Source organism: Paenibacillus whitsoniae, assembly GCF_003955665.1.
GTDB classification, from domain to species: Bacteria; Bacillota; Bacilli; order Paenibacillales; family NBRC-103111; genus Paenibacillus_E; species Paenibacillus_E whitsoniae.
Genome location: NZ_RXHU01000022.1, coordinates 115343 through 173013, shown reverse-complemented (window position 1 = coordinate 173013; position 57671 = coordinate 115343). Strand labels below are relative to the sequence as shown.

The 57671-nt window shown below is 46.8% G+C and carries 38 protein-coding genes (2 of these 38 running past the window's edge); 33 read left to right on the top strand and 5 right to left on the bottom strand.

Features of this window, described 5'->3' with window-relative positions; all coding sequences use genetic code 11:
* From EJQ19_RS08575 to EJQ19_RS08535, 9 genes are all read left to right on the top strand, one after another.
* Positions 1–30, top strand: the final stretch of a protein-coding gene (locus EJQ19_RS08575; RefSeq protein WP_126140791.1) for a carbohydrate ABC transporter permease. The gene continues 852 nt to the left of window position 1, outside the view; 30 of the gene's 882 nt are visible here — the last part of the coding sequence; the start codon falls outside the window, past its left edge; the stop codon is at positions 28–30.
* Between the two features lie 59 nt (positions 31–89).
* Positions 90–1610, top strand: a complete 1521-nt coding sequence (locus EJQ19_RS08570; protein WP_126140790.1) for an extracellular solute-binding protein — start codon at positions 90–92, stop codon at positions 1608–1610.
* Between the two features lie 119 nt (positions 1611–1729).
* Positions 1730–3943 (top strand): helix-turn-helix domain-containing protein, encoded by a 2214-nt coding sequence (locus EJQ19_RS08565; protein ID WP_126140789.1) that lies wholly within the window; start codon positions 1730–1732, stop codon positions 3941–3943.
* 35 nt (positions 3944–3978) lie between these two features.
* On the top strand, positions 3979–5109 hold the full coding sequence (locus tag EJQ19_RS08560) for a glycoside hydrolase family 88/105 protein (protein WP_126140788.1): 1131 nt from the start codon (positions 3979–3981) through the stop codon (positions 5107–5109).
* Positions 5110–5436: 327 nt separating this feature from the next.
* Positions 5437–7656, top strand: a complete 2220-nt coding sequence (locus EJQ19_RS08555; protein WP_164716383.1) for an AraC family transcriptional regulator — start codon at positions 5437–5439, stop codon at positions 7654–7656.
* Positions 7657–7834: 178 nt separating this feature from the next.
* Positions 7835–8773, top strand: a complete 939-nt coding sequence (locus EJQ19_RS08550) for an ABC transporter permease (protein WP_126140786.1) — start codon at positions 7835–7837, stop codon at positions 8771–8773.
* 10 nt (positions 8774–8783) lie between these two features.
* Positions 8784–9662 (top strand): carbohydrate ABC transporter permease, encoded by an 879-nt coding sequence (locus EJQ19_RS08545; RefSeq protein ID WP_126140785.1) that lies wholly within the window; start codon positions 8784–8786, stop codon positions 9660–9662.
* Between the two features lie 49 nt (positions 9663–9711).
* The gene (locus EJQ19_RS08540) at positions 9712–11316 is read left to right on the top strand and encodes a type 2 periplasmic-binding domain-containing protein (RefSeq protein WP_126140784.1); all 1605 of its coding nucleotides are present in this window, start codon (positions 9712–9714) and stop codon (positions 11314–11316) included.
* Between the two features lie 33 nt (positions 11317–11349).
* Positions 11350–12945, top strand: a complete 1596-nt coding sequence (locus tag EJQ19_RS08535) for a glycoside hydrolase family 43 protein (RefSeq protein ID WP_164716381.1) — start codon at positions 11350–11352, stop codon at positions 12943–12945.
* 39 nt (positions 12946–12984) lie between these two features.
* Here the strand turns inward: EJQ19_RS08535 and EJQ19_RS08530 are convergent, their stop codons facing one another.
* Positions 12985–13905: a LysR family transcriptional regulator gene (locus EJQ19_RS08530; protein WP_126140782.1), complete on the bottom strand. Its 921-nt coding sequence runs from the start codon at positions 13903–13905 to the stop codon at positions 12985–12987.
* A 126-nt stretch (positions 13906–14031) separates the two neighbouring features.
* On the opposite strand from EJQ19_RS08530, the gene garD reads away from it, so the two are divergent.
* From garD to EJQ19_RS08510, 4 genes are read left to right on the top strand one after another with little or no spacing between them, the layout of a single operon-like run.
* Positions 14032–15567 carry a galactarate dehydratase gene (gene garD / locus EJQ19_RS08525; protein WP_277600933.1) on the top strand — a complete coding sequence of 512 codons (1536 nt, stop codon included), beginning with the start codon at positions 14032–14034 and terminating at the stop codon, positions 15565–15567.
* Positions 15568–15627: 60 nt separating this feature from the next.
* Positions 15628–16518: a 4-hydroxy-tetrahydrodipicolinate synthase gene (dapA, locus tag EJQ19_RS08520; RefSeq protein ID WP_126140780.1), complete on the top strand. Its 891-nt coding sequence runs from the start codon at positions 15628–15630 to the stop codon at positions 16516–16518.
* A gap of 24 nt (positions 16519–16542) precedes the next feature.
* On the top strand, positions 16543–17427 hold the full coding sequence (garR, locus tag EJQ19_RS08515) for a 2-hydroxy-3-oxopropionate reductase (RefSeq protein WP_126140779.1): 885 nt from the start codon (positions 16543–16545) through the stop codon (positions 17425–17427).
* Positions 17428–17458: 31 nt separating this feature from the next.
* Positions 17459–18619 carry a glycerate kinase gene (locus EJQ19_RS08510; protein ID WP_126140778.1) on the top strand — a complete coding sequence of 387 codons (1161 nt, stop codon included), beginning with the start codon at positions 17459–17461 and terminating at the stop codon, positions 18617–18619.
* A 2-nt stretch (positions 18620–18621) separates the two neighbouring features.
* On the opposite strand, the gene EJQ19_RS08505 is transcribed toward EJQ19_RS08510, so the two are convergent.
* Both EJQ19_RS08505 and EJQ19_RS08500 read right to left on the bottom strand, forming a co-directional pair.
* Positions 18622–19335, bottom strand: coding sequence for a response regulator (locus tag EJQ19_RS08505; RefSeq protein ID WP_126140777.1), 714 nt, complete (start codon positions 19333–19335; stop codon positions 18622–18624).
* Complete coding sequence (locus EJQ19_RS08500; protein ID WP_126140776.1) at positions 19310–20944, bottom strand: ATP-binding protein; 1635 nt, start codon at positions 20942–20944, stop codon at positions 19310–19312. The genes EJQ19_RS08505 and EJQ19_RS08500 overlap by 26 nt, the downstream gene beginning before the upstream one ends.
* A gap of 248 nt (positions 20945–21192) precedes the next feature.
* Between EJQ19_RS08500 and EJQ19_RS08495 the strand changes: the two genes are divergently transcribed.
* From EJQ19_RS08495 to EJQ19_RS08455, 9 genes are all read left to right on the top strand, one after another.
* Positions 21193–22194, top strand: a complete 1002-nt coding sequence (locus tag EJQ19_RS08495) for a Bug family tripartite tricarboxylate transporter substrate binding protein (RefSeq protein WP_420901667.1) — start codon at positions 21193–21195, stop codon at positions 22192–22194.
* A 63-nt stretch (positions 22195–22257) separates the two neighbouring features.
* The gene (locus tag EJQ19_RS08490) at positions 22258–22719 is read left to right on the top strand and encodes a tripartite tricarboxylate transporter TctB family protein (protein WP_126140774.1); all 462 of its coding nucleotides are present in this window, start codon (positions 22258–22260) and stop codon (positions 22717–22719) included.
* Position 22720: 1 nt separating this feature from the next.
* Positions 22721–24247, top strand: a complete 1527-nt coding sequence (locus EJQ19_RS08485) for a tripartite tricarboxylate transporter permease (RefSeq protein WP_126140773.1) — start codon at positions 22721–22723, stop codon at positions 24245–24247.
* Positions 24248–24546: 299 nt separating this feature from the next.
* Entirely contained in the window at positions 24547–25869 is a 1323-nt protein-coding gene (locus EJQ19_RS08480; protein WP_126140772.1) for an ABC transporter substrate-binding protein, read from the top strand.
* 92 nt (positions 25870–25961) lie between these two features.
* Complete coding sequence (locus EJQ19_RS08475) at positions 25962–28028, top strand: alpha-glucuronidase family glycosyl hydrolase (RefSeq protein WP_126140771.1); 2067 nt, start codon at positions 25962–25964, stop codon at positions 28026–28028.
* A 172-nt stretch (positions 28029–28200) separates the two neighbouring features.
* Complete coding sequence (locus EJQ19_RS08470) at positions 28201–29160, top strand: carbohydrate ABC transporter permease (RefSeq protein ID WP_126140770.1); 960 nt, start codon at positions 28201–28203, stop codon at positions 29158–29160.
* The gene (locus EJQ19_RS08465; protein ID WP_126140769.1) at positions 29157–30005 is read left to right on the top strand and encodes a carbohydrate ABC transporter permease; all 849 of its coding nucleotides are present in this window, start codon (positions 29157–29159) and stop codon (positions 30003–30005) included. Before EJQ19_RS08470 ends, EJQ19_RS08465 begins: the two co-directional genes overlap by 4 nt.
* An 89-nt stretch (positions 30006–30094) precedes the next feature.
* Positions 30095–31846: a sensor histidine kinase gene (locus EJQ19_RS08460; RefSeq protein WP_126140768.1), complete on the top strand. Its 1752-nt coding sequence runs from the start codon at positions 30095–30097 to the stop codon at positions 31844–31846.
* Between the two features lie 24 nt (positions 31847–31870).
* A complete protein-coding gene (locus tag EJQ19_RS08455; RefSeq protein ID WP_126140767.1) occupies positions 31871–33487 on the top strand; it encodes a response regulator transcription factor in 1617 nt (538 codons plus the stop codon).
* Between the two features lie 92 nt (positions 33488–33579).
* On the opposite strand, the gene EJQ19_RS08450 is transcribed toward EJQ19_RS08455, so the two are convergent.
* Positions 33580–34815, bottom strand: coding sequence for a molybdopterin-dependent oxidoreductase (locus EJQ19_RS08450; RefSeq protein ID WP_126140880.1), 1236 nt, complete (start codon positions 34813–34815; stop codon positions 33580–33582).
* Between the two features lie 294 nt (positions 34816–35109).
* Here EJQ19_RS08450 and EJQ19_RS08445 point away from each other — a divergent pair, with 294 nt between their 5' ends.
* From EJQ19_RS08445 to EJQ19_RS08405, 9 genes are all read left to right on the top strand, one after another.
* Positions 35110–40770 carry an S-layer homology domain-containing protein gene (locus EJQ19_RS08445; protein WP_126140766.1) on the top strand — a complete coding sequence of 1887 codons (5661 nt, stop codon included), beginning with the start codon at positions 35110–35112 and terminating at the stop codon, positions 40768–40770.
* A gap of 175 nt (positions 40771–40945) precedes the next feature.
* On the top strand, positions 40946–42622 hold the full coding sequence (locus EJQ19_RS08440) for a type 2 periplasmic-binding domain-containing protein (protein ID WP_126140879.1): 1677 nt from the start codon (positions 40946–40948) through the stop codon (positions 42620–42622).
* 71 nt (positions 42623–42693) lie between these two features.
* Positions 42694–43668, top strand: coding sequence for an ABC transporter permease (locus EJQ19_RS08435; protein ID WP_126140765.1), 975 nt, complete (start codon positions 42694–42696; stop codon positions 43666–43668).
* A 13-nt stretch (positions 43669–43681) separates the two neighbouring features.
* Complete coding sequence (locus tag EJQ19_RS08430; protein ID WP_126140764.1) at positions 43682–44593, top strand: carbohydrate ABC transporter permease; 912 nt, start codon at positions 43682–43684, stop codon at positions 44591–44593.
* Between the two features lie 117 nt (positions 44594–44710).
* Entirely contained in the window at positions 44711–46231 is a 1521-nt protein-coding gene (locus EJQ19_RS08425; protein WP_126140763.1) for a response regulator transcription factor, read from the top strand.
* A gap of 27 nt (positions 46232–46258) precedes the next feature.
* Positions 46259–48073 carry a sensor histidine kinase gene (locus EJQ19_RS08420; RefSeq protein ID WP_126140762.1) on the top strand — a complete coding sequence of 605 codons (1815 nt, stop codon included), beginning with the start codon at positions 46259–46261 and terminating at the stop codon, positions 48071–48073.
* A 1-nt stretch (position 48074) separates the two neighbouring features.
* On the top strand, positions 48075–49580 hold the full coding sequence (locus EJQ19_RS08415) for a response regulator transcription factor (protein WP_126140761.1): 1506 nt from the start codon (positions 48075–48077) through the stop codon (positions 49578–49580).
* A 41-nt stretch (positions 49581–49621) separates the two neighbouring features.
* Positions 49622–50614: an endo-1,4-beta-xylanase gene (locus EJQ19_RS08410; RefSeq protein ID WP_126140760.1), complete on the top strand. Its 993-nt coding sequence runs from the start codon at positions 49622–49624 to the stop codon at positions 50612–50614.
* Between the two features lie 18 nt (positions 50615–50632).
* A complete protein-coding gene (locus tag EJQ19_RS08405) occupies positions 50633–51649 on the top strand; it encodes an alpha/beta hydrolase (protein WP_126140759.1) in 1017 nt (338 codons plus the stop codon).
* A gap of 50 nt (positions 51650–51699) precedes the next feature.
* On the opposite strand, the gene EJQ19_RS08400 is transcribed toward EJQ19_RS08405, so the two are convergent.
* Positions 51700–53070 (bottom strand): DJ-1/PfpI family protein, encoded by a 1371-nt coding sequence (locus tag EJQ19_RS08400; protein ID WP_126140758.1) that lies wholly within the window; start codon positions 53068–53070, stop codon positions 51700–51702.
* A gap of 412 nt (positions 53071–53482) precedes the next feature.
* Here EJQ19_RS08400 and EJQ19_RS08395 point away from each other — a divergent pair, with 412 nt between their 5' ends.
* Entirely contained in the window at positions 53483–56173 is a 2691-nt protein-coding gene (locus EJQ19_RS08395; protein ID WP_126140757.1) for an RICIN domain-containing protein, read from the top strand.
* 219 nt (positions 56174–56392) lie between these two features.
* Positions 56393–57671, top strand: partial view of a cache domain-containing sensor histidine kinase gene (locus EJQ19_RS08390; protein WP_126140756.1) — the 5' portion only. Its footprint extends 533 nt past the window's final position; only the first 1279 of its 1812 coding nucleotides appear in the window; the start codon lies at positions 56393–56395; its stop codon lies beyond the right edge, outside the window.

The following is a 57671-nucleotide window of genomic DNA, read 5'->3' as shown; positions in this document are numbered from 1 at the left end:
GGTGTTTTATTAGGTTCGGTAAAGGGATAACCTAGTATGGTTTATCCCTGCAAATATACCGTATTATTCATAATTAAGGAGGGTTAAGCATGATTAAAAAAGGGTATATGGCTTTACTTTGCTCCATCACGTTGACAACAGGTACACTTGCAGGATGTAGCAGCAGCACCGATCCGAAGAAAGAGGAGAAGGCGGCGGTGGACAACACGCCTCTCGTGGTGACGATCGCTACACCGCAAGTGGGAGAGGCGCCCAAAAAGGGCAGTGAAATCGAGCAGGCGATAGAGAAATATACGAATGCCAAAATCGATATCCAATGGATTCCAGATGCTGCTTTTGAAGACAAGAAGAACATCATGATTGCTTCCAATGAAATGCCTAAAGCTTTTAAAGTGAAAGCTAATGCATCGACACTGAATGCGATCCAGTCCGGATTATTCTGGGAGATTGGTCCGTTATTGAAGGATTACAAAAATTTATCCGAACTTAGCCCTATGTATTACGATAACATCAAAGTGGATGGCAAGCTGTATGGGCTTCCGTTATACCGTGATATTGGACGTGCCGGAATCATTTACCGCAAAGACTGGTTTAATGCGCTTGGCATAAAGCCGCCCGTCACTCTGGATGATTGGTACAATATGGCGAAAGCCGTCGCAGAAAAAGATCCGGATAAGAACGGTCAAGCAGATACTTACGGCTTCTTCCTAGATAAAAACTATAACGATCCAGCTGCCAGCTCCAGCTTCTTGACTCGACTTTCTGTTCCGAACGGAGCCCCTAATAAGTGGGGGGTTGAAAACGGTAAGATCGTAGCTGAATTTATGACGAAGCCATATATGGATTCGATGAAGCTGTTAAAACGTTTGTATGCCGAGAAATTAATTAATCAAGATTTCTCCATCGTGCAATCGGCGGATTCCGATAATAAATGGAATGCGGGTAAAGTGGGCATCCGTGTTAATACGGTAGCAACAGCCGCACAGCTTTCTTTTGACAACGTGTTGAAGTCTACGCCGACGGCAGTTGTAGATGTCGTGCCTTTTGAAGGTCCATCTGGACTTAAAGTTCCAGCTGAGTCTGGGAACAACGGCTTCTTCCTATTCCCGAAATCAAGCGTGAAGTCAGAAGCAGAGTTGAAGCGTCTGTTAGGCTTCTTCGACAAGCTGCTCGATCCCGAAATGTCAACGTTGTTGACGAGAGGGGTTGAAGGCAAACACTTTACGAAGACAGAGGATGGCAAAGGTCAATTTAAAGATTTGACGTTGTTCAACCTAGAAGTGAAACCATACCGTGACAGCTTGCCTTCCTTTGAGACAGCAGGTAAAGGTCTGCCTTTGAAGCAATCCGAACTGCAGGCAAAAGGTTCGAAAATTGCGGAAGACAATCTGAAGAGTGTCGTGCCGAACGTAGCTTTGACGTATAATTCGAAGACATATACGGAAAAAGGCGTGGAACTGGATAACATGATTCGCGATGCCCAAACCAAATATATTATGGGGAAAATCGATGATGCCGGCTGGCAGGCAGAGCTTGATAAATGGTTGAAAGCTGGCGGCGAGAAGGTAATTGCTGAGTATACGTCAGAATACGCCAAGCAGAAGAAATAGAGCGTTCAATCAACTAAGAAGTCATGATTCCAGCAGCCGTCCGGGTATTAACAGTCGGGCGGCTGGTTTTGGTATACTAGGGTCATCGAAACGACAGTAAACAGAAGTGAGGAATTCATTTGCCCACCTATTTATATCGCATGATCCTATTCGCCATGGTGCTGGTTGCCATTCCTGTCACAACAATCGGAATGATTTCTTATCAGATTTCTTCTAAGGATATTGAGAAGAAGGTGAAAGAAAGCAATGCCCAAATTTTGCTGCAGAACCAGATGAGAATTGAGCAGGTCTTAAAAAATGTAGAAATGGGTGCTGTGCAATATTTAAATTCACCGCTTGTAACGGACAATCTTTACAATGATTTGATTCAGGATGATTTCCAAACCATTACAAGCCTTGCCAAAGGCTTATATAACTTACACTCGTTATCCGCAGTAGCGGACACACATCTCATTAACCTGGACCATAACTGGATGATCGGCAATCTAGGCTTTACCAGTACGCAGGAATATTCGGATATAGAGCAGTTGAAAGACTATGCAAAGAATCCCAAGAATTTATTCTGGCTTGCAGATGAAAATGGCATTCGGATGGTCGTAAAACTTCCGATAATCGCACCCTCCACATCCCCGAAGGCATTGTTGATTATTGAGATGTCGAAGACGGAATTGGAAAAAGGGTTAGCACAAACGAAGCAGCTGGGAGATATTTACGTACTGAATCAAGCGCACATTCCTTTCTTGAGTAATGGCGGCGCGAGCTTCAATACAGAGGCGCTACTGGCGCCATTGAAAGCTGAGAAAGAGGTCAACGGCTACTTCGAAGGCAAAGCTACGGCAGTAAATTACCGAGTATCTTCGAATAATTGGACCTACGTTTCCGTTGTTTCCATTGATCAAGTGACGATGGAATCCAAGAAAATTGCACTCGTCACGATCAATGTCTGCCTAATCGTTTTTATCGTGATTTCAGCTGCCGCCTTCTACGGAAGCAGACGGATGTATTCTCCAATCCGGCGGCTATTTCAAACGATTGAGCAGTTCGGTGGTGAAACCGCAGAGCCTCGCAGGAAAGATGAATTCGCTTATATCGAGGATAGATTTAATGCTTTATTCCGAACGCGGAAGCAGTTTCAACAGCAGCTTCAAGGTCAAATGGGGCAGATGAAAGAGTTCATCTTATTGAAACTGTTCATGGGGCAGGTTACAGAGAGCGAATTTGCTTTCAAGGTTGATGCCTATGGCTTCGCGGAGAAAGGGAGGCCCCTGGGTGTGATTGCGCTTCAGATTGATTCTCTTCAGGATACGAGATATATGGAAAGCGATAAGGAATTGTTGCTTTTTGCTATCCAAAATATTGTCAGTGAGCTTTTGCCGGCTGATCGTTTGCTTGGATCACTTTTGCTGGATCAATCGCAGGTATCTCTGCTTACTGGTGATGCGGGAGATCCGCAAGAACTTCAAAGGAGTTTTCATCAGGCAGCAGAAGAGATTAAAGCCAAGGTTCACGAGCTGCTTCAGCTGAAGGTCAGTATCGGGATTAGCCGAGTGTTTACGAGATATACGGATGCCACGAATGCGCATGCAGAGGCGTTGGAAGCGCTGAAGAGAAGGATCCGTCTCGGGAGTGATATCATTATTCATTATGATGATATTGAATCGGTTCCAGAGAACAGCAATCATCTCGCAGCATCACTGAATTACTTGGAGGACTATTTTATCAACGCATTAAAAACAGGGGATGCAACCGCCACCTTTGAGCATTTTGATCAATATATTGCGTCGATCATGGATAGAGATATCAGATTTAACGATTTTCAATTCGTGATGGTTGAGCTGATCACGGAGATTCATGGTCATGTCCAGCAGCAGGGCGGAACATTAGAAAGCCTAATCGAGACCAAATCGGTGCTCCAAACTTTCATGAAACTGAACACGGTACAAGAGATTACGCTATGGTTTAAGACGGATTTGCTGCCGCCTGCGCTAGCTTTCTTCAAAGGACGCGCGGATTCGCAATATATCAATCTCGCGCATCAAATGGTCGAAATGATCCATAACGGCTATGAACAGGATATTTCCCTTGAATCGTGTGCCGCGCAGCTCAAATATCATCCTGTTTATGTAAGTCGTGTTTTTAAGAAGGAAATCGGTGTTACTTTTATTGACTATTTAACGAATTATCGGGTGAACATGGCGAAAAAATGGCTGAAAGAGACGGATATGAAGATTTCTGAAATTGCCGAGCGACTTAATTATACTAATTCTACTGGCTTCATCCGGACTTTTCGAAAGCTGACAGGAATGACACCCGGGCAATTTCGAGACAGCTAAATGATCCATTTTTAACTTTGGGAGGGGTATCGTATATGAACGATCCAATGTTAGATCAAATAAGAGACCACTATTTAGCGAGTGAAGGAAAATGGTTTTCCTTGCGATGGCATTATATTGAGAGCTGCATTCTCAAATCGTATATGGACAGCTATAAACAATCGGGGAAAGAAGAATATTATGTATTTGTCAAAAATTTCATCGATCGTCTTTATGATGAGAAGAGCAGCATCCCTGTCATCGATGTGCGTTATTACAGTATTGATCAGATTAGACCTGCGACCATTCTCTTTGACTTATACAAGAGAGAAAAAGATCCCAAATATAAGCATGTGCTTGACTGGATCTATGATCAACTGAAGACATACCCAAGAACAAAGTCAGGCAGCTTTTGGCATAAAGAAAATTATCCAAATCAAATTTGGCTGGATGGACTTTACATGGGGCAACCGTTTTATGTGCGCTACATCAAGGAGTTTGAGAAAAATAAGAATTATTCGGATACGATTAATCAGTTTATGAACGTTAGGAAATTTATTTTTAACGAAGAGAATCGCTTGTACTACCATGCTTACGACGAGAGTAGAGAGATGTTTTGGTGCGACAAAACGACAGGAATGTCTCCGAATGTTTGGGGACGTGCTGTCGGCTGGTTTGTGATGGCATTGGTTGACGTACTTGAACTTCTGGAAGATGAACGGGTAGATCGTGAGCCTTTGAAAATGATTTTGCAGGAAGCACTAGACGGTATGTTGCCCTACCAGCATAGCGGGGGAATGTGGTACCAGGTTGTTGATCGGGGGGATCGTCCAGGGAATTACTTGGAGTCCAGTGGCACGTTGATGCTTGCTTATGCCATGTTAAAAGGTTCACGCCTTGGTTATCTGGCCAAAGAGTACGCCCATCGCGGCAAGTTTGCATTTGATGGCACAATCCGGCAATATCTCCGAGAGGAGAATGGCGAAGTGCTGCTCGGCGGGATCTGCCGAAGTGCTGGTCTGGGTACAAACCCTGATACCGGTAAGGTTCGTGACGGAAGCTTCGAATACTACACGGAGAATGAAATCATTGTGAGTAATAATGGACATGGCGTTGCGCCGCTGTTAATGGCCTACAGCGAGGTTAAGATTTTACAAGAGCCTAGAGAAATGGCTTCCGCTGATTGAATCGATACAAGTGAAGCTTTTATCGCAATAAACATTGGGTATCTCTTAAATAAATTTAGAGAAAACGTATTTTAATTACTTGTACTTTTCGATCATTATAGCTTACGATAAGTTCAATCTCGGTGAACCCGAAAGATCATATGATGGATGCCAATGTAGGAGGACTGTCGGACCTATTCTGGGAATGGGGGGATGCTGGTGCTGCCTCAAAGCATGAAGTTGTTTAAACAAAGGAGCGTTTTTATTCGACTGCTCTTTTTCTTCAACGTTTTTGTTCTGTTTACTATCCTTGCATTCGGATATGCTTCATACACGAAATCGTCTCAATTGCTAACCGAAGAAGTCATTAAATCCAACAATAAATATATTGAACAAGCACGGGATAACGTTGATCATACATTGAGCAATTTGGACAATCTAACGTATCAGATGTCGCTGCAGCCCTCCATTCGCCGGGCACTCTATTTATCTGAACAAACGTGGGATTCGGATCAATTGCTATTTCAAGAAAATATTGAATACTTGAAAAGCATCAAGCTTGCCAATACACTCATTTCGGATCTTTGGGTCCAATTTTATCGGTATCCAGTCGTCCTTAACAACATTTCGAAGTATAATTCCGATTATTATTACGAGGATGTATATAAAGTCGATTCAGCTATGAACTGGAACGAACGGCGCGCTCGTCATATTGGATTTACATATATGGGCCGCCAAAGTGCAACCTCCTATGACATTCCGTCATCGGTACTCACCTTCGCTCGAACGGCTCCTTTAAGTAACCTGTCGCCGACAGGCATCTTGTATGTCAACGTGAAAACGGAAGATTTCTCCAAGATGATCCAACAAGGCAGCGATCCGTCTCCCGCCTTTATTTTCACACTCGACAAGTCCGGCAATGTGGTGTTTAGTAACCCGATGAGAAGCGGCCAAGAGGCGCTGTTTGAGATGATGAAAAACGAACTGTCTACGAAATTTACATCGATAGAGGCCTCAAACGGCCAGCTTCAGGAAAAGATCGGTGGTGAGCCGTACGAAATTGTATTCACTTCTTCCCTAGTCGGTGATTGGAAATATATTAGCGTTGTCCCGAGATCATTCATTACTCAAAAGGTAAATCAATTCAGGCAGTTCACGCTGATGGCAGCATTGCTATGCCTGATCGTTGGATGTATCGTATCTTACTTGCTAACCAGCCGGATTTATAGGCCGATTCATCAAATCGTAGAATATATGAACCAGTTCGGGCGCAAAGATACGGAAGGTAAAGGCAAGAAGGAAAACGAGCTGGAGTTCATTAATCGAATCATGAATTATGTTTACTATGAAAACGCCAACTTGCGCGACGCCTTTAACCGGAATTTGCCGGCATTGCATCATAAGGCCATAGACGATCTACTGGAAGGGAGTGGGACAAGTGCTGAATTAAACAGGCTGTCTTTAGAGCTGGGATTGTCTTTTCGTTTTGACTCGTATCAGGCTATTGCATTCGACATTGGGGAATTCGCTCATACAGATCAAGGGAGTGCAAGAATCGAGGAAATGATCAGTTTGGTCGACAAACCTTGCTGCGAAGGGCAGCTAAGCGCTATGGAGACTAGGACGATCCGAAAGCGGAGTGACCTACTGGTAACCCTATTGAACATCGACTGGGAAAATCCTGATATGGGCTCTGTTTACGCGTACATCCGTTCGGTTACTGCAAATCTGCATCGGGTTTATTCCCCGACGATTACCGTGGGAGTAGGCAAATTGTATAGTAGGGCTGAAGACATATCCTTATCTTACGATGAGGCGTTGCGCGCTCTGCAATTCAAAATTGTGCGTGGAGAAGGCAGTGTAATCTTTGTAGAAGAGGTGGCGGGGCTGCTAATCGGACAGCCGGTGTACTCACTTGATATGGAGAAGCGGATCATTAATTTGGTGAAAACAGGGAATGTGGCAGGCTGGAAAGCGCAGCTTGAAACACTGTGGTTGCATAACTTGAACGATCGAAGACTGACTCCGGAGATGATCCGAAATCTGTTTCACGCACTGGCCGGAACGGCAATTCGTACGGTTTATGAGGTTAATTCATCAATGGAGGAAATATTCGGCAACTCCTTCGATATCTACAAGCAGCTTGATCGGCAGTCTGGTGTGCAGCAAAGAATAACATTCATGGAAGAGACGTTTGGAAAAATCAGCGAATGGATCCAGCACCACAAGCAGGGTCAATCTTCGCATATGTTTATTAAAATTAAGGAATACGTGGAGCAAAATTACTCCCAGAATTTATCGCTTACAGTGCTCGGAGATGCACTTGGGCTGTCCCCTTCTTATCTAAGCAGTATATTTAAAGAGATTACTGGCATGAATTGCTTGGATTATATCAACAGCAAGCGGATAGAAAAAGCCAAGTCAATCCTCAGTTTGACGGAGGGAACTATCGCGGATATTTCGGATCAGGTTGGCTTTACCAATTCTAATACGTTTATCCGCGTATTTAAGAAGTACGAAGGCGTCACGCCTGGCCAGTACAGACAAATTCATCAGGGAACTTGTTAATTAAGCTGTCCGGTAGTCGGGCAGTTTTTTTGTTAATCGCATTTTGAGTATTCATCCAACGAAATGGAGACCACAATCGTAATTAATGAAGATGTATCGAAAGAAATCGCGATTTACCGCATGAATGAAACCGTATACATTTAGCTCGTAAACCAATTTTCGAAAGGAGGATCAGCACATGAGCAAGCCGCAAGCGGGGGTCATCGCCAATTCTGGTTGGCAGAGGGGCTTCAAGAAAGCGCTGCCCTATTATTTGATGTTTTTGGCGCCACTCATCTATTTTATTGTATTCCGTTACGTGCCCGTCGTTATGGCTTTCATCATTTCGTTTATGGACTACAATGTGTACAAAGGGATTTTGGCAAGCCACTGGGCTGGATTCAAACATTTTTCCGACTTTTTCCATTCTGTATATTTTTGGAGATTGTTGCGAAACACACTCATGATCAATGTTTTACATCTTATTTTTGTGTTTCCGGCGCCTATTGTTTTTGCACTTTTACTTAATGAAGTACGGATAACGGCGATCAAGAGAACGGTGCAGACGATCAGCTACTTACCGCACTTCGTCTCCACGGTCATCGTGGCCAGCATGGCAGTCACCTTCCTTTCTCCGACGGTAGGGTTGATTAACAACATGTTGGTTCAGTTGGGCCTTGAGCGTACGAGTTTTTTGCTGCAGCCGGGCTACTTCTGGGGAATTTTTACCGGTATTGATCTTTGGAAAACGCTCGGATGGTCAGCGATTTTGTATTTTGCTGCGCTTACTGGCATTAACACAGAATTATACGAGGCTGCTAGGGTGGATGGAGCGAGCCGCTGGAGGCAAACATGGCACATCACTTTGCCCGGCATTTTGCCGACCATCGTCATTCTGTTTCTGCTCAAAATCGGCCATATGCTGGATGTCGGATACGATCTAATTATCTTGCTATACAATCCGAATACCTATATTACGGCGGATGTCATCGGCTCTTATATGTACCGTAGAGGAATATTAGAAGCGAATTACAGCTTCGCTTCAGCAGTGGGATTGTTCCAGTCGGTAATGGGCTTGATTCTAATCGTCACAGCCAACAAGTTAGCGAGAAAGGTTTCCGATACGAGCCTATGGTAGGGGGGAGAACATGAAATTTCAACGCATGACTGCGGGAGGATGGATATTTAATTGTGTCAATGTATGGATACTGTTAATCATATCTGTCGTTACCCTGTATCCATTTTTGTATGTCTTGGCGGCGTCGCTGAGTGACCAGCTATTCATTCAGCAAGGACACATTGGTGTCATCCCGAAAGGGTTCCAAATCGAAGCCTACAAGCGGGTGATTGAATATCCCATGTTGGGCCGTTCTTACCTGAATACGGTCACTTATACAGTTGTGGGAACTGCTATCAGCCTGGTGTTAACGATTTGCGCGGCTTACCCTTTGTCCAGGAGAGATTTACCGGGACGTAAGACGCTGATTACGCTGGTGCTGATTCCGATGCTCTTCAATGGAGGCCTAATTCCAACCTTTCTAGTGGTCAATGCCTTAGGGATGAGAAATACAATATGGGCTATCGTCATTCCGACGGCTATCGCATCCTTCTATGTTTTTGTGCAGAAGACATTCTTTGAACAAATTCCTACTGAGCTGGAAGATGCAGCTAAAATAGACGGATGCTCTTATATGCAAACCTTGATCAGGATCATCCTTCCATTATCGGTACCAAGTTTGGTTACGATCGGATTATTCTATGGCGTGAGCGAGTGGAACAGCTTTTTTCCAGCCATGATTTATTTGAATGATGAAAAACTATTTCCAGTGCAAATTTTGCTTCGGGATATCGTCATTCGAAATCAGACCGATTTAGTCATGATTGATGTCTATGATGACAAGAACCTGATCAGCGAATCGATCAAATACGCCACGCTGATCGTGACGACCCTGCCGATTTTAATTATTTATCCGTTTATTCAGAAATATTTAGTACAAGGCTCGTTAATCGGCTCGGTTAAGGGATGAAGGTGGAAACATCTTCTCCACAAAAATATTATTTGGGAGGATTACGAGAATGAAGAATGTACAAGTGTTGAAGGGTATCTCGGGAGTTGTGGTGCTGTCGGTGCTGCTGACAGCTTGTCAAACAGGAGGCGCTTCCCAGTCGAAACCAGAAGCGAAAAAGCCAGATGCATCGTCTGCGGCAACACCGGCTCAAATCGATCCGAACGCTAAGATCAATGATAAGAAAATCGAGATTAGTGTTTACATGAGATCACGACCGGAATCGGTCGAATCCAACGATTTACTTTGGATGAAGCCAATCGTTGAGAAGACAAATGTTTACTTCAAATGGCTCAAGGCACCAGTCGATACCAAAGACTATGTTGAGAAATTCAATCTAACCCTAGCTGGGGGCACCTTGCCAGATATGATGGAGGCATCGACGGATCTGCTAATTAAGGGTGGAGAGAATGGAATTTTTGAGCCATTGAACAAGCTGATTGATCAATACATGCCCAATTTCAAACAAGTCATGGCATCCAACCCGAAAATAGCGAAAGAGATAAAGTCCGATGACGGCAACATTTATTACTTTCCGCAAATTTCTGCTGTGAAGACCATCAACCTCAATATTTTCCGCCAGGACTGGCTGGATAAGCTAGGCTTAAAGGCACCAACAACAACAGAGGAAATGTATCAGGTATTGAAAGCGTTTAAGGAGAAGGATCCAAACGGCAATGGGAAAAATGATGAGATTCCCTTTACAACGAAACTAAAAACAAGGGGCTTACTTCCATTTTTTGAACCGTTCGGGGTTTCACTCGAGGAAGACTTCTATGTTGACAACGGTAAGGTGTATTATACGTACACGAACCCGAAGATGAAGGACGCATTGGCATTTGTCAGCAAGCTGTATAAAGAGGGGCTGATTGACAAGGAGTATATTACCAACGATCAAAAAGTATGGGAGTCGAGATTTACAAATCAAGTATCAGGGGCGACTTTCGATTCCTTCCCGCGGCTCGATGCATTGGAGAAGTTGGTTGGCAAAGTTAATGCCAATGCCGTCATGAATGGCACGATTCCTTTGAAGGGACCATCCGGAGCGGATGCCTACACGAAGAGTCAGCAATCTTTGATTAAAAACGGATTTGCTGTTAGTTCCCAGTCGAAATTCAAGGTCGAGATCGCAAAAATGCAAGATTGGTTTTACAGTCCGGAGGGGCAACTGGCGATGAACTTTGGTAAGCTGGGTGAGACTTATGTCATGGAGGGTGATCAACCGAAGTTTACCGATGTGATTATGAAGGACGCGAACAACTCTCCACTCATCAAAATGTATGAGCTAGGTCACCGGGAATTTGCTTACCAGTGGGATATCCGTTACGAGAATGCAATGGTGACGCCTAAGCTGGAAAAGATCCGCGATTCGATAACGCCATTCATCAAGGATCGTTTCCCGTTATCTATTTCTTTTAAGCAGGAAGAGCGTGATGTGCTCAATTCCAAGTTCACGGAAATAACGACCTACAAGGAAGAGATGATGAATAAATTCATTATGGGTACGGAGTCCTTGGATAAATTCGATCAGTTTGTTGCTCACATGAATGCCATGGGACTTGAAAACGTGGTGAAAATTCAACAGGCAGGATATGACCGTTATTTGAAAAGATGATAAAAACTTCAAATGTGGAGGAATAGTTTCGTGATGTCCAATTCTGAAAGCAGGATCACCATTCCCAACCCTGTGTTGCCAGGGGATTATCCAGATCCCTCGATTGTGCGGGTTGGGGACGATTATTATGTCGTGACCTCGACGTTTCAATATTTTCCTGGCGTTATGATACATCATTCCCGCGATCTAGTTCACTGGAAGCCTATCGGTCACGTCATTACCCGGCGGAGCCAGATTGATTTGACCGGAGTGCCTGATTCGCACGGTGTCTTCGCCTCCGATATTTCTTATGCGGACGGCAAGTTTTGGGTGGTCGTTCCTTTTTTTCATGGTCAGCCACGCTGCTCGAATCTCCTGTTTACGGCTAAGCGGCCGGAAGGCCCCTATTCCGATGGTATCGTATTAAACCATCATTTCATAGATCCATCCATCTTTCATGACGATGATGGTCGCCGCTATCTCGTCTTCGGCGGAGGCTGGCTGCAAGAGCTAGACGCAGACGGGACTCGCCTGATCGGAGAAGCACGTCAGGTTTGGCCGGGTACGGGAGGAAGAGCGCCGGAGGCGCCCCACATCGTCAAGCGGAACGGTTACTACTATTTGATGTTGGCTGAGGGAGGTACCGCCTTCGGCCACATGGAAACATTGGCACGCAGCCGTTCCATTTGGGGACCGTATGAGTCTTGTCCGCACAATCCGGTCCTGACCCAGCCGGATCCCGCCCATCCTCTACAGAAGGCGGGACACGGCAAGCTGGTGGAAGACCCCCGTGGGAACTGGTGGATGTTGCACCTCGGCGGCCGTCCGCTGACGCCGGGCGGAGCGACTCCCTTAGGACGCGAAACGTTCCTTGAGCCTGTTCGCTGGACGAGCGACGAATGGTTTGAAGTTGGAGACGGCGGCCGCCCACAGGAGTGGGTGGAGGTTCCAGGTAGTCAAGCCCTCGACTTGACCGAGTCCGAGCCTGAGCTGTTCAACGGAGCAGAGCTGTCTCCGATTTGGGAATGGGTACGCCATCCGCTGGAAGGCAGCTACGCGCTTACGGATAAAGGACTGGAGCTTGAATGTCAACCTTATCCCTTGTATGTTCCAGGTTCCACCTTGATCTTAACTCGCCGGTGGGAGCACTTCGGGTTTGAGACACGAACTCGGCTATCTTTCGCACCGCGATCTTTGGGGGAAGAAGCGGGGCTCATTGTCTATCGCGATATGGATGCCATGCTGCTGATGAGCGTCCGTTATGGGATCGGCCAAACCTCTGGACAGAAATTTGATACGACCAAACTGTACGAGAAGCAGGAGGATGACGGACTTTATTTGCAGTTGGACCGTTCGGAGAGATGCTTCCGGCATACGCTATTTCAGCGTAGACTTGAAATGGAGCCGGGGGAGGATTTGTGGCTGAAAGCAAATCTTGATGCGGATACTCAGCATTTTACCTTCGCCTATTCGGTGGACGGTGCCTCGTATACGGATCTGGATCTTACCGTACCGGCGGAATTTATATATCCGGAGAACTTTGCCCGATATAAATGCTATACGGCTCCTCGTATTGGCATCTTCGCAATGGGAGTCCTATACCAACCCAGCGGTAGTGCGACATTTAAACAGTTTGAATATCGAACCTAGTGAAACCGCCCTACACAATATCGCGTGTAGGGCGGTTATTTATCTTAGCTCGCTCATCTTTCGCTCCCAATACTCGGTACATAGCGCGATCAGTTCTTTCGCCGCTTGCGTCAGATAACTGTCTTTTTTATAGCTTGCGGCAATTTCCCACACCGGATGCTGAGGTAGAGAGAAGAACGAGACATTCGACCGGGAGCTGGCATAACTGATAGGAAGGACTGAACAACAGATCCCCTCGGCGACCATTTCGAACAACGTTTGACAGCTTCGGGTTTCCAATAATATGGGAGGTGAAATATCATCTTCGGCCAAGAGATCGTCATATATTTCCCGTAATGTGGAGCCTTTCCGCATGACGGCGAATGAATCCTCTGCAAAGTGCGTAAGGCTGATTTCAGGAAGCGGTTCCCCAAGTCGGCCTCCTAAATGAGAGAGTGGGTGTGTGCGGGGCACACACAAGATGATCTCCTCAGAACAGATCGGGATGTACGCATCTTTCGTTTTTTGAGCAGGCTGAAGCGTGACAAAGCCGATATCTAGATTACCTTGGGAAATGGCATGCTGCTGCTCTTTGACGGTCATTTCAAGGGGCTCGATCCTGACTTTGGGATATTTATTATAAAAACCCGGATAAATGGCGGCAAACATGTCGGTTCCTCTTTCAGGAGTTAAACCGATCTTTAGTGTTCCTTCTTTGATCTCAAGCAGGTCATTGATCTTGTTGTAGGTCTCTTTCTTAATCAGCAGGATACGTTTGGCGTTCTCAACATAGATGGCTCCGGCCTGAGTCAGATGCCAATTATTTCTGGAACGAACGAAGAGCTGCGTCCCCAGCTCGTTCTCAAGCTTCAGGAGCTGCTGATTGAGAGCGGATTGCGTGATGAACAGTTTTTCCGCAGCTCTGGTAATGTTGTTGTCTTCGGCAATTTGGATCATGTATTCCAGCTGCTTCAATTCCATGTACAGTCGCCCCGACTCTTAAATTAATTTAGAGAAAACGTATTTTAATCACTTTTACTTTTCGATAGTTCTAGATTACTATAAGTTCAATTCAGGAACAAGTGCTTACGAGAGGGGATGATCCATGTGACTGTTCAACGAGTTGAAAGTGAAAAGCCGCTGTATATCCAGGTGAACCCTAAGGATAATATGGCGATTGTTGCCAATGCAGGCGGACTGCCGGAAGGAACAGTATTTCCCTGCGGCCTCAAGCTCCTGCAAAATGTTCCACAGGGGCATAAGGTAGCGCTTGCCGATCTAAATCCAGATGAGGCGATCATCCGTTATGGAGAGGTGATCGGGTATGCGATGAGCGCGATTGCGAGGGGAAGTCGGATCGATGAGTCACTCGTGAGAATGCCGACACCGCCTCAATTGTCGGAGCTTCCTATAGCCAGCAGCTTACCGCAAACCATTCCTCCATTGGATGGTTATACGTTCGAGGGGTATAGGAATGAGGACGGAAGTGTTGGAACCAAAAATATTTTAGGCATCACGACCAGTGTGCAATGCGTAGCTGGCGTGTTGAATTTCGCAGTCAAGAAAATCAAAGAAGAGCTGCTTCCTCGCTTTCCAAACGTCGAAGACGTGATCGCACTAACCCATACCTACGGCTGCGGGGTGGCGATTAATGCGCCTGACGCCATTATTCCGATACGCACCATTCAGAATCTCGCGCAAAATCCGAACTTCGGCGGGGAACTCATGGTCGTGGGGCTGGGATGTGAAAAGCTGCTTCCCGAACGGATCGTGCCTGGAGGCGCCTCCGATCAGATCGTAACCCTGCAAGAGAGTCACGGGTTCATGCCAATGGTCAGATCGATCATGGCGATGGCGGAGGAGCGCCTTGACAGATTGAACCGCCGGAAACGCACAACTTGTCCTGCATCGGCGCTGGTGGTTGGTCTGCAATGCGGGGGAAGCGATGCCTTCTCGGGCGTTACGGCGAATCCCGCTGTCGGATACGCCGCAGATTTGCTTGTTCGTGCCGGAGCCACGGTGTTGTTCTCCGAAGTGACGGAGGTCAGGGATGCCATTCACTTGTTAACCCCACGTGCAGTGAATGAGGATGTCGGGCGAGCTTTAATCCGTGAGATGGATTGGTACGATGATTACTTGCAGCGCGGCAGCGCGGATCGCAGCGCAAATACGACGCCTGGGAATAAAAGAGGCGGCTTAGTCAACATCGTCGAGAAGTCGCTCGGATCTATCGTCAAATCGGGGACGAGTCCGATTGCCGGTGTCTTGTCTCCCGGTGAAAGAGCAACCCAGAAGGGGCTGCTGTTCGCAGCGACACCTGCCAGCGATTTCGTATGCGGTACGCTGCAGCTCGCTTCCGGTATCAATCTACAGGTGTTTACTACCGGCAGAGGCACTCCTTACGGATTGGCTGCCGCTCCGGTCATCAAAGTATCGACGAGAAATGCGTTAGCAGAGCAATGGCATGATCTGATCGATCTGAATGCGGGTACTATTGCGACCGGTGATGCGACGATCGAAGAAGTGGGCTGGGAGCTGTTCCATCTCATTTTGGATGTCGCTAGCGGGAACAAGCGAACCTGGGCTGACCATTGGGGGCTGCACAATGACCTCGCTTTATTTAACCCGGCACCCGTCACCTGAGCGAAGTCTGGAGTTACCTGAGTGATAGTTTTCGAGGAGCAAAAGAGGAGGAGTGAAGTCATGGATACAGGTTGGATTCGCGGGGTCATACCGCCCATCGTTACTCCGGTGGATGCGGAAGAATGCGTTGAGGAGCAAGGCTTGCGCCGGGTGGTAGAGCATGTGATCGCGGGCGGAGTTCATGGTATTTTGTCGATGGGCAGCAACGGAGAGTTTTATGGTCTTGATCATGAGCAGCAGGAGCGGGCGGTTCGCATAACTCTTGATCAAGTGGGGGGCCGTGTGCCAGTTTACATGGGGATCGGGGCAATTGCGACCAAGGAATGTGTCAAACTTGCGCGAATGGGAAATAACCTGGGGGTACAAGCGATCACAATACTGCCACCGATGTTTTTGACGCCGAACGAGGATGAACTCTATCGGCATTTCCGCACAATTGCAGACGCAACGCCACTCCCTGTGCTTCTATACAATAACCCGGATCGGGTAGGGAACAATATTACCGTTCGATTGATGGAACGGTTGGCCGATATTCCGAATATCGTCGGGGTGAAGGACAGCAGCGGCGATATGACATTAACCGCCGAGTACATTCGACGGACTAGAGAGAAAGGCTTCAAGGTCATGGCTGGCCGTGACGTGATGATCCTTGGATCTCTGGCATACGGTGCTGTCGGCTGCGTCGCATCCACGGCCAATATTGTACCCGCCCTTGTGGTGGACATCTACAATAAGTTTATGTCCGGCGATCTCTCAGCGGCGTGCGAAGCTCAATTCAAGCTGGCTCCTCTGCGGATGGCATTCAATTTGGCCAGCTTCCCGGTCGTTACGAAGGAAGCCATGAATTTGATTGGCCTGGAGGTAGGCAGCTCGATTCTGCCGAATACGGCTGCTACCGAAGAGAACCGAAAGAAGCTCAGAGCGATTTTGACGGAAATGGGAGCCATCTAGACGGGGAAATAGGAGGAACGTTCGATGAAGGTCGGATTTATTGGACTCGGTATTATGGGGAAGCCGATGAGTAAAAAAGTATTAAAAGCCGGTTATGAGCTGGTCGTTCTGGCAACGAACAAGGGGATGGCGGAGCTCGTCGCCTTGGGCGCTTCGTCCGCTGATTCGCCTAAGGCCATTGCAGAGCAATCGGATGTGGTAATCACGATGTTGCCGAATTCTCCGCAGGTGAAGGAAGTGGCATTGGGCACGAATGGAATTATCGAAGGGGCCAAGCCCGGTACCGTCGTGATTGATATGAGTTCGATCGCGCCTCTGACGAGTCAAGAAATTGCACAGCGGCTCAGCGAGCGGGGCATCGAAATGCTGGATGCGCCTGTCAGCGGCGGAGAGCCCAAGGCGATTGAAGGAACGCTGTCGGTCATGGTGGGGGGTAAGCAGGAGATCTTCGACCGGTGCTATGCGATTATGAAAGCGATGGCTGCCTCGGTGGTACGCACTGGCGATATTGGGGCAGGTAACGTAACGAAGCTGGCGAATCAAATTATCGTGGCGCTCAACATTGCCGCGATGTCCGAGGCATTCGTCCTGGCGAGCAAGGTCGGGGTTCAACCTGAGCTGGTTTATCAGGCGATCCGAGGGGGACTTGCCGGTAGCACAGTACTGGATGCCAAAGCTCCGCTGGTGATGGACCGCAAATTCGATCCAGGATTCCGGATCAATCTTCATATAAAGGACCTGCTCAACGTTCTTGAGACCTCTCATGAGGTCGGCGTACCTCTGCCGCTCACTGCTTCTGTTATGGAGATGATGCAGGCGCTCAAGGTAGACGGAATGGGCGATTGCGACCATGGAAGCCTCATTCGATATTATGAGAAGCTCGCAAAGGTCGAAGTGAGCAGATTATGACCAGAGCTCTTAGGCGGGGTGATAGCGAGCCATGCGAATTATTGTAGCACCCGATTCTTATAAGGGGAGTTTGTCCGCCATCGGCGTCGCGGATGCGATGGAGAGAGGCATCCGTCGTATTTTCTCAACTGCCGATGTGGTAAAGCTTCCGATTGCCGATGGCGGTGAAGGAACGGTTGAAGCGCTTGTGCGTGCTACCGGTGGACAAATGCTATCGGCGCGTGTGACAGGTCCGCTCGGAGAACCCGTAGATTCTTTCTGGGGGATGCTTGGAGACGGTCGAACAGCAGTTATCGAGATGGCCGCGGCATCCGGGCTGCCTTTGGTTCCGGCTGCAGCGTGTAATCCGCTGCATACGACGACCTATGGTGTAGGGCAGCTGATTCTCGCTGCGCTGGATCGAGGCGCGCGCCAAGTGATCCTCGGACTTGGCGGCAGCGCAACGAACGACGCAGGAGCGGGAATGGCTCAAGCGCTTGGCGTTAGGTTCTACGATGCTGAAGAGCGTGAGCTCCCGGTTGGCGGTGCGGCTTTAGCCCGGTTAGCACGAATTGACTTATCCGGCCTGGATCCGCGCCTGGCGGAGACAACGATTGATGTGGCTTGCGACGTGGATAATCCGCTGTGCGGACCGCGGGGGGCCTCTGCCGTTTTCGGTCCCCAGAAAGGGGCCGACGCTGTCATGGTGCAGCAGTTGGATGGCGCACTGCAGCATTTCGCTGCTGTTGCGGCGGCCGCTACGGACAAGGACGTCGCGAATCAGCCTGGGGCAGGTGCGGCGGGAGGACTGGGAGCCGGCCTTCTGTTTTTTACGAACGCGAAGCTGCTGCCCGGGGTTCCCATTGTGCTGGAGGCAGTCGGGTTTGAAGGCATGGTACGTGAAGCAGATCTCGTTGTGACCGGAGAAGGGTCCACGGACTACCAAACAGCCTTCGGCAAAGCTCCGATTGGCGTAGCGGCTTTGGCCAAACGAGCCGGTGTCCCGACGGTCATCTTGTCCGGGGGCTTGGGACACGAGGCTGACACCGTGTTGCAGCACGGAATAGACGCCCTGCTCAGCATTGTTCCCAGGGCCATGGAGCTTGCGGCCTGTATCGAGCAGGCAGAGGAACTGGTAGAAGCCGCTACGGCCCGCATGTGCCGATTAATTGCAATTGGAATGCGAATTCACACTGGGAAAATAGATAGTTAGCATTAAGTATCCCTTTTCCGATACACTCTCTCGGGGCGGCCAACGACACCGTAGGTCAGATCAGCGAATACCTCGCCTGAAGCAACCAAATGCTCCAAATAGCGGCGTCCAGTCGAACGACTGACGCCTATTTCTTTGGCAATTTGTTCTGCGGACATTCCGTTTGCCGCGGTAGAAATCGCTTGAACAATTTTGACTAATGTCAACTTATCGATGCCTTTAGGAAGATAGGAATTCTCATTGCGGAATTCCTTTTTACTTGTTCCCGAAATGAGGCGATCGACGTCGCTTTGATTAATAGAACCGCTGTGATGTAAACGATTCAGCTCTCGATGAAAGTCAAGATAACGCAACAGGGTTTCCTGTAACCTGTTAAAGATCAGCGGTTTCATAATATAATCGAACGCACCGCTCCGAACAGCTTCCCGTATCGCCTCTATCTCTTTGGCAGCTGTGATCATGATGACATCCGTATCCCTGAAATGCTGGCGAATATACGAGAGCATGTCTAGACCATTGGCGTCTGGGAAATAAACGTCAAGCAGCACTAAATCTGGCCGTAAGATGTCTAATTGCTCTTTGGCCTGAACGTCATCGGTAGCGATTCCGACAACGCGGAAATGGTCTACTTTTTCAATGAACCTTCGGTTAATTTCGGCGATTTTTACATCGTCTTCAATAATTAGCACCTCAATGGCCGGTTGTTGATGTTCCATGATCGGGGAAAGGTCTCCTCGCTGTCGAATTTGGATATTTCGGGATGGCGACCGTAAAAATGGTGCCGCATTCAGGATTTTTTTGAAAGGTAATATATCCGTTGAGTTTGTGCACAGCGTGTTGAACTAAGGCCAGTCCGATGCCGCGGTCACCTGCTTTCGTTGAGAAGCCCTTCTCAAACACAGTGTTCCCTATCTCGTCCGGAATACCAATGCCACAGTCCTCGCATTCAATGATCAGATCCTCGCCAAGATCAGTTAGAAATAACTTCACATAAGGAGCCTTTCGTTCTTCCGCTGCGAGTACGGCCTCCATGGCATTATCAATGAGATTGCCTATGATGGTAACAAGCAAATTTCGATCCATCTCTGCAGGTATGTCTCTAAATGAGCTTTCGGGATCAATTTCAAAAGTTAATTTCTTCTCTTGAGCATGATTGAATTTGCCAATTAACAAGCCTCCGATCATGGGATCAGGGATTTCGGTCATGATGAATTGCACCCAATTCTGGTGCACATCGGATTCTTTGGAGATAAGATCAATGGCCTCCTGGTAAGATTCCAGCTGGATAAGTCCGGAAATGACATACAGCTTGTTCGAGAACTCGTGTGTCTGGGCACGTAGGGCTTCCGCGAAGCGTTTCACCTGAGATAACTCCTCCGCCAATCGATACAGCTCGGATTTGCTTCGAAAGCTCGAGACGGCTCCGGTTACACCATGCTTCCGATTGATAATCGGCACTCGGTTGACGATAACCTCATGATCGCCTATGAGCATTTCATGATCGAATTCGGCCTCGCCAGTACGTACGACCTCATTCAATCGGGTGTTCGGTATGACATCTTCGATATGCCTACCTGTAATTTTGGCACTGATCGGCAGCTGCATAAGCTGCAAAGCATAACGATTCGCCATTGTAACAATGCCTTCACGGTTTACGGCGATGATTCCTTCTCGGATGGTTTGTAAAATAGCCTGTTTCTCGGTATAAAGCTCACCGATTTCTTTGGGCTCCAAGCCGTGAATAGCCCGTCGGACATTACGTGCAATAAGGACAGAACCGATCAGGCCAAAAATAAGGACGATAAGGGAGATGAACTCGATACGCGATTGATAGGTATACGTAATGGAATGAATATCTTTTGTAAGAAATCCTACGGACACAATGCCGATCACTGTGCCTTGCTCATCGAAAATGGGCGCTTTACCGCGAAGTGAAGGACCGAGAGAGCCAATCGCTTTGGAAATGATCGATTGGCCTTCCAGTACGGGCCCGTTGTCGCCGCCGACCATTTCTTTTCCAATCCTGTCAGGAATGGGGTGGGAGAAACGAATGCCTTCGCGATTCCCGACGACGATGTACTCGGCATCGATCTGATCTCTTATTTTTTCAACAAGTGGCTGAATGATCTTAGAGGGGTCAGTGGTTAGAAAAGCATTGCGAATGTCAGGCATATTAGAAACCGTTTCAGCAACTTTTAAGGCGCGTGTGCCAATTTGATCTTCTAGTGCTGTAGTCATGATGTAATAAAAGATACTGCTTAGACTGATAATTACGATGGAAAGAAACGAACAAATGATAAGGATAAGCTTGGTTTGAAGCCTCATTTTCCTCGCCGACCCCCTGTTTTTGTTTGTATTGTAACATAAAGCGTTCTCATTTTGACGGTTATAGGGTATCCAGCTCCGTGAACAATATGAACAAAATGGTCAAAACGGAGTTATTACAACTAATCGCCATAAACTTCCCAACATGTAATTTGAGATGCTATTCTGAAAGCGCTTTAAAGTAAACGGATACAAAAAACGATTTATCAAACATGGAGGGGTTTCATTTGATAAACCAACTTATCTCAATGTCTTGGAAAGTAACAGCTGTTAGCGTTCTTGCAGTAAGCTTGGCTGCTTGTGGTAATAACACCGCGAAACCAGCTTCGAAATCTAATTATCCAGAAAAAGCACTAAGTATTATTGCTCCATCAGGTGCAGGTGGCGGTTGGGACATGACTGCACGCACGATCGCTAAAGTGTTGACCGAAACGAAAGCTGTTGATAAACCCATTTCCGTTGAAAATAAGCCAGGTGGTGGCGGTACCGTATTTATGGCGGAATACGCAACGAAAGATATCAAAGATAACTATAAGTTGTTCGTCAGTTCGCCTCCAATCCTCATTAATCATCTGAAAAAAGAAGGAAACACGCCTTACGGTTATCAGGACACGACGCCGCTAGCCCAGTTGACGAAAGATTACGGTGCTGTGGCTGTAGCAGCTAATTCGAAATATAAGGATCTCAAAGCTTTGCTTGATGATATGAAGGCAGATCCTACAAAGCTTACCGTTGCTGGTGGGTCGGCACCAGGCTCGATGGATCACTTGGTTTCGATTTTACCCGCATTCAAATATGGGATTGACCCCAAAAAAGTGAAATATGTTTCCTATGATGGTGGCGGCGAAGCCGTAACTGCATTGCTAGGTGGAAATGCGGATGTCTTAGGAACGGATGCTTCTTCCTTAGATCAATATGTGAAAGCAGGGAAAATCCGAATACTTGCTGTTGCAGCTCCAGCGCGACTTGGCGGAAGCTTGAAAGATGTTCCAACCATGAAGGAGCAGGGTGTTGATGCAGAGTTTTTGATTTGGCGCGGTATTTTCGGACCGAAAGATATGTCAGCTGACGCCAAGAAATACTGGGAAGATACCATTAAACAAATGGTAGAGTCTGATGCATGGAAAAAAGAAATGCAAGCTAACAGCTGGCAAACGGATTATAAAAAAGCGGACGACTTCAAAGCTTTCTTAGGCCAACAAGATACACAACTAAAAGATATGCTGACAGCGTTGGGCATGCAGAAATAAAACCTAAAGCATCAAGAGAGAAGATCATCTCTTCTCTCTTGACCTTGGGTAGGAGGCTAAGAAATGAATTCGACTTTTGACCGCTATGCAGGCATTGCTTTTTTCGCCATTGGCCTTGCATTTTTGGTTGGCTCTTTAAGTATTTCCACAAGTGCTTACGGAAGCAATGTGGGCGCCAATATCTTTCCGATGATTTTGGGAGCATTCTTGTCTTTGATGAGTATTCGTCTTATTTATGAGACATTCAGGAAGCCGCGCGCAGAGAAGCAGAAAGAAGATTTAGACTACAAACGATTTGTCATTATTTTCATAGCAGCAGTTTTATATGCCTATTTCCTTGAAGATATCGGATTCGTCATTTCTACGTTCCTTTTTCTTATGATTGGCTTCCAAACGATGCAAAAGGGAAAAGTATGGGTTTCCTTACTTATAGCAGCTTGTTTCTCATATGGCGTTTATTACTTATATGTACATCTACTGGATGGTTCGCTTCCCGGATTTCCATCTTGGTTAGGGGGGGCATGAGATGAGCACTTTGGATTATGTGGTTCACGGATTAGGCACGGCTATGCAGTGGCACAATGTTATTTTTGTTTTTCTTGGTGTCTTGATTGGTACGGTTGTAGGCGTGCTTCCTGGAATCGGTCCAATGAGCGGTGTGGCGCTTCTCATTCCGATCACGGCAACGATGACTGCAGGTTTAGGTCCTGAAGAAGCAGCCACAAGCTCGATCATTTTGCTAGCAGGGGTGTATTACGGGGCGATGTATGGGGGTTCGACAACGTCGATTCTGTTAAACACGCCAGGCGAATCCTCTTCCGTCGTCACAACCTTGGATGGCTATCAAATGGCCAAACAGGGTAGAGCGGGTGCTGCACTGGCAATATCAGCAATCGGTTCTTTTGTAGCGGGAATCATATCACTGATTGGTCTTATCTTCTTGGCTCGTCCTCTATCTGCTGTTGCGATTAAGTTCGGACCTGCTGAATATTTCTCGCTTATGGTCCTTGGCTTACTCGCAATTAGTGGGCTTGCAGGCAAATCGATGGTCAAAGCACTAATCATGACGGCGTTCGGTTTATTGTTAGCGACGATTGGTATTGATAACGTTTCGGGCGTAGAACGATTTACGTTTGGCATTCCTGAGTTGTATCAAGGACTTGAGTTCCTGACCGTGGCAGTAGGTACATTTGCTGTTGGAGAAGTGTTCAAAACCATTCTTGGGCGCGAAGGAAATGATGGAGAGATTGCCAAAATCAATCGTATCCTGCCAACGAAACAAGATATGAAAGACAGCGCGGCACCCATTGCACGCGGTTCTGTGCTTGGCTTTTTCATCGGGTTACTCCCTGGCGCGGGCGCGATCCTTGCTTCATTCTTTGCTTACATTGTGGAAAAAAAGATTAGTAAACATCCAGAGAAATTCGGCAAGGGAGCCATTGAAGGCGTAGCCTCCCCGGAATCTGCGAATAATGCCGCATCGGGAGGAGCGATGATTCCACTCTTAACCCTAGGGATTCCGTCTTCTGGGACGACCGCCATTTTGATGGGGGCATTCATCATGTATAACGTCCAACCAGGCCCTTTATTATTCCAAGATCACCCGCAGTTAGCATGGGGTGTCATTGCAAGCATGTTCGTCGGCAACCTTATGCTGCTGATTCTCAATATGCCGTTGGTTAAAGTTTTTGCCAAAGTCATTGAAACACCTTCGAAATATTTAATTCCTTTAATCATCGTCTTTTCTGTATTTGGGGTGTATGCCGTTCAATATTCGACGTTTGATCTCTTGCTCATTATGGGCTGTGGTCTTGCGGGTTACTTCTTGTCGAAGAATGATTACCCTCTTGCCCCCCTAGTGCTTGGCCTAATTCTAGGACCTATGATGGAAAACAATATGCGCAGAGCACTGACCATTTCAAACGGAGATTTCATGATCTTTTTACAAAAACCGGTTTCGCTCGTATTTCTAATCATCGGTCTAATTTGGGTTACAATTCCGTTGATATTGAAGCTTAGAGGAAAGAATGTACTGATAAATGAGGAAGGGTAATCCATACGGAAATGGAACATGAGGGTAACGCCTATAAACTTACGATTTCATTGGCTTGTCAGCAAGAGGTTTAATCAAAAGATCGCCCACTCCCGATTGTATAATCGGTTGGTTGGCGGTCTTTTTAGCATTCTGTGCGATGTAGATGTTGGTGGACGAGCTGAAGTTGTTTAAGTTGTTCTCTGATTTTTCGAGTAATTTTGAAGTAAATCGTGCATCAGTCTTATATAAATCCCACCTGTCTGTTGGTACTATAATAACAAGTAAGACAATAAGCACATAAATCAGGAGGGGTAACAATGTTTAAATGGAAGCGTTCTCTGACCGTTATGGCCGCAACGACGGTAATTGCAGGATCGTTAGCTGCATGCGGCAGTTCAAGCGAAAAAACAGCTTCAACGAGCAATCCGGCCTCAGCATCCGCAGCGCCAACGACTGCTGCATCCAGTGAGCCAGTTAAGCTGAGAATTATGTGGTGGGGAGCTCAGAATCGACATGATGCAACGTTAAAAGCGTTAGAGTTGTATACGAAAAACAACCCCAACGTAACCTTTGAGCCCGAGTATTCAGGGATGGATGGTTATTTGGATAAATTGTCCACGCAAGCTGCGGCCAACAACGCACCGGATATTGTGCAGCTCGATCCAGGTTGGACGCCTGACTGGGCAGCCCGCAAGCAATTGGCAGACCTGAGTTCTGTCAATGTCAGCAAATTCGATCCGAAATTGCTGGCCGGAGGCAAATCAGGCGGCAAGCAATACGGCATACCGTTAGGCTCTGTAGGCTTCGGTATGATCTATGATAAATCTGCGATGGATAAATTGGGGATTAAGAATCCAGCGAATGGTTGGAATTGGGATGAATTCTTTGCGCTAGCCAAGGAATCCAAATCGAAATTGCCAGCAGGTACTTACTTTACGAAAGACTACTCCGGCAATTACTTTGTATACTCCGCATATCAATACGCCAAAGGCAAGGGTACGGTTATTTCCGATGATGGCAAGTTCCATGTTGACCAGGCGACTTTCCTTGAGTGGACGAAGAAGTTTGAGGAACTGCGCAAGGATGGCATAATTCCGCCAGCGGATGTGAATGCTTCTGATAAGGAGAATGATCCTAAACTGGATCTGATGGTCGCTGGCAAAATTCTAATGCGCTATTGCTTCTCCAGCGGTTACGGCACTTATGATAGTTTGAAGAAAGGCGCATATGCCCTGGTAACAATGCCTCGTGCAAACGAAGCGGGAGGTTGGTTGAAACCATCCATGTACTTGGCGGTGTCTGCGAATTCCAAAAAACAGGAAGAAGCCAAGAAGTTCGTTGACTGGTTTGTTAATGATCAGGAAGCGGCAAAAATTCTCACAACGGTTCGTGGATTGCCAGCGAATAAAGATGTAGCAACGCTGCTGCAAGCGAACCTCTCCGATGTAGACAAAGTGAGTTTAGAGCTGCTTCGTGCTGTAGAAAAAGACGGCCAAACGTGGACAGCCGGTCCAGGAGGCTGGACAAACTTCATTGATAAAGATTGGGCTTTGGTTGGTGACCAAATCTCCTTTGGAAAAGTGACACCTGAACAAGCTTTCGATCAATTAAAATCTGCTGCGAAATCCTACGAGAAATAAGTAGTTTCCTCAGTAAGATGCCCTGGAGCGACATATTGTGCTCTAGGGCTTCTTCTTTCACGGATTCGCTGGACTAGGGAGGTAAGGAAGGCATGGAATTATTAAAAAACCTTGAGCCAGGCACTGGTTACCAGGCCTGGCTAGGCTATCCGTCTATTGCTTCGGATAAAAGCATTAACGAGTACATGGCCTATAACCGTTTGCATGTGACGGAAGATGATGAGGTGATCCAAACAGCTGTATCCGAATTGTCTCGAGGGCTGGAAGGGATGCTGGGGGTTCCGCCTACTCAAGCTGTGCAAGTGGAAAATGCCATTGTCTTAGGGACAATTGGAGGCCACCCGCATGTGGGCCTTGTTTTTGTTGAACATCAATTTGAAGATATTGGACCAGAAGGTTACTTCATCTGGCATGATAACGAAAATCAAAGTATTGTCGTTGGCGCTGCAACACCGAGCGGGGTATTGTACGGTACATTTCACCTTTTGCGCGTGTTAAGGATGGGGGCATCCCTTGAAAATCTGACACTGGTCGAAAGGCCGGCGAATAAGCTGCGGATGATCAATCAATGGGATAATATGGATGGCAGCGTGGAGCGGGGATATGCTGGAACCTCTATCTTCTACAAGGATAGCCGGTTTAGCGAAGACTTGGGCCGCGTGCGGGACTATGCACGGCTGCTTGCTTCCGTGAGCGTCAATGCCATTGTCATTAACAACGTGAATGTACATAAAGTTGAAAGTAAATTGATTACGGAATTTTTGCCCCAAGTGGCAAGATTGGCCGCTATTTTCCGCGCGTACGCCATTAAGCTGTTCGTCAGCGTCAATTTCGCCAGCCCGATTGAGATTGGGGGGCTATCTACAGCAGATCCGCTTGATCCTGCCGTTAGACAATGGTGGAAGGATGCAACAGCAGGTATTTATCAACAAATACCGGATTTTGGAGGATTTCTGGTGAAAGCCGATTCCGAGCATCGGCCGGGGCCGTTCACCTACAATCGTGATCATGCCGATGGTTCGAATATGCTGGCTGAAGCTTTGAAACCCTTCGGAGGTATCGTCATTTGGCGATGTTTTGTCTACAACTGCAAACAAGACTGGCGTGATCGCAAGACAGATCGCGCGCGTGCGGCCTATGATCATTTCAAGCCGTTGGATGGCAAATTTATGGATAATGTCATCCTGCAGATTAAGAATGGGCCTATTGATTTTCAAGTACGGGAACCTGTCTCTCCCTTGCTTGGAGCTATGCCTTCAACGAATCAGGTGCTCGAGCTGCAGATTACGCAGGAGTACACAGGGCAACAACGCCATGTGTTCTATTTAATTCCCCAATGGAAAGAAATTTTGGAGTTTGACACGTATGCCAAAGGCGAAGGTTCGACAATAAAGCTTGCAGCGAGCGGAGCACTCCACGGTAATCCGTTAGCTGGGATCGCTGCTGTCTCTAACATAGGTGATGATCTCAACTGGACGGGGCATTTGCTGGCACAAGCTAATTTATACGGTTATGGCCGGTTAATCTGGAATCCGGAATTGACGGTAGATGAGATTACGGAAGAGTGGATTGTGCTAACCTTCGGTCATCATGAGAAGTTGATGGCAACAATCAAACAAATTCTACTAAGTTCTTCCACCATCTATGAATCCTACACAGCACCGCTTGGCGTTGGTTTCATGGTAACGCCTCATACGCATTACGGCCCTGACGTAGATGGCTATGAGTATGCCATGTGGGGGACCTATCACTATGCGGATTGGCAAGGGATTGGCGTAGACCGGACGCAAGCGACAGGGACAGGTTATACGTCTCAGTACCTCGGCCCTAATTGTGAGCGATATGAATCGCTTGTCACGTGCCCCGATGATCTATTGCTTTTCTTTCATCATGTGCCTTATACGCATATCCTGCATTCAGGTAAAACCGTTATCCAGCATATCTATGACGCTCATTTCGAAGGGGCTGAGCAAGCAGCAGCTCTGGTCGACCTATGGGCAGATTTAAGCGGCACCATGGAGGCAGGTCTGCATAAGCAGGTTACGGAGCGTCTCATGGAGCAGGCGGAGCATGCCAAGGAATGGCGTGACCGCATCAATACGTACTTTTATCGAAAAAGCGGGATTGCGGACGGCCTTCACAGATTCATCCATTTATAAAACTGGAAGCTGATTATCGTCAGATAAGGGGGAGCGGCTACGATGCCGCTTCCCCTTATTTCGTTAAATATTGAAATAATTCGATCATTTGCCTACTTTAGTCACTGTGAAAGGACTTATATAATTAGGCTATATCGTTTAGAGCTAGAGGAAAGTGAAGAGGTGATCATAGTTGAAAAGTTCTACTGCCACAGCCGCAAACCTCACGAAAGAAAAGAAAAAACGTAGATTTCTCAATCGTTGGGACGCTCCTATTGCGGGCTATTTGTTCATTGGTCCATGGTTAATCGGGTTCATAGGCCTGACGGCGTATCCCATGCTATTGTCCTTGTATTATTCATTTACCAATTATACGCTTCTCGAACCGATTCAAGGGGTGGGGTTTCGAAATTATGCCCGAATTTTCTCCGACGATCCGAGATTCGTTACTTCTGTAAAAGTAACATTCGAGTATGTTATAGCTTCCGTCCCCTTAAAGCTGGCTGCCGCTTTACTCGTGGCTGTTGTTTTAAATAAAGCGATCAAAGGGATTTCGTTTTATCGCACCGCTATTTATTTTCCATCGTTAATTGGCGGGAGTATTGCCGTATCCATTTTATGGCGCAATATTTTTGGCGTAGACGGAATTTTCAATAAAATACTTGCCACCTTCGGCATACCCGGAACAGGGTGGATTACAAATCCGGATACAGCGTTAGGTACCTTGATTTTGTTGACAGTTTGGCAGTTCGGGTCGGCCATGGTCATTTTTCTCGCCGGGTTAAAGCAGATTCCCAACGATCTGTATGAGGCATCTTCGGTAGATGGCGCAAGCAAAATTGTTCAGTTTTTTAAAATTACCCTTCCCATGCTTTCGCCAATTATTTATTTTAACCTGATTATGGGCGTTATCAACTCTTTTCAAATGTTTACCTCGGCATTCGTTATTACAAATGGTGGACCGATGAATTCCACTTATGTGTACGCCTTATATCTATATGAAAGGGCCTTCAGCCGGTATCAATTGGGTTATGCCTCTGCATTGGCTTGGATCATGCTGGTTATGATTGTCATCGTAGCTGCTGTTATTGCGGGTACATCGAAATATTGGGTCTTCTACGAAACGGATAAAGGAGGCAGGAAAAGCAAATGACGATGCGTTTAAAATGGAGTTCTGCCTTGCGGCACACCCTTATGATTCTGTTCAGCCTGCTGATGTTATATCCTTTAATTTGGTGGGTTGGCGCTTCACTTAAATCGAATGAAGAGCTGGCGTCGCCGGGACTTTTTCCATCCGTCCCCAAATGGAGCAACTTCACAAATGGCTGGCAATCCGTTCCGGGACATACGTTTACGGATTTTTATGTCAACACGTTCAGCCTTGAAGCGATGGTGTTGATTGCAACGCTGATTTCGAGTACGCTGGTTGCATTTGGATTTGCAAGGCTGGATTTTCCGCTGAAGAATTTCTGGTTCTCGATCCTCATGCTGACCTTGATGATGCCTGGTCAAGTGCTGATTATTCCCCAGTATGCATTGTTCCATCAACTAGGTTGGGTCAATACGTATCTGCCGTTCGTTATTCCTCACCTGGTAGCGAGCGGTGCCGGCGGACCGTTCTTTGTATTCTTGCTGATTCAATTTATCCGGGGGATCCCCAGTGATCTAGACGAGTCTGCTAAAATGGATGGCTGCTCATGGTTCGGCATTTTTTGGTGGGTCGTGTTACCGCTTACGAAGCCGGCAATTATCACGATTATGATATTTTGTTTTCTATGGAATTGGGACGATTTCCTGGGCCACTTGTTGTACTTAAACTCCGTAGATAAGTATACGGTTGGGTTGGCGCTTCGAATGATCAACGATGCACAGTCCGCCCAACAATGGGGGCAGCTATTAGCGATGGCGTTGGTGTCAATTCTCCCTGCAACACTCGTATTTATGTTTCTGCAAAGATATTTTGTTGAGGGCATTGCAACGACAGGCATCAAGGGGTAAGATAAGCGTAAATACACATCTTCTAAACGGTAAAGCCATAAACTTTACCGTTTCTTTCACGATAACTGACATTTAAGGGGCCGCCTACCTTGACGAATCCTTTTAAAAAATTCCGGATTGAAAGTTTATTCTTTCGCAGCTTCTCTGTTCTCATTATCGTGGTCCTCGCTTGTATCGTATGGGCAAGCTATAGTATTTCTTCGAAAGCAATGGTAAAAACCACTTCTCATTATCAACAAAGGCTCTTGGATGAGCTGAATAATGAAATATCGGCAAAGCTCGTCATGATTGAGCAGATCTCTTTATCGATTACTAGAGATAATGATTTGAATCGGTTGCTGTGGGACAACCAAGATGAATTTGATCGACATAAAAGAGTGGATGCCGTCACGAACACGTTAGCCAACTTGACCTACTCCATCCCAATTATTCAAGGGATTGATCTCTATATGGATCGGCCTTTTCTGAGGGAGGAAAAAAGCTATATTCAATTCAGAGATATCAAAGAATTGAACCAGCAGGGGTGGGACCAGTATTTAGAAAAGAATGATTTTGCCTGGGCGACCGAACATAATGTCCCTAGTTTTACAGGGGATGTTCCCGTTCTAAGTTTCGGACGTAAAATTTTAGTCAATGACACATTTATGGGCGTCGTCGTTATTCATGTGAAATCCAAGGAAATTCGAACGTTGTTATCAGGGAATTCAATCGGCATTAACCGAATCATGGTCGATAGCAGCGGGCAGGAATTTGTAAGAGTCGGCGAAAAGTTTGAACAGCTGGAACTCAACAATTGGATTAATATGAAAACGCAGCAGTCTGGATTTGTTCATATCCCAGGGAACTCAGGGATGGAAGACTCGCTTCTGGTCTATTCCAAGATGGCGGACTCGAATTGGACCTTAATAGAAATGACGCCATGGAGTCAGATTACCGCCAGCAGTGTTCGATTAGCGGAAGTGATTACGATCATTGGTGTCGCGGCAATTCTCCTATTTTTATTGCTTACGCATTATCTTAGCCGGCAGTTTATTAAACCGATCAAGAAATTAGTTGCTGCCATGAGTACGTATACCATTGGCGGGAAAAATGTGGTGCTGCCGCTTGACTACCATAATGAATTCGGCTACTTGTTCGCCGGTTATCGTAAACAGAACGAGCGCATTGAAAAGCTGTATATGTCCCTTAAAAAAAGATATGAGCAGCAGCGTAAAGCGGAAATTGAAGCGCTTCAGGCGAATATTAACCCCCACTTTCTCTATAACATGCTGGATCAGCTGAACTGGATGGCCATTGAAGCGGGGCAAGATGAACTGAGTCGTATATTAGAGTTGATGGGACGAATGTTCCGGATCGGCCTCTCCAATGGCGACAGCTTTATCACCATTGAGAAGGAGTTGGAGCAAATTCATTGTTATATGGAGATTCAGCAGCTTCGCTGGGGGGAAGGTTTACATTACAGTGTGGACGTCCCTGATGATCTTTTGCATTTGTATATTCCTAAGCTGACGTTACAGCCCTTCCTCGAAAATTCTATCATACATGGTTTCAATTCGAAACTTACAGGAAATTCCAATATTCGAATAGCCCGCTATGAGAATTCCCTTCACATTACAGTAACGGACGATGGCATTGGACTTCAGCAAGTCGTAGAGAATAAGAAGAAACGTCATACGGGTGGGTATGGCGTTCGAAATGTGAGGGAACGAATAGCAGGATATTTCGGCAAACATTATGGTGTTAAGCTTGTCAATCGCGTAGAAGGGGGAACGCAGGTCGAGATAACTTTGCCTGTATTAATCCATCCCCCGGCTAATGAACCAATACATGATCCTGAATGAATCAGCCTGGAGGAGGGGTAAAGCGTGTGGAAAATTGCCATCATTGACGATGAACGCCAGGTTCTTCAAGGAATGAAGCGTGCGATTCCCTGGCAAGAATTGGGTGCGGAATGGGTAGGAGAAGCTTTGAATGGCGCGGATGGGTTGAATGTCATTCGGGCGACGCAGCCGGATATTGTGATAACAGATATTTATATGCCGCTATTAAATGGCTTGGATATGATTGAACAATTGCGCAGAGAAGGCTTTCAAGGAAAAATTATCATTCTGAGCGGGTATTCGGATTTTGAGCATGCGCGTCAAGCGCTCAGACATAATGTGAGCGATTATGTGTCCAAGCCAATTAGTGTACCAACGCTAAAAACGATTCTTAACAAGGTCATTCAAGAACTCATCGACGAAGAAGAGAAGTTGAGAGAGCAAGGCGAGCTTAAACACATGATCATGATGTACGAACCGTTTATCGAGAAGGAGTGGGTGCGTTCCGCAGCTGTGGGTACACTGGAATCCGCATACCAAGATAGAGAGAATTTGCCTCGACCTTATAGGTATTGGGCGGATACGGATCATGCCGTCATTGGCATAGAGCTCATTCGTGATGAAAGGACGAGAAAGTATTCGGTTTCGGACTGGAATTTGCTGCGCTTTGCTGTAAGTAATATTGTGGGCGAGCTCTCCCGAAAAGTTTTTCCTTTTGTCGAGTACACCGAATTGCACAATACGAGATCGGTGCTGATGATTCATCCCGAAGTGGATTCCAAAGAGAGTATTCAGAACGTCATGGAAGAACTTGGACTTCGGGTTATGGAAAATATCAAGAGTTATTTGAAAATGTCATGTCGAGTCGGCATCGGTGGAAGAAAGAAGTCCTGGACGCAGATTCCAGAATCTACGGAAGAGGCCTTTCGTGCCATCGATTTGAGGCATTCACGTGTAGCAGGTGGGAACGAGGTATATGCGTTCCAAAGTGATTTCATGCAGGAGCAACAGCAGAGTGCTGTATTTCAAGTCAAGTTTTCCTATGAGTTAGCCACTGCAATCAAAGCTGCTCAGGAGATGGAAGCGATCCAATTGGTTGATGCGTACATGGGGAACTTGGTAAATGGGAGAGGAATAACGTCTGACTTTGTTCAGATGTTAGCCAGTGAGCTCTGGGGGGTTATTTCATATTGCCTTTATGAATCCGGGCAAGTATTAGATACCCTCTTTACTCAGGAGCAGATTGCAGAAGAAATCATTGGACTGACAGAGACAGTGGAGCTGCAGCGATGGTTAACCGAGAAGATAACGATTATCTGTGGCAGCAAGCATTGGAAGGGCAGTTCCAAGCATCGCCAGGTTGTTGATTTTATGACTCAATACATTCACGATCATTATGCCGAAGATGTAACACTTGCCGAGTTGTCGGAGAAAGTATACATTTCGCGCAACCATCTTTCGATCATTTTCAAAAACATAACTGGCGAAACATTTAATAATTATTTGACACGTGTCAGAATTGAAAAAGCCAGGGAATTACTTCGGGAACGAAATATGCTGGTTTATGAAGTTGCTGAGCATGTTGGCTATCGAAATGTACCGTATTTTAGCACGTTGTTCAAGAAGCTTACGGGTATGAACCCTACGGACCTAATTAAATAATGACGCAGCCTCATGAGGCTGCAGTAACCTTCGATTATCGGAGACAAAAGCCGCATCCATTTCTGGAAGCGGCTTTTGTCGGTTCCCCTTGCTTATGAAGGCGGGACCCATATCCAGGCGTCCTTGGCATACCCGCGTTGCTCCCAATATCCGGTATGCTCCTCGCCAATGACTTCAATTCGATTCAGCCATTTAACGGACTTGTAGCCGTACATTTGCGGGACAACCAGTCGAACGGGCCCACCCAGATCATGAGGAATTAGCTTGCCGTCCAGCATGAGAGCGACCATGACATCTTCCATCCAGGTTTGTTCAATTGTAATGGCATCCGTGTACACGCCGTCCGATGAATAGAACTTCACCATTTTTACGCCATCCTTCACCCCTGCTAGTTCCAGCAGCCGATTCAAGGGAATACCTTCCCATGTGCAGTTGTAGACAGACCAACCAGTTACGCAGTGAAAATTGCTCACCTGGACTTCTCGGGGAAATGCCAAGAATGTATCCCAGTTCCATTGAAACGGGCGCTCCACTAAACCGTCAACCGTCAAAGACCATGTTTCCTTCTCGACCTTAGGCATGTCAATCACGGTATAAATGCGGAAGCTTCCCGCAGCCCCGCCTCCTTTGGGAGGCAGTGAATCCGGCAGCGGCGGAGGTTGCGGAAAATCTGGGAGTGTTGCTGCTGCATCAGGCAGCGCGTTCAGGTTCGTGTCACGCAGAGAGGACGTAAGCCAGTGCAGGAAAGGAGGCAGCGATATCGCAGCAACTGTGGTTCCCACAACGGCTTTAAGGAAATAGCGGCGAGAAATAACAAGCGAGGTTGTGCCTGTTGCCGGTTCGTAAGTGCCAAGCTCCCTGATTTCTGGCAGCTTGACTAGAGGGGGGGCGTGATGACGAGATGTGCTCAACCAACGGGTCCTCGTGGCTATATGGTAGACCATGTAGGGGATTCCAATCCAGGTTAGACAATCATGCATGAACAAGGCGGCGTTGCTCCATGCGGGGGGGAACGAGCGAACCTTCCATAAAACAACACCTGATCCAATCCATCCGGCCAGCAGTACAAGGACGAACAGAAGATTGGTTTGTTGAGCTCTTCGTTTAGAGAGCTGAGCGAGATGTCTGCCGATCGATGGCAAGTAAAGCGCAACCACGGCCAATGAAGCTAGCCCAAGCGCGATGTGCAGTTGTTTCAGCCAAACCCTGCCTTCACCCAGCAGCGCACGCAAGGGAGGAAAATAAAGCATGGCGCCGCTCACTGCCAGAAGTAACATGATCCAGGCGTTGATTGCATGCAGCTTTCGCAGCCTCACGCGAAATGCCATTTTTTTCACAAAGATGCCTCCTCGTTTAGGTACGCTATAGTATTCACAATATACGTTTTAGGCGTGTAGTTCAATTCATTTCAATGTAGAAAAACACATTCGTGCAATAGTGAATGACGATATTACGAAAGAATTGAGTGCGCTTTCAATCTTCGGGATATTTTAAAATAAATCGTGGATTGCTATTCTATTCTTTTTTTTTGACGATGTTAGAATAACTTCAGAGAGGGATATCAAGGACTCAGGAGGGTAGCAGAAAGACTCACAATTGACATTCAAGGAGGTACAAGTAAAATGAGTAAACACGCTAGGCGAAGAATACTAGCCGTCACGATGGCAAGCGCATTAACCTTTTCCATCTTGCACCCGGCTCTATTTCCCACAGCCGTACAAGCTGCCGAAGCAACAGCGGCTCCCGTAACAGCTACTTGGAATACGACCTATCAAACCATGGATGGCGTTGGTGCCGCTTATGCCTTTACGGATTCCATTGGTATGCTGCAGCTTGCAACTGCTGGCAATCAGGACACTGTACGCCGATTGCTGGATCTGACATTTAGCGAAAAGAATGGCACAGGACACGATATCGTGCGCGTCATTGTCGGTGATAACGGCGGACTGACGACTTCGAATACCTCAGCGACAAGTCCGGGTCTCAACCCGGTTACCGGACTGTTAGCCGACGTAACCAGACCCGGATTTGACATTGAAGGAAATGCCATCCCGATGCGAGGTACATCCGGCCAATATGGGTATAAAATTGAAAGTTACAACCGCTACTATGACGGGAATACGGATAGTATCTGGCCGAACGAGCCGGCACATGATGCCAATCAATTAATCCCGGCTGAGAACTTCGTCTGGGATTATCCTTCCTGGAATCAGCCGATCGCCAATGATACGGGAGGTCCTACCAATCTCCTTAGTGCACCGGGCAGTGATCCGGTGGTCATTAAGAACAGTGCGCGTACCCGAAAAGAACTGTTCGACGTTGATCAAGTGTGGACAATGCGGCAGGCTATGCAGTATGGTGTGAAACAATTTTATGCCTGTGTGTGGACACTTCCTTACTGGATGAGCAACAGCAGTAACTCCTCTAATGTTCCCAACAAGATTGTTCGCGGGGATACGGCGGTCATCGATGGTAAAACGGTGAAAATTTACTACCAAGCTTACGCCGACTATTTGGTCAATTACATTAGAGGCATGTGGGAGCAATGGGGGATTCCGATTACGCACATTAACCCTTTCAATGAAGTTGATCTGGCGGGCGGCACGCCTGCCTATGTGCAGGAACTGATTGACAATTACATCGGTCCAACTTTGAAAAAGTCTGTGGAGCCTGGCGGCGCACTCTATGACATTAAGAGTCCTGAAGGAAAAACAATTGACTTTACACCTCAATTGGCTGCGGTGGACGGCACCAATCTTGCAGCTTCCATCAGCAGAGGCGGCACTGTATTTGCCGAAACGGACCCCGATAATGTCTCGAATAAGAATAAGTATCTGGATGTCTTTACGACGCACCTATATGGTACGGTTGGCATCGGTACGGATGAAACGAAGCTGTATCACACAGGTGACTTTTCTCAAGCGCCTCTGGATTACACAACAGCTGGATCGAAATATCCGGAGTATTTAACGAACTATAAACTCTGGCAGGCGGAGTTCATGAATCAGGATACGGGCGATGGTTCAGCAGGCGCCTATACGCAGCGGTATGGCAATCAGAACATTAATGATGCTGTGCGGTATTCCAATCTGATGACGAACATGTTTACCAGTAATCCGGGCTTTACCGGATATGTTTGGTGGAGTATGTGGGACACCAACGGGGCTGACGGTTCTGACCTCATTCGATTTGTACACACCAACTCTCAGCAAAATGCTGGACGCACCAGCACGTTGACAGGAGAATATCGTTTGTTCAAGCGTTTCTACGGCTATGGTCACTTCTCCCGGTTTATGAAACCCGGCGATGTGCGATTTGATGTTACCCGTGCACCGGTGCAAGACATTAATATCGTAGGCTTTAAGAACCCTGCCACTAATGATTTTGCTATGACGGTTTCCAATGCGAAGAATGATGACAGTGTTCAGCCTCTGGAATTTACGTTGAAGAACTTCCCGGCAGGAACGACAAGCGTCACTGTATTCCGTACATCAGGCAGTGAGAACCAGAAGAAGCTGGCTTCCATTCCGGTAACGAACGGCAAATTTACAATCAATATTCCATCGGCCAGTATTGTGACGATCGTGCCGTCTCAAGGAACTTACGCGACGTACAATGGCCTTGATGGTTCGGACGGCGGAGAGCGCGACATTTTCTCAAGTCTTGAGGCTGAAGGTAATGATAATAACGTGCTCGGCGATACTGCTGGCAACGCCGGCCGTGCGAATGAAGCGGTCACCCTTGGCAATGAAAAATATCTGGCTTACAAAAATGTGAACTTTGCGGATGGTTCAGCTAACGGTGGCGTGGTTCGCAGACACTTGTTATATCTCACGGCCCAAGCGAAATCTGCCAAAGGCGGCAAATTGACAGCCTATGTGCTGCCAGTAGGGACAACGGTGAACAGCACTTCGGATATTGTAACCAATGGAACTCAGGTTGCGGAAGTTCAGGTGCCGGCGAATGCGCAGTACGGCAAATATCAGGACATGGTGGAAACGGGCGACCTTAGCGCTTATGGCCACAAGGACTTCTACATTGTTGCAACACCGAACGTGGCAAGCGGTTCGATCGTTGTTGACCGATTCTTATTCGGAGCGAACGATTCCGATTGGAGTACAGCGGCTAACAACTCGACTGTATCCATTCCGGGCAATCTGATCCTGAACGGGGACTTTGACACAACCACAGCGTCAAATACAACAAATTGGTCGACAGGCCGAATGAATAACGGAGCCTTTGAAAAAACGGTCACGGGCCCTGTCCTCACGGCCGATAATATTCAAAGCTATTCAGGCCTTTCCAGGTATTTGAAGAACAGTAGTACCTCCAAAGTTGCAGGTTCAGGCAAAATTGCTAGCCGGACCAATGCCCAAGGTCAGTATGACGGCATGTGGCAGGATGTGACAGGCAAGCTGAAAGTAGGCGATAAGTATAACTTTAAGGGATACTTCCTTTCCATGCAAAGTCGCCCTCAAAGCTATGATATCGCTGCCGAAAACCCTGGTGACGTTGAAGCTGCCTTAGTGTATTACGACAGCAATGGAAATCAGCTGGGGATGACGCCGATCAATCATCGCGATATGCCCGAACCTTACGCGGCACGTGAAGCAGGAGATCCAGCTTATTGGAACGCAAGCGGTCAACTTGTTGGACGTATTCTGGCGGGCGGACCGGTTGGTTTAACCTCCTTCCAGCCTGTAAGTGTGAAGATCGCGGATTGGCATGAAACGCCGAATCAACCATTTACGTACGCAGAACCGAACGGTACGGCGCAAGTCGTTCTTGCGGTATATGCGAAAGATGCCAATATCATGTACGCGGATCAACTGTCATTGACGCCTGATTTTATGCCGACATACAGCATCTTTATCGATGGGGCATTGCCTGCCAATTACGACGCTAATACGACAGATTATGCGTACACGGTGCAGGGGAATACGGTACCACAAGTAACGGGATCCTCGAATGACAAAGAAGTAAAAGTAAGTGTTTCGCAAGCGGATAGCACACAAGGTACAGCAGTCGTCCGATTTATTAAAGGCGGGTCCGTTGTAAAAACGTATAAAGTAGCGTTCAACTCAACGGAAATCATGAGCTTTGGCAATCAGCTTCCAGCCGGCTGGCAAGTGGCCAATCCTTCAGTAAGCGCAATTACTTATGGTGCATCTAGTGTAACGATTGCTACTTACAAACCGGATGTTGATTATCCGAACAGCCATAATGTGCTACAGTTCCCTGGCGCCGCCAACGGAAACTGGACCTTAACTTCTAAAATTACAGTTGATAAGGCTCTGAGTGACGCCACGTTGACAGAGTTGACACAAGTTGGACTTGGTGTTAGCCGGGTATCGACAGGCGAGTATTTCAGAATCAATGCCAGAAAAGTGAGTACCAGTATTAAGATCAATAATTCAGATGTAACGGGCGGCGTTCCACATTCGAACACGACGAATCAAACCAGCTTAACGGGTACAAACTACTATTTAAGAATAGTGAAAACCGGGAATTCGGTTACAGGCTATTACTCTTTGGATAATGGTGTTACCTACGCTGCGCTGGGGAATGCATCGACGTTTACACCGGATTTCTTTGATAATGCCAAAATCAATCTGTACGGCACAAACTTCAGCGGTGCGACTGATCTGAGCGTAACCTTCTCGAATGTAACGCTATCCAAATCACTGGCAGAACCTGGTGATGCGGATGCAGATCAATTAGCTGTTGAGCAAGCTGCAGCTCTCATTGGCAACAACGTTACTGTAACCAGCAGCAGCAACGATCCAACGGCTCTAAGTGCGAAAGCAACAGATGATCTCAATCATAATGCATCGTTACTTGCACTCGGCGTCAACAGCACAATTTCTAATGATGGCCAATTTGTACTCACCATTACGAAAGGTGCCTCAACGTTAACGTACAATTCGATTACAATTAATGGTTGGACGGGTGTAGATACGACGGCACCGGTGTGGCCGCAAGGCAGTTCGCTTCAGTTAACGAATGAGTCAACCACGGGCGTTACGTTAACTTGGCCTGCAGCTCAAGATGCTGTGGGAGTAACGAACTACCGGATTTACTATGGTGGTGATCTTGCGCCGATTACCCTAAGTGGAACAGAACACAGTTACACGTTCACTGGGTTAACGCCTAATACGGCCTATACATTCAGAGTCGAAGCGGGAGATCAGGCTGGCAACTATAGTACCGGCGGTCCTTCGAAATCCTTTACAACATTAACGCCACCGGACACAGCAGCCCCTACTTGGGCGCAAGGCAGTGCCTTAACGACCTCAGCTGTGACAGAAACGTCTTTAACGTTAACCTGGTCAGGCGCATCTGATGACACGGGCGTAACAGGCTACAAAGTCTACAAGGGAACGGATGAGATTGCTAGTTTGGATGGAACGGCAACCAGTTATGCGGTAACCAATTTGACTGCGGGCACAGCTTACTCGTTCTCAGTTCAAGCCGTTGATGCGGCGAACAATAAGAGTACGAATGGTCCGACTGTCACGGTCAGCACGTTAAGCCATGACAGTGGTAATGGCAATGGCGGCGACACCGGCAATGGCGGCGACACCGGCAATGGCGGCGACACCGGCAATGGCGGCGACACCGGCAACACCGGCAACACCGGCAACACTGGCAACACCGACAACACTGGCAACAGCGGCAACACTGGCAACAGCGGCAACAGCGGTAACAACGGCGGAACAACTACACCGCCTGTCACGAGCAGCTTTGCGGATGTAGGAAGCAAGTATCCATGGGCAACTGAAGCTATTGAGGTTTTGCATGATAAAGGTATTATCAACGGAACTTCCGATACGTCCTTCAGTCCTGATAGCAATATTACAAGAGCCGACTTTGTTGTGCTGCTGGTAAGAGCACTGGGCTTAAAGGCTGATGTAACAGCGAACTTTGCGGATGTTAGCCAAGACGCATACTACTTTAATGCACTTGGCATCGCCAAAAAACTTGGCATTATTACTGGTGTTGAGGACGGCAACTTTAATCCGACAAGTGAAATTTCAAGACAAGATATGATGGTTATTATTGCTCGAGCCTTGCAGGCCGTGAATAAGTTAACGGCATCGAACGATAACAACGCTCTGCAAGCTTTCAAAGATGCTTCAAGTGTAGCATCCTATGCGAAAGAGAGCGTAGCTGCGCTCGTGAAAGAAGGCATAATCGAAGGTGATGGTACATCCATTCATCCAACCGCTACGACCACGCGAGCACAGGCAGCCGTTGTTATCTTTAGAATTTACAAGAAATAGATCTTAAGAGAAGAGAGCCACTTAGGCTCTCTTCTTTATTAATTTATAGGGGTAAGAACTTTATTTTGTGAATTGTAAGCGCATTCTTGGAGAGTGTACTATTATACTAAAGACAGCAAAGGTTGACTTGCTTGGAAATGGAGTCTTTAAAGAGACATTAAGGGAGGATTTAACCATGGTTAAGAAAATAAAACGGCCAGCTTTAGCAGCAATGATACCCGTCTTGGCTCTTGGATTAACGCTCGCAGGCTGCAGTGACTCGAAGGATGCGGCAACCAGCACTTCTTCGGCTAGTGGAAATCAGGCAACGCCTGGTGCCACACAGAGCAGTGAAATTAAACCTGTTACCTTTTCGTTGTTTATTGACAGCCCGTATCAACAGCCGACTCCCGATAATAAGATTTATAAGATGATGAAAGATAAGCTGGGTGTAAGCCTGAAAATGGAGTTTCTGGTCGGCGATTTGCAGCAAAAGCTTGGTGTTATGATTGCCGGCGGCGATTATGCGGATATTATGACGGGGAACGACAAGCTGATTGCGGCAGGAGCTTTTATACCTCTCGAGGATTTAATTGACAAGTACGGACCGAATTTGAAAAAACACTACGCAAGCGTGTGGAATCAGATGAAGGATCCGGCGAGCGGTCACTTATATGTGCTTCCAAATTTCAACGTGTTCAGCGGTCAATTTAACGAAACGGCCTATGAAGGTCCAGGCTTTTTCCTACAAAAAGATGTATTGAAGGAAATGGGCTTTCCATCGCCAAAAACATTGGATGAGTATTTCGATATCATTGCGAAATATAAAGCCAAACATCCGGATATGATCGGCTTCGAGACATTGAACTTCGACTGGCGAAACTTTCCGCTGCTGAATCCGCCAGAGCATTTAGCCGGTCACCCGAATGACGGCGGGGTCATCGTCGAGAATGGGAAAGCGCAAATATTTGCAGACAAGGACATCGCTAAGACCTACTACAAGAAGCTGAATGAGATCAATGCTCAAGGCTTGATGGATAAGGAGGCTCTTGTACAGAACTACGACCAGTATTTGGCGAAAATTGCGAGCGGTCGTGTTATCGGGATGTTTGATCAGCACTGGAATTTCGGTGATGGCGAACGTTCGCTAATTTCACAAAATAAAATAGGAAGCACCTATGTGGGGTTCCCGCTCTTATATCCGGGCGCCAAAGAGTACTACCGTGACCGTCCTGTATTGAATATTAATCGCGGATACGGGATTTCGACGAAAGCCAAGGATCCTGTTCAAATCATTAAGTTTTTGGATTCCCTCATGACCGAAGATTGGCAGAAGATACTCCAATGGGGGATTCAAGGCGAGGATTATATGGTGAAGGATGGTAAATTCTATCGTACTCCTGAACAACGCGCGAAAGCGGACGACAATACATGGAAGCTTGCCAATAAAGCGGAAGCGTTCTTTCAGAATTCGCCTAAAATGCAAGGAACCTATAGTGACGGAAATGCCACGGATCCAGCAACGCAGCCGCAAGAATTCTACGACAGCTTGAAGCCGCTGGACCAGGAAGTAATGAAAGCGTATAACCATAAGACATGGGCGGAGTTTTTCAAAACACCAGCAGAGAATCCTGTATATTACCCCGCATGGAGCATTGATCTGATTGATGGTTCGCCGGCAAAAGTGGCGAATACGAAGATGACCGACCTTGCTGTCAAATATTTACCAAAAGCAATTTTGGCCAAACCGGAAGACTTTGAAGGTGTATGGAAAGAATACGTGGATCAGATTTCCAAAAGCAACTTCAAAGCTTACGAAGATCGTATCAATGATCAAATCAATTGGCGTATTCAGAACTGGAGCAGTAAATAAAAGGGAGAGAACATGAAATAAGTGGGGGAGACGCAAGTCTTCTCCGCTTTACTTCCTAGGAGGAGATGTCGATGGCCGAGACCGTACTAACGAAGAGTGGAAAGAAAAAGCAAAAAATTGATCCGGAAATAGGTGTCGGTTTAAATTGGAAAACCATCAAAAATCAGAAGCAGCTGATTTTGATGTCATTTCCCATCGTGATCTATATTCTCATCTTCAATTATGTGCCGATTTGGGGCTGGCTGATGGCTTTTCAGAATTATCGTCCCGCTTTAAAGTTTTCCAAACAGCAGTGGGTGGGTCTGCAGCAATTTAAATTTTTGTTTCAAGATGATACATTCCTGACGGTGCTTCGCAACACGCTTGCGATGAGTATTATCAATTTGGTATTAGGTTTTGCAACAGCCATTCTATTAGCTCTATTGCTGAATGAGATCAAAGTTCGGTTTTGGAAGCGCTCTATTCAAACGATTTCGTATCTGCCTCACTTTCTGTCGTGGATTATTGCTGCGGGTATCGTTGCGACTTCCCTATCGATTGAGGATGGCATCGTCAATCAATTGCTGATGAAGCTGCACCTTATCAAGGAACCTGTGATGTGGCTCAGTGAAGGAAAGTATTTTTGGGGGATTGTGGGCTTGTCTAATGTGTGGAAAGAGGTGGGATGGAATACGATCATCTACCTTGCGGCCATTACCTCGATTGATCCATCGTTATATGAGTCTGCTGGCATCGATGGAGCTAACCGTTACCAGAAAATATTGCATGTTACATTACCCGGAATTAAGTCCACTTTTATTATTTTATTAATCATGAACGTTGGACATATCTTAGATGCAGGCTTCGAGATCCAATACCTACTCGGTAACGGGCTGATTGTCGATTGGTCGCAAACAATTGATATCTTTGTTCTAAAGTACGGTATTTCGCTAGGCAATTATTCGCTGGCAACCGCAGCAGGCATTTTCAAAACGGTTGTAAGCATAGTCCTTGTTCTGATTGCAAATTCTACCGCCAAGCGGCTTGGCGAAGAGCGGTTGATATAAAGGAGAGATGATGATGGGGACAACGACTGTTCGCAGAATTCGGATTGAGCCGGTTCTGTTCCATACGATTAACGGCATCTTCATGCTCGTTCTTGCTATAGTCACGCTATATCCTTTTCTACATACCTTAACAATTTCTTTGAATGAAGGTAATGATTCGCTTCGTGGGGGCATTTATTTATGGCCGCGTTCGTGGTCATTGCAAAATTACAAGGCGATTTTCATTTCCGGAACGATCTATCATGCAGCTTGGATTTCCGTGGCCCGTACAATGGTCATAACGGTTCTAGGTGTGTTTCTCACCTCCATGCTGGCCTATACCCTCGCACAGCCTCAGTACATTTTTCGTAAAATAATAGGCTTAATTTTTGTGTTAACCATGTATTTTAATGCGGGACTTATTCCTAATTACTTTTTAATTAAAAGCTTGGGACTGTTGAACAACTTCTGGGTTTATATCCTTCCAGGGTTGGTAAGTGCGTTTAATCTTATCGTCATTCGGACATACATGCGGACGCTCCCATCGGGCTTGGTGGAGTCTGCAAAGATGGATGGCGCAGGGGATTTCACAATTTTTATTCGAATTATTCTCCCTCTGTGCACGCCTGCACTTGCGACCATTGCCTTGTTTATTGCCGTCGGCTCTTGGAATTCCTGGTTCGATACGTTCCTGTACGCATCGTCTGATGTAAAGCTGAGCACTCTTCAATACGAAATGATGAAACTGCTTGGCTCGACCATGAACAGCAATAGTGACCCTGGGCTGCTGGCTGGGGCCAACACGAATCAAACGAAGGCCATGGTTACGCCTGCTTCGATCCGTGCGGCAATCACGATTGTGGCTGCAGTTCCGATTCTGTTCGTTTATCCATTTTTGCAGAGGTATTTTGTTGTCGGTTTGAATCTTGGAAGTGTTAAAGAGTAAGGGGAAGCTGTCCGTCTCATTCCCGTTTCAGCTCGGTGCTGGGACGGTTTTTGCTTTATTCAAACTCCTTTTATCCTTTATAATAGGAAGATCTCCGATCTGAAGTGAGGTGTGCCCATGTTAAGGGTCATGTTTGTCGATGACGAGCCTTACATGCTAGAGGGACTGCGAACAATGGTAAACTGGCATGAATTGGGGTTTGAAGTGTGCGGAGAGGCGTCGGATGGAGAGGATGCATTAGCCCTGATGGCGGTGATCTTGCCTCACTTGGTGTTGACCGATATTCGAATGCCCGTTATAGATGGATTGCAATTGATAGATCAAGCCTCCAGCTTATATCCCGATGTGAAATATTTGATTTTGAGCGGCTATGCGGATTTCGAATATGCCCAACGAGCAATGCGGTATGGTGTGGTCAATTATTTGATGAAACCTTTAATTGAAGATGAGCTTATAGCGGCAGTGGAAGAGATTGCAATGACGATTCGGGGGCGTAACGCACATAACCAGTTCGAAAGTGCAGCTTTGGATCGCTTACGATTGGAAACGATTTCACGATTATTGCAAGGGGATAACAGGCAGAAATGGATTGAACGCGCGAACACCTTGTTACATCTACAAGAACATTCCAAGTTTCGCTGTGTGCTGCTTGAACCTGACATTCAGCCCTCAGTCCAGTCGGACTTGGTACAGATGCTTGCAGAGAGGATTAAGCCTACGGAATGGATGCTGTATGCATTTGGGGTAGGAACAGAACGACATGGATTCTTGTTGGTCTCGGGAGACGAAGGAGATGATCTATCTGCTGCCTCGATGACGGAGATCATTGCAAGCAGCCGAGTTCACTTCGGAAAGACGCTCTCCTTTTCGGTCAGCGGCGAACACAGGGGACCGCATGCGTTGCAGGAAGCATTTCATGAGGGCGTCGTGGCCGAAATGTGCAAGTTCCCTTCTGGAACGGAAGGGATTTATCTCTATCAGGGAGAGTGGTCAGCGGAGACACTTCCTGCAATTGTTGAAGTAACGGAAGCTATCTTAGATGGCGTGCGGCGTGGGTGTACAGAAACGGTGCAAACCCAGGTACATCTTTTATTTATCGTTCTTTCGAGGCAAGCTGTTGCCGAATCTTGGGTGAATGCTTATATAAGCAGCATCAGGCTTGAAATTCTTAAAATGATTGCACAGTTCGGCGGCGAGCCTTTGCGGGCTTCGAACTGCTGTTCTTCCAATACGGTTCCATTGGATATCGGCCTCTTGGAACGGAAAGTAACACAAGAATTTCTGCAAGCTGCAGAATCAATTCATCAGAAGAATTACGCCGGGCAAGATACAGTCGTGTCGGCAGCGGGAGACTACGTCAAAGCGCACTACCGGGAAAAGCTGCAGCTGCAAGTTGTTGCAGAGCATTTTCAGCTGAATCCGGCCTACCTCGGTCAGCGGTTCAAGAAGCAATTTGGCCTTACCTTTAATGAATATTTACATATTGTACGAATCGACGAGGCCAAGAAATTACTTCGCCGGGAAGAATTGAAAATAGCCGATGTCGCCGCTCGTGTCGGCTACTCGGATTCGGAACAATTCGTGACGAAGTTCAAGGCACTTACCGGTCTGTTACCCTCTGCCTTCAAAAAGGGTTAACCATGGACTGACAAGAGGAGGGCATCTATGAGCCGGGGATGGAAAATGCTGCAGTTCGTCAATGATATTCCGTTAAAATTCAAGTTTTTAATCATCTACCTGATGTGTGTGTTGCTCCCGATTTTGTGTATAAACAGCTTATTCTACATGCAGGATAGCAAAAACACAGAGCGGAGAGAAATGGACAACTTACGGATTTCTCTGGATAGGGTCGGAAATGCGATGATGCAAATGGTGAATGAAGGCGTGGTGATCGGCAACGCGTTATCTGCGGACCGCGTCTTTAATGAAATGCTGGAATATAAGTACACGGACAATGTTGCCTATTACGAAGAATATGACAGCTACCTGCGCGATAAATTGGGGCAGTATCCCAATATTTATCCCTACATTTCTTGGATTGGCGTCTACACCTCGAACCCTACGCTTTCGAATGGTGGAAGCTATTTTATGCTGAAGCCTGAAGATCTGAAGAGCGAATGGTATCAAAAGATGAGCGATAAGAAAGACAAGGTGACTGTAACCTCTTATTTGGATGTGAACCCCATGAATCCGGAGGAGAAAATGGTGTATGTCAGCATCATTCGGAAAATGGATACGTTTCCTGACCTCATGCAATACTCCAAATATTTGCGTGTCGATATTCGGATGGATAAGCTGCTGGAACTGTTTGATAAAGAGCGTAATTACTTGCTGATTAAGCTCGTGGATGAGGACAATCGGCTTGTCCTGGAATCAGCAGGTGCATTTAAGGGGAAGGAGGCTTTGCTGCCGACCCTGCCTGTTTCTAAGGATTCTCAGCTAATGAGCCTACCTGCAAAGAGTTTTGTCAGTCCACTCAGCAACGCTAGTTATGTTCGTAACTGGCGGCTCGTAGGGATTCCGGAGGGAAGCAGAATTGCGGAGGAGAGGAAAGGGATTATCCGTTTTTTTACCTGGCTGACACTGATTAGCACGATCATTCCGACGATGTTGATTTACATTATAATGCATTCTTTCAATTTCCGAGTCAGAAAGCTCTCTAAACATATGCAGTTGGTGAAGAACGAGAGGTTCGAACCCATTACAATGTATGAAGGCAAAGATGAGATCGGTCATCTGCTTCGCAGCTTTAACTTGATGACAGAGAAAATTCGCAACTTAATTAACGACGTCTACAAGCTCGAATTGCAGAAGAAGGATTTGGAGTTGGAACGCGTGCAAGCGGAGCTGAATTACTTACAAAGTCAAGTAGATCCTCACTTCCTGTTTAATACGTTAAATGCGATTTTTGTGGTATGCAAGAAATACCGTTATGAGCATGTAACTGAAATTATTCAGAATTTATCCCAGATTTTGAGAAGACTTTTAAGCTGGAAAGAGGATTTAGTTTCGGTAGAAGAAGAAGCAAGTTTCACGGAGATGTATCTCCAGATCGAGAAGTTTCGATTTCAGGATAGGTTTCATTATGAATTGTCGATTGACCCATCCCTTCTACCCTATCGGATTCCGAAGATGAGCATTCAATCGCTCGTGGAGAATTCTTGTAAACATGGGCTTCAATCGGTGAAAGGAAATCGCAAAATCCGAATATCTGTCGAGCGAACAGGCGGGAACATGCTCATTCGGGTAGAAGACAACGGAATCGGTATGGACAGCGTGAAATTGAATGCAATTGTCAAGAGCCTGTACACGGGAGAAGATAATGGCAAAAATATTGGACTTCGAAATGTATATCGCCGTTTGAATCTGTTTTATGCAGAGCGCTCTTTGTTCCATATTGAAAGTATCCCCTTTGAAAAAACTAGCGTTACCATACAAATTCCCTTGAATCTAATCAGGAAGCAGGAGGAAACGAGTTGACATGTATAAGGTGATCCTGGTGGATGACGAACCTTTTGCCTTGGAAGGCTTAAAGCTCACAGTGGAATGGGAAGAGCTCGGCTTCGAAATCGCAGGAATGTGTGAGAACGGGGAGGAAGCATTTGCCGTCATTGAAGCGTGTCAGCCTGAGCTCGTCGTGACGGATATTCGAATGCCTGTGATAGACGGATTAGAGTTAATTGATCGGGTCCAGAAGGCGGGCTGCGATCCGGTATTTATTATCGTAAGTGGTTACAATGATTTCGAATATGCTCGCTCCGCCATCAGGTACGGGGTTAAGCATTATTTGCTTAAACCTGCTTTGGATAAGGAGTGGGAGAATGTCATGCAGTCCGTTATCGGAGAGCTGCAGCACCGAGAACAACAACGGGTACGTCAAGATCTCGTCTCGGATTATTTCGTGCCGACACTGCTTGCCCAGATGCTTCGGGGGGAAATATCGGCAGCAGATGGAAATGTCGGGGAGATCCTGGATTCCTTGGCATGTGGCAATCCAGGTTGGAGGTATATTCATCTCGAATGGCTTAGCGGTTCCAAACAGGAGCTGGATGCACATTACTTCCAGACTCGAAAAGCTTATGCAATCGACTTGTTCAGGAGTCAGGACGGTCTTGTCATGGAATCTTTCCCCGAGTTGGAGGCGTGGGCTCAACACGTATACGAAGACCTGTACAGGCAAGGGATCGAATGCTGCTTTTCGATGGGGCCGCGAGTAGCCTCCCTTCGTCAAATAGCGGACTCGTATGCGGGGGCGTTAGAGACTTCCGTGCATCATTTCTTTCACGTATCCGGAGGCCCACTTGATTATCACAAGATCAACCAAAAGCAAATCAGCTATGATCTCGATGCTTATGCTATCGTTGATGACATTCAACATGCGATCGAGGCGCTTCAGGAGAAGCGGGCCCAAGAGCTGGTTAAGATCATGTTCGAGATGTTTACCGACAACAAAACAGCTCGGGAAGTTGTTCATCTGCTTGTCATTCGCATTGTTTTGAAAAGTGCCTCCGTCATCCGGGAGATGGGCATTGACTCAGAAGCGATGCCTCGCGTTCGGGATTTTTTGAGAAAAGAGCACCGATCTTTAAAGGAAGTGGAGACTTCCCTACAGACGTATGTGAAGCAGTATATGAGCCAGTTGAAGCTGCATAAGGAGAAGTTCTCCGGTCATCCGCTACGGGTTATTGAACGTTACATTCAGGAGCATTATCGAGAACCGCTAACGATTAAAGATATCGGAGAACGCTTCTTCTTGAACCCGGTTTACTTAGGCCAAGCGTTCATGAAGAGGAATGGCGTAGGCATCATTGAGCATATCCATGACCTGCGCATTGATGAGGCGAAGCGCAGGCTATGCGAGTCAGATGAGACGATTCGTTTGATTGCAGAGCAGGTCGGATATGTGCATTATCACCATTTTCTCAAAGAGTTTGAGAAACGCGTATCGGATAAGCCCGCTGCGTACAGAGAATTAAGTAAAGCTTGATGTAGGAATGGCAAAGGCTGTGATGAGGAGGCTTACTAATCATGAACAAGCAGGTACCGGCATTGCATGAGGCTTTTAACGGGCTATTTAGAATTGGCGCTGCAGTGAGCACGAAAACCATCCGATCCGAGGGAGACTTCATCGCCCGGCATTATAATAGTATTACCGCGGAGAACCAGATGAAGTTCGAAGAGATCCATCCCCAGGAAAATCGGTATACATTTGAGAAAGCTGATGAAATCATGGCGTTCGCTTCACAGAACGGGATTGCCGTTCGAGGCCATACGTTGGTCTGGCATAATCAAACTTCCGATTGGGTTTTTGAAAGCCCTTACGGCGGACTAGCCGATAGAGAACTGCTTCTTCGGCGGATGCAGGAACATATCCGTACAGTTGCAGGTCGTTACAAAGGGCAGATTTACGCATGGGACGTCGTTAATGAGGCGATCGAAGACAAGGCGGATCTGGTGATGCGAAGAACCAAATGGCTGGACATTCTCGGGGAGGAGTATATCCGTCATGCCTTCGAGGCTGCGCATGATGCTGATCCCAATGCTCTTCTGTTCTATAACGACTATAATGAGACGGAACCTATCAAGAGGGATAAGATTTATAACCTTGTTCGTTCTCTAAAAGAAAAGGGGATTCCGATTCATGGCATCGGCCTGCAGGGGCATTGGACCATCCATAGTCCTTCCCTCCAAGAAATTCGGCAAGCGATCGAGCTCTACGCTTCCCTCGAGCTGCAGCTTCACATCACCGAGTTGGATCTATCCATGTTCCATTTTGAGGACAGACGGATCGATCTCACTTCGCCTACCGAGCAAATGGTTGAGCTGCAACAGCGGCGATACGAAGAAATCTTCGGGCTCTTTAGGGAATATCGGGATGTTATTACTTCGGTAACGTTCTGGGGAGTTGCTGACAACTTTACCTGGTTGGATAACTTCCCCGTTCGCGGTCGAAAAAATTGGCCGTTGCTATTCAATGACGAACTTCAGCCCAAACCGGCATTCTGGCGTGTAATCGGGTAGAAAGGACGATGATGATCCATGAAAAATGTTACGGCAGTGCCTGCTGAGTATTTTAGGGCAGTTCATGCAGATCTTCAAGGTACAATTCAAGAGGTTTCCTATCGGGTAGGCAATTATATCCAGCGGGATCGGCGTCTTGTAACAGATCGAAACATCAGCAACCGTGAAGCAGGAAGAGAAACCATTGCAGGAGAAGCCATCTACAAGAAATGCAGCATCTACTTGCCGGCAGGCTATGATCCAACGGACAGTGGTCGCAGATACAATGTATTGTATTTGCTTCATGGGGTTGGCGGAGATCAATATGAGTGGTTACATAACAGTAAAGCTGACGAGAGTTCTATTTTTTGCAATCTGCTTGACAATCTTATTGCAAACGGTAATATCGATCCCTTGATCGTCGTATTTCCAAATGGAAGAAGTTCATATGACTGGACTGACACCTCCTTTAATGCGGAAGGAACGCATATGCTGGGATTCTATTACTTTGATTATGAGTTGAGATTCGATCTCGTTCCATTTATCGAATCCAACTATAAAACTCTCGCAAATATATCAGACACTACCCATGACGGAATTTTATATAACCGCATGCACAGAGCGATCGCTGGGCTATCGATGGGAGGCATGCAAGTCCTGAATCTGATTGTCGGCGGTTATCGGCATGATTCTACGCGCTTCACGGGCACAAATAGCCCTTGGAACAACGGGTTGGACAGAACGGTGCTCGCGCCAGGTATGATCGATTTATTCGCATATGTGGGGGCTTTTTCGAACGCCCCTACATCGAGTGACGGCAAAACGCTTGCGGAAAGTCTTATATCCAGCAGGCATAACCTTGACTTGCTATATGTGACTTGCGGGGATGCTGACAGAATAGCGATGGACAGTTATACCCAAACGGTTGAGGGGCTTATTCACCATGCGGGGGATCATCTTCATCATTTTTATCCAATTTTGATTAAAGACGGTTGTCATGACTTTCCTGTTTGGAATAACGGTGTCTACAATTTTAGTCGATTGATATTCCAATAGGGTGATGATCCCACGTTAGAAGGTTGACAAGTGTTCCTGCTCGATGTGGGTTATGACTCGATTCGCGAGCTATCCTTTTTTCTGCCCATAAGATACCTATCGATGAACCGAGCGACAAGCAAAGATAGAATACCGAATAATATCGGTATGCCAAACGCTTCAAAAGAGAAAGGACGGCCCTCCATCTTCAGGTGGTCGGTGGCGCGATATTCAAGCCGCTTCGCGGCAAATTTTGCAGTTTGGGTATCCTCCTGTTTTGCCAAATCCTCGAATGCAGGGTCAATTGCAAAACGGCCCGGCATATCACGATGCAAGAACGTCAGCTTCGTATTTTTGCCGCTGTTATGCCACTGTTTGATGTCCTCGGCAGCTTCGGACTCGGCATTGACACCGACGACAATCATTTTCGCAAGCGTCGGCACGTTTTTTGTCTGATAACGCGCGACCAGATTCAGACCGTGTTTCGTTACGACAGCTTCATGCTTGCTGGAAACGGTTAGTGTGGTTGTCGTACCGGAAGCGGCATACGTGTCGAATGCAGCTGACAAATCCAACTCGTCTGCGCCGTTATAGAGAAGCACGCCCGCTTTTTCTTTGTGCCATTGATACGCATTATTCAGGACGTACGTTATATCACTCAGCCCGGCATTGAATGGCTTCATTTTCGGATTTGCCACGAAATCGTAAGAAGGATAATTCATATTTTCCGCTACTTTTCTCGCAGCCGCATCGCCCAACTGCTGAGAGATGACATATAGCGTTGCATCGATCCCCGATGTCAGACCGGCAGAAGATACGATATTGCCCTGAGGAACGTAGCGTTGATCCTTCACCCACTGAATGTCTGGATATTTTTTGATAAGCCGGTTAATGTCTCCCCAGTGCGTCGCTGCGGATTTGCCGTCCAGTAGGCCGGTATCTGCCAGATTTTCTGCTCCATTGCAAATCGAGAGCAACGTCGTCTTAACATCCGAGTGCTTTCGAACCCATTCGCGGACAGGTGCATATTTCTTTTCATCCAAAATCGGCATAAATGGAATGACGATAATGTCCGGGCTTTTGCCCAGCATCGCGTCCATTTCATCAAATGAATAATGTGGGACAACGTCGAGTCCCCCGGTTAAGGACTTTATTTCGCGGTCAGGGGCAACGCCATATACATTGTAGGCCTCTGTCATCGCAAACATCTCGTACGGGACGAGAAAGTCGAACACTTCCGTCACACGGTTCGCCAGCAGCACAGCTACCGTCGGTTTGCCGGCATCGTATTTCGGTACCTGTACATTTGTTAATGCGGGAGCGGCTTTATCGTATATCGACATTCCGTTATTCATTGTGGTGATGAATCCGATCGCTCCTGTCCCTCCCACGACAACGACAAAAACGATGAGATAAATCGTGATGCGCAATACAACTTTCAATTGTCATTTCTCCTTTTCTCCAATCTTTTTACCAAACAAAATATACCAACTCAAGATGAATGTATCACCAGTCTATGGTCGTCTAGAGGCACTCGACCAATGTTGGAACGGATACTGGACCTAAGAATGTACTCCTTTTTTTGCAAGACTCGATAGGGCTATAAATTTGTTGCCATGGCGAAAATTCAACGAATTTTCTATGTCTATTTCAATATGCCTACAAAATTCCTTCCAGCCGTATTATTGTCTCTGTACGAAGAAGCCGCGAATAACTACAATGAATGAAGAAATGATACCGCTTACAAAATTAAAAGCGGTGAAGTTCGTAAAGGAAGGGGGACGAGAGATTAAGCGCTTGTTGGCGTTCTAACGAGAAAAGTCCATTTTTTCAAATCTGAGGAGGGAACAAAGTATGTTGTCAACAATTTGGTCAAGACCAAACAGGTTGTCCTGGCAGGCGTTGCTTCTGGTCATCGCTATGCTGTTTGCATGTATGACAGTACCTGCACCGACTTCTGCGGCTACGCAAGCCCAATATTACGTGTCGCCGAACGGCAACGACAGCAATCCGGGAACGCTTGCGTCGCCTTTCAAAACTGTGCAGCGCGCCAGGGATGTCGTACGAACGATTAACGGCAACATGACGGGAGATATTATAGTATCTCTTCGCGGCGGCAACTATCCAGTAACGAGTTCGATCGACTTCGGTCCCAGCGACTCCGGCACGAATGGCTATCGGATCATCTATCAAGCTTACCAGAGCGAAACCCCGGTACTAAACGGTGGCGTGCAAGTCACGGGCTGGACGCAGCACAGCGGAAACATCTGGAAAGCACCGCTCACTAGAAGCAACAAACTGCGTGCGCTGTACGTGAATGACAACAGAGCCGTGATGGCTACCAAGACAGTCGGTTCCGCGGGGTGCTATGGAACTTACAATGTGACGGCTGGGCAAGCGCCTTGGGCATGGGAGTCGGGCTCGCAATGCGATGGCGCCAAATACAGTCTGAATGACTTCCCGGCGATCGCTTCCAATCAGGACGATATTGAGATCGAAACGCGAACGACGTGGACGACGTCCATCGTCGGAGTTCGTCAAGTGACGGTAAACGGCAGCAATCGCGTGGCTCTGTTCCAGCAACCCGGCGCGGCGATAGCCCAGGGTGCCTTTAATGGCAATTTCCAAATTAATGGAAACCACAAGCTCATGAACGCCTATGAATTTCTGGATACACCGGGTGAGTTTTATTTCGATAAAACCAACCAAACCGTTTACTATTATAAAAGTGCTTCTGAAAACATGGCAACGGCAACCGTTTATGCCCCCAACAATGTAGAAACGATTCTTAATCTAAAGGGGACTTCCACGACCAGTCATGTTCGCAATGTCACGTTTTCGGGCATTACCCTCATGAATTCCGATTGGAACTTGGCAAATGTCGATGGGTCCTCGTTCAAACAAGCGCAGCAAGGCAATCTAATCAACACCGCCTATGCGAAGCAAAATTTTCATGATTATTCCTACCGTAATTTAGACTTAATGCCCGGCATCGTGAAAATCGCAAACGCTGACGGCATACGCCTTGAGAGAAATACGGTAAAACACACGGGTGCCGATGGGATCTCCTTGATCAATGATGTCAAAGATTCGCAATTGGTCGGAAATTCGATTAGCGATAGTGGCGGGTCCGCAATCAATATAGGGCATCCTCAGCATGTGTATATCGGGGATTATACTTCGTCGAACCGAGAAAAATTCGCGGTCAATTTAGAGAGCGTTTGCAAAAACATCGATATCAATAATAACTATATTTATGATTCCGCCGTATTGTTTAACGGCAGCGCTGCGGTTTCAGGCTATTTTGTGGATACGCTTAACTTCCAACACAACGTTATTGAGAAAACGCCTTGGGCTGGCCTATCCCTCGGTTGGGGATGGTGGAATTTTAATGGCTCTTCCGGTTCCGAACGGCCTGGTGTTCCGACGACAACGGCTCAAAATAATACTATCAGTTACAACCAATTTATTGACACTGTGCAGATCTTGGACGATACGGCTCCAATCTATACGCTCGGCAGCCAGCCGAACACCGTCATCTCCAATAACTACATTAAGGGCGTGCCGTCCGGACATAAGTACGGTATGCACCCTGATGAAGGCTCCGCCTACATGACAATCCAGAATAACGTATTAAATATCAATCCGGGGATCAATTGGACTTTGAATTCCGATAATTTTGGCAGCAAGCACGATTTAACCTTCACTCAAAATTACGCGACAGTCAATAAAATCTCCAACTACAGTCTTCCGAATAGTGTCATCAATGACGCCAGTGCTTATTCCGATAATGTATGGCCGACCCAGGCTTATAACCTTGCATTGAATGCCGGATTGGAGGACGCGTACAAGAGCCTTGCTACACCAGCGCGCGTACCTTTGCAGGATTACGTTCTTCCGGCAAGCGTGTTTGTAACCGGGGCGACAACCCTGGGCATACATGCTACGGGGGATGCAAGCAAATCCGTCTGGCTTGCGCCATCAGGCACGACGAGCTTCGTCGAAGGTGCGACTATGACGAAAGCGAATGGAAATGCAACCTCCATCGCCGTTCCTCAGACAGCAGGAAATTATAAACTTTTCGTTATTGACGCTCAAGGCAATCGCTCTGCCGAATCGGCCTCACTCGTAAGGGTGAACGGTGGCTCCTATGTCAAGATTCGCAATGTTGCAACGGGACTTTACATGGACGGAGAGAGCTCGACGACTAACGGCGCCGATGCAGCCCAATGGAGCAGCAGCAGCGCCAATGCCCAGCAATGGACAATCGAGACGTCCGGAAGCTATGTATTGATTAAAAACCGCGAAACCGGGCTGTATCTGGACGGCATGGCGAGGACTGGAAATGGTGTCAATTGCGGACAATGGAGCTACAGCGGAAGCAGCAATCAACAATGGACGATGGAAACGTCGGGAAGTAACGTTCGATTCAAAAACCGTCAAACGGGCTTGTACCTTGATGGGATGGGAAGAACGAGCAACGGTTCCATCCTGGGCCAATGGAGCGATAGCAACAGCAGTAACCAGCAGTGGCAGATTCAGTAATCCGCATGGATAGGTAGTTTAGTGCTCAATAAGCGGCATGCCCCTTACGGGTGACATGCGCTTATTGGGCTTTTATTGCCCAAATGTGTACTGCATTGTATTGTTATTTTCATCCAGCTATAATGAGGGAAATGGAACTTGTGTGAAGCAGCTTTCGTCATCAAGTAAACGCTTACAAAATATATTCCATAACTGCCTCGGTTGAAAGGTGGCTTCAGCATGAAAGGATTCGCCCAATATTTCAGCGGGATCTCGATTAAAAATAAAATCTTCAGCACCAATATTTTAATTATTATTATTTCAATTTCAACCCTCGCGCTGTTCGCCAACATCGTCTCGCAAAAAGCAATCATCGAGAAAGCCGTCAAAAATTCATCAAGGGAACTCGTGCTCATTGACAATAATCTACAGACATTAATCACAACTGTGGAAGATTATTCGAAGATTCTAGCAACCGATTTCAGGTTGCAAAACGTACTGTATAATGATTTTTTGGAGAATAGTAATCTTTCCGCCACTGATCATGTAGGGGGATTAGATAATCTATCGATGAAGAATACGCTTTCAGAAGTCATAAGCAACATTGTAGAACCAAATACCAATATTAAGGCGGTAAGTGTACTTACGTCGAATCATCAATGGGTCGATGTGGGGTTTGCCGACAATGAGTTTGCCTCTCGTGTGTTCGGTTCCAATCCGGAAGCCGCCGATCATTCCTATCAACCTGTTTTGACTGGCTTGATGAAATTCAAATTCCGCTACGAGGGGGATGACGACGTATTCGCTGTTTCCAAAACGGTGATCCACAAAGATACCGGCAAAACGGTGGGGATGGTTGTTTTATATGTCAAGGAAACAGTGATCGCCTCTATTTATGAAAGAAAAATGAACTACAAGGGAGGCAATTTTTATATTCTCGACCGGGACGGGAAAATTATTTCCTCTCAGAATAAAGCAAGCTTGTATCGGGATTTTAACGAGGCCACCTCGATTTCGATTCCCTATTCGACACAGGAAGAAAACAGCTTCTTTCAGGGGAACGGGAGAGAGAAAGTCCTGGTATCCACTCACCGTTTGGAGCCGTTGCAATGGTCGATTGTAAGCGTCATTCCGATTGATGAAATTACCGTAGAGCGCAAAGAAATCAATCAGTTAATCATTCGTATCGGATCCCTATGCTTGCTGCTCGCTTTTATTGTCTCCTACTTGCTATCCCGATCGATAACGAAACCGATTTTCCAACTATCCAGGACGATGAGAGATATTCGAACTGGCCATTTGACGGCTCGGAGCTCCTACCAATCCTCCGATGAGATCGGTTATTTAAACAATGTGTTTAATAATCTCATGGACCGTATTGAAGAGCTATTGGCCGAAAATGTAGAGGAACAGAAGACCAAGGCCGAGATTGAATTTAAACTGCTGCAAACGCAGGTGCAGCCCCACTTTTTGTATAATACGTTGGAGACCATTATATCGCTTATCAAGCTGAATATGA

Excerpts from the sequence above, each read along its gene's own strand:
- EJQ19_RS08570 (WP_126140790.1), top strand. The coding sequence starts at position 90 with ATGATTAAAAAAGGGTATATGGCTTTACTTTGCTCCATCACGTTGACA.
- EJQ19_RS08560 (WP_126140788.1), top strand. The coding sequence starts at position 3,979 with ATGAACGATCCAATGTTAGATCAAATAAGAGACCACTATTTAGCGAGT.
- EJQ19_RS08550 (WP_126140786.1), top strand. The coding sequence starts at position 7,835 with ATGAGCAAGCCGCAAGCGGGGGTCATCGCCAATTCTGGTTGGCAGAGG.
- EJQ19_RS08545 (WP_126140785.1), top strand. The coding sequence starts at position 8,784 with ATGAAATTTCAACGCATGACTGCGGGAGGATGGATATTTAATTGTGTC.
- EJQ19_RS08540 (WP_126140784.1), top strand. The coding sequence starts at position 9,712 with ATGAAGAATGTACAAGTGTTGAAGGGTATCTCGGGAGTTGTGGTGCTG.
- EJQ19_RS08535 (WP_164716381.1), top strand. The coding sequence starts at position 11,350 with ATGTCCAATTCTGAAAGCAGGATCACCATTCCCAACCCTGTGTTGCCA.
- EJQ19_RS08530 (WP_126140782.1), bottom strand. The coding sequence starts at position 13,905 with ATGGAATTGAAGCAGCTGGAATACATGATCCAAATTGCCGAAGACAAC.
- dapA (WP_126140780.1), top strand. The coding sequence starts at position 15,628 with ATGGATACAGGTTGGATTCGCGGGGTCATACCGCCCATCGTTACTCCG.
- garR (WP_126140779.1), top strand. The coding sequence starts at position 16,543 with ATGAAGGTCGGATTTATTGGACTCGGTATTATGGGGAAGCCGATGAGT.
- EJQ19_RS08510 (WP_126140778.1), top strand. The coding sequence starts at position 17,459 with ATGCGAATTATTGTAGCACCCGATTCTTATAAGGGGAGTTTGTCCGCC.
- EJQ19_RS08505 (WP_126140777.1), bottom strand. The coding sequence starts at position 19,335 with ATGGAACATCAACAACCGGCCATTGAGGTGCTAATTATTGAAGACGAT.
- EJQ19_RS08500 (WP_126140776.1), bottom strand. The coding sequence starts at position 20,944 with ATGAGGCTTCAAACCAAGCTTATCCTTATCATTTGTTCGTTTCTTTCC.
- EJQ19_RS08495 (WP_420901667.1), top strand. The coding sequence starts at position 21,193 with ATGTCTTGGAAAGTAACAGCTGTTAGCGTTCTTGCAGTAAGCTTGGCT.
- EJQ19_RS08490 (WP_126140774.1), top strand. The coding sequence starts at position 22,258 with ATGAATTCGACTTTTGACCGCTATGCAGGCATTGCTTTTTTCGCCATT.
- EJQ19_RS08485 (WP_126140773.1), top strand. The coding sequence starts at position 22,721 with ATGAGCACTTTGGATTATGTGGTTCACGGATTAGGCACGGCTATGCAG.
- EJQ19_RS08480 (WP_126140772.1), top strand. The coding sequence starts at position 24,547 with ATGTTTAAATGGAAGCGTTCTCTGACCGTTATGGCCGCAACGACGGTA.
- EJQ19_RS08475 (WP_126140771.1), top strand. The coding sequence starts at position 25,962 with ATGGAATTATTAAAAAACCTTGAGCCAGGCACTGGTTACCAGGCCTGG.
- EJQ19_RS08465 (WP_126140769.1), top strand. The coding sequence starts at position 29,157 with ATGACGATGCGTTTAAAATGGAGTTCTGCCTTGCGGCACACCCTTATG.
- EJQ19_RS08450 (WP_126140880.1), bottom strand. The coding sequence starts at position 34,815 with ATGGCATTTCGCGTGAGGCTGCGAAAGCTGCATGCAATCAACGCCTGG.
- EJQ19_RS08445 (WP_126140766.1), top strand. The coding sequence starts at position 35,110 with ATGAGTAAACACGCTAGGCGAAGAATACTAGCCGTCACGATGGCAAGC.
- EJQ19_RS08440 (WP_126140879.1), top strand. The coding sequence starts at position 40,946 with ATGGTTAAGAAAATAAAACGGCCAGCTTTAGCAGCAATGATACCCGTC.
- EJQ19_RS08435 (WP_126140765.1), top strand. The coding sequence starts at position 42,694 with ATGGCCGAGACCGTACTAACGAAGAGTGGAAAGAAAAAGCAAAAAATT.
- EJQ19_RS08430 (WP_126140764.1), top strand. The coding sequence starts at position 43,682 with ATGGGGACAACGACTGTTCGCAGAATTCGGATTGAGCCGGTTCTGTTC.
- EJQ19_RS08425 (WP_126140763.1), top strand. The coding sequence starts at position 44,711 with ATGTTAAGGGTCATGTTTGTCGATGACGAGCCTTACATGCTAGAGGGA.
- EJQ19_RS08420 (WP_126140762.1), top strand. The coding sequence starts at position 46,259 with ATGAGCCGGGGATGGAAAATGCTGCAGTTCGTCAATGATATTCCGTTA.
- EJQ19_RS08415 (WP_126140761.1), top strand. The coding sequence starts at position 48,075 with ATGTATAAGGTGATCCTGGTGGATGACGAACCTTTTGCCTTGGAAGGC.
- EJQ19_RS08410 (WP_126140760.1), top strand. The coding sequence starts at position 49,622 with ATGAACAAGCAGGTACCGGCATTGCATGAGGCTTTTAACGGGCTATTT.
- EJQ19_RS08405 (WP_126140759.1), top strand. The coding sequence starts at position 50,633 with ATGAAAAATGTTACGGCAGTGCCTGCTGAGTATTTTAGGGCAGTTCAT.
- EJQ19_RS08395 (WP_126140757.1), top strand. The coding sequence starts at position 53,483 with ATGTTGTCAACAATTTGGTCAAGACCAAACAGGTTGTCCTGGCAGGCG.